The organism is Streptococcus sp. 20925_1_77, assembly GCF_041432125.1.
Taxonomy (GTDB): Bacteria; Bacillota; Bacilli; order Lactobacillales; family Streptococcaceae; genus Streptococcus.
This window is the reverse complement of the sequence record NZ_JAPVZB010000003.1, coordinates 57,672-115,342: the sequence shown is the minus strand read 5'-3', so window position 1 is coordinate 115,342 and position 57,671 is coordinate 57,672. Positions and strand designations below refer to the sequence as shown.

The window sequence follows — 57,671 nt, the reverse complement described above, 5'->3', positions numbered from 1 at the left end:
TGTTGAGAAATAAAACGATCACAGTCTGATAAATATTTTTTAGTAAGAAAAAGCAACAACTATTTCAGTTGTTGCTTTTTCTATTTTGTTTAACCTGAGCTAGTAGTGATCGGTCAAATCGCCACAAATAGTATCCTCATCAACAATCCTTTCTATCCATGAACTTTTGGATATAGGATATCCTCCCAAGATTTGCTTCCATGAGTTAGATAAGTTGACTATCCTCAATCCTTGTCTGCTTCATTTTCTTTTACGAGATCGTTTTGTGAATCTTTTTCAGAGAGTTTTTGATCGATATACTTGTCAATGTTTTCGTAAAATTCCTTGGTCGTCTCACTATCTAATTTTGTCGAATTATGGACTTGATTGACTTTCAATTGAACAGATTGAATACCGTAAGAGTCTTGTTTTTGGCGAATGGTTTCTAATTCTTCTTCTGAAATCGGATCTCCAACTACTGTCAAGACCAATTCATTGCTACTTGACTTGTAGACTTGATTAATGATCGTATGATTAGAGAACTCTTTGCCTACAAACTGTTTAATCCCTTCTTTTCGTGCTTGATCCATCGTCAGAGTGACTGCTGAATAGCTGGCTGGAAGAACCAATAATACAATCAAAGATATCAGCCCAATTCTCATTTTAATGTTTAGCTCTTTAAATGAACTTAAAGGAGATTTTCTCATTAAAATTCTTGTTCCAACAATATTGGTTAGCATGATAAAGACACAGTTAATCAAGAAAAGATAGAGAGCCCCGAATAAAAATCGCACATTTCCATTAGCTAAACCATAGCCTGCAGTACAGATAGGTGGCATCAGAGCTGTTGCAATGGCTACGCCAGGCACGATATTGTTTGCTTCTTTTTTCCTTGAACCAATGACACCTGCTATCCCACCAGCAATAGCAATGAGAACATCCCAAATGGTTGGAGAGGTTCGTGCAATCAACTCGCTACTTGCATAAGATAAGGGAGAAATCCAGAAATACAGAGTCGAGACAAGCAAACTGACCAATACTTGAGTAAATAAAACCTCTAGAGATTGCTTGATTAAACGCGTATCAAAAATAGCTAAACCGAATCCTAGTCCCACAATCGGTGTCATAAGAGGGGAAATCAGCATGGCTCCAATAATAACAGCTGTTGAATTCATGTTTAGACCTATAGAGGCAATAAAAATCGCACACATCAAAATCACGGTATCTCTTAATCGAACATGAAGATCATCATATAGTTTCTCGCGAAATTCACGTGTTGAATAGTTTCCGGACATTGGTTACTCCTTTTATTTCATATAATCTTGTTTCTGCATGGATGATGGTAGAGAGACTTCTGTCCAAACTGACATATTTTTAATTCTCACCTGTTATTTTTTTGAACATTATCTTTTAAATATCCATCAGTCCATCCTTGACATTATACCAAAAATTTTACGGTCTTTCTCTGAAGAAATCAATTGATTTAAAAGATAGTGAAGGCAGAAATTTTTGTATCCTTATCCGAAGAAGAAAAACGATATCTCCTCTGAAAGTAGATACCGTTTTAATGTTTAAACATGATGAGTATGTAGCAGCAATCCTAGCTGATATCTCCAACAAATCCCGCGTTTCAAAATAATACAAAAAGAAAAGATTGAGGATAAAATCATCTAAAAACTTTCCTTAGGTGAGTACGGACGTCAGCGAACTTCGAAGAAGTTCCATGACTTAGTTTTGAGCCTGAGGTCTCAAAACTCCCGAGTGCTATAAACAAATGTGTTTCTAGCACTTTTCTCACAGCGGAAAGTTTTCTATAGATGATTAATTAACTCTAGCAAGTAGGAATATATAACACTTTTTAAAATCGATCTAATTGATTTTATCTTATAAAAATTATTTCTTTATTTTCTAAGATTGAGATTTCATGATCTCAGTTTTTTTGCTTTGTCTTATTGGAAAGTCCAGCAATTGAGACTCCACATTTCTTCATAAGTTTGATATAATAAGAAGATAGAGATTGATAAGGAAAAGTAGCATTAGAAACAGGTATGTAAGATGAAAAAAATATTAGTAGTTGATGATGAAAAACCAATTTCAGATATTATCAAATTTAACATGGCAAAAGAAGGCTATGAGGTATTGACAGCCTTTGATGGTCGGGAAGCTTTAGAGGTCTTTGTGGCTGAAAATCCGGATATTATTATTCTAGATTTGATGTTGCCAGAGATTGATGGCTTGGAAGTAGCGCGTACGATTCGTAAGACTAGCAATGTGCCGATCATTGTCCTATCTGCTAAGGATACGGAATTTGATAAGGTCATCGGGCTTGAAATCGGGGCGGATGACTATGTAACCAAACCCTTCTCGAATCGGGAATTGCAAGCGCGTGTGAAAGCCTTGTTACGTCGTTCTGAGTTTGCGGCTGATCCTCAGCTTGAAAATGAGGCCGATACGGAAATTGTCATTGGTGATCTTCACATTCTTCCAGATGCCTTCTTGGTTCAAAAAGGCAACAAAGAATTGGACTTGACCCATCGCGAATTTGAATTGCTCTATCACCTTGCGACCCATGTCGGTCAAGTGATGACTCGTGAGCACCTTCTTGAGACGGTGTGGGGCTATGATTACTTTGGTGATGTTCGGACAGTAGACGTGACGGTTCGTCGTTTGCGTGAAAAAATCGAGGACACACCGGGACGTCCAGAATATATCTTGACCCGTCGTGGTGTTGGATATTATATGAGAAACAATGATTGATCAACTAAAACAATTTGTAATGTCGTCGAACTTTGTCTTTGTTCTGATTACAGTTGGGTTTATCATTGTGGTAGCCTTGCTTTTGCTAGAAAACCGTAGGGACAATATCAAGCTCAGACAATTAAACGCCAAAATTAAGGATCTGATTGCAGGGGACTATTCCGAAGTGGTCGACATGCAAGGAAGTCCAGAACTGACAGATATGACCAATAGCATTAATGATCTGTCGGAGGTTATTCGCCTGACGCATGAAAACTTGGAACAAGAAACCAAGCGTTTGACCAGTATCCTTTCTTACATGACAGACGGGGTGCTTGCGACCAACAGACGTGGTCAGATCATCATGGTCAATGAAATGGCAGCCAAGCAATTGAATGTTAATCCAGATGAGGTGCTTAATACCAGTATTCTGGATTTGCTTTCGCTTGGAGATGACTATGATCTGCGAAGCTTGATTACAGAAGTACCAGAGTTGACCATCGATTCCCAGGATGAAAATGGGGAATACATAAGTCTTCGTGTGCGCTTTGCCTTGATTCGTCGCGAGTCAGGTTTTATCTCTGGTCTGGTAGCTGTCTTGCACGATACGACAGAGCAGGACAAGGAAGAGCGGGAACGTCGCCTCTTTGTCTCCAATGTGAGCCATGAATTGCGGACTCCCTTGACCAGTGTGAAATCCTATCTGGAAGCCCTAGACGATGGCGCTTTGTCAGAGCCAGTAGCACCAGATTTTGTCAAGGTTTCACTCAATGAAACCAACCGCATGATGCGCATGGTCACAGATCTTTTGAGTCTTTCTCGAATCGACAATGAAACTAGTCAGTTGGAGATCGAGTTGACCAACTTTACGGCCTTTATCACCTTTATTTTGAACCGCTTTGATAAGATCAAGAGTCAATCGCAAGAAGATACCAAGAAGTATGAACTGATCCGGGAATACCCGATCACTCCGATCTGGGTGGAAATTGATACGGATAAAATGACCCAGGTGATCGACAATATATTGAACAATGCCATCAAGTACTCACCTGATGGTGGAAAGATCAAGGTAGGGATGAAAACGACAGACGCCCAGTTGATTATCTCCATCTCAGATGAGGGCTTGGGGATTCCCAAGAAAGACTTGCCGCGCATTTTTGATCGCTTTTACCGAGTGGATAAGGCGCGTAGCCGGGCCCAAGGTGGGACTGGTCTGGGCTTAGCCATTGCTAAGGAGATCGTTAAGCAACACAAAGGCTTTATTTGGGCCAAGAGTGAATATGGCAAGGGATCTACTTTTACCATTGTCTTGCCGTACGACAAAGATGCTATTAAAGACGACTGGGATACAGAAGAGGAAGAATAAGGAGTCAATGACAGAAGAGGGATTTAAGTACAGTATTTTAGCTTCAGGTTCTAGTGGGAATTCTTTCTACCTTGAGACGCCAAAGAAAAAACTGCTTATTGATGCAGGGTTATCAGGGAAAAAGATTACGGGACTATTGGCTGAAATTGATCGCAAACCAGAAGACTTAGATGCCATTTTGATTACGCACGAACACTCAGACCATATCCATGGTGTGGGTGTTTTAGCGCGAAAATATGGCATGGATCTATATGCTAATGAAGCAACTTGGAAGGCTATGGAAGGCACCAAATATCTAGGGAAAGTCGATGATGCTCAAAAGCACATCTTTGAAATGGGGAAGACCAAGACATTTGGCGATATCGATATCGAAAGTTTTGGGGTCAGTCACGATGCTGCAGCCCCTCAATTCTATCGCTTTATGAAGGATGGCAAGAGCTTCGTCATGCTGACGGATACGGGCTATGTGAGTGATCGCTTGGCAGGCATCGTCGCGGATGCGGATGGCTATCTGATTGAGTCCAATCATGATGTAGAGATCCTTCGAGCAGGTTCTTATGCTTGGCGCTTGAAGCAGCGGATCTTGTCAGACCTAGGCCACCTTTCTAACGAAGATGGTGCAGATGCCATGATCCGAACCTTGGGAAATCGCACCAAGAAGATTTATCTGGGTCATTTGTCAAAAGAGAACAATATCAAAGAATTGGCCCATATGACCATGGAGAATCAACTGGCTCGAGCAGATCTAGCTGTTGGCCATGATTTTGAGGTGCTAGATACCTCGCCAGATACCGCGACCCCTTTGACGAAGATATAAGATGGAAAACCACCTAAGGGGAATTTCAGACTGAAGACAAAGTCAACTTGAAAACTTTCCTTAGGTGAGTACGGACGTCAGCGAACTTCTATGAAGTTCCATGACTAATTATTGAGCCCAAGGTCTCAATAATTCCGAGTGCCTGAAACTATAACGTTTCAGGCACTTTTCTCACAGCAGAAAGTTTTGGTATTTTCTTGATTTAATCTAAAACTCGGAACTCATTTTTCATTTCTTTGCAGAATTGATTAACTTATTTCACTTTTAAATAGTTTGTCTACATTATAGAACCAGCTGCGACTGGTTTTTTGCATGCTTATTCGAGGATTTCTATATCTAGTGATGAATTTGCTCTTTACCCTAAAATTGTGTATGATAGGAGTACTTTAGCTTTCTTAATAATTGGGCGGGGAATTTGGAATTATGAAACTATATATCGGTTATTTGGATTTAAAATGGATTTATTTTGACGAAGAAAACGAAGTATTTCAATATGAAGAACCAAAAATTGCTTCCAATTGAAAAATGATAATTCTAATGGCCCCAAATTCTATAATTACTTAGATGAAAAGTATGATAACTACTAAAATAAGAAGGTGCGAGGAATGAAAAAAATTTTTAAGAGTAAATTAATTTATTTTGGACTATTTACAATTATCTTTCTAGCTATATTATTTGTTAAACATTCATTTGATAAAAATAAATTATTTCAATATAAGTATTGGATTGCTGATACAGAAATCACAGATTATGAATTTCTTGAAAATGGAGATGCAATCAGTGTTTCATGGGCTGCGAAAAAGAAAGTGGTAGATGAATTAAGAATTCTAGGAGATAAAGTTAAGACAGGCGGTCCGGGGCATGCTGTAGGACAAAAGTTTATTATTTCTCAAGGTGCGAAATTGAATTCCGAACCGTCAAGAGATATAACGCATAATAACTTTCCTTATTTGAATCGAAATATACCTAAGGATGGGGAATATTGGCATATTAACGTTTATGATACCTCAAATTCTAAATTAATAAAGAAAGAATTGGATGTATTTAAAATAACTCGAGAATTTAACAAAAATTATTTTCCGCTGTTTATATCTAACTCTCAGAAAATAATCGTTGATGGAGAAAATGAGTATATAACTTTAATAGTTGGTAAAATTGGAGATAAATCTTTTCAGGAACAAAAATTAATTAATTTGAAAACAGGTAAAATAATAGATAATCGAAATGATAAAATTAAAACTCACTCTCTAAGTGTTGGTGTTGAATGGCTTGAATCTTTTTCTAAGTTATTTAAAACTAATGGGTTTGATGTTGAAGATAATAAATTCCATTTTTGGAACGTAGGAAATAACTGGCTCCTAGATACAAAGTATCCAAAAACAAGAAAACTATTATTGAATAATATAGATAACAATTTTATTTATGTTCTCAATCCTAAAAATAGATTAGAAACAACTCTTAATGTTGTTAAATTGGCATTTCCATCTGGCACAAATATTTTTAAAGATATCAGGATACCGGCAGAAAACTCTACAGATAGCAAAGAACATGTTGTTCAAAGTGAAGAGGAGTTTTTACAGTACTACCAACCAAATTCGGAGGAGAAATAAATGTCAACTAAAATGCTACTGTTTTGGCTCTCAACAATAGTTATATTTTTAGCATTAGTTTTTTTGAGTGGTACTTATTTTTATCTTTATTTCCGTGATAAAAAGATGGTTCGGCTTGCTACATCATCCATCAAAGGAACCGTTGTGGGCTATAATCGATTTCGAGGGGGAAATCCTCCGATTGTTGAATATGAGGTAAATGGCGTGGCTTATAAAAAATCTTTTCGTTATTTTCTGGTAAAAACGATCTCTACTCCATGGGAACCTAGAAATGTGCCAAACATCTATACTAGAGAAGATATGTTAGCCAATTCGATTACCTTTTATCGAAATTCATTTGTTTCTTTCAATACAGCCCTTCAGACCCAATTTCCACTTTGCTCTTCAATGACGGTTTGGTATGATCCTGAAAAACCAAGTAGAGCTTATGTGGAGCGTTATTGTGGTGTGAATCGCTATTATAAATGGGCAGGAATCCTTTATGGAATCTTGCTTCTTCTAGTCTATGCTGTGGTGTTAGTTGCTTTTTTTAAAAATTGAGAAAAGGAATAGCAAAAGATAGTGAGTCAACTATGAACTGACTTTTAACAAAAAAGAAACATACAAAGGAGAAGAAAATGCGCCTTGTTTATCTTACGATTGGTTTTATATCATTGGGACTAGGAATTATTGGGATTCCTTTGCCTATTTTACCGACAACCCCCTTTTTACTCTTATCTATGGCTTGCTTTGCCAAAAGTTCCAAACGCTTTGAAACTTGGCTTTACCAAACCAAGCTTTATCAAACCTATGTAGCGGATTATCGAGAGACCAAATCGATTGCCAAAGAACGGAAAAAATGGATCCTTCTTCAGATCTACATTCTGATGGGGATTTCGATCTATCTGGCACCGATTATTTGGGTGAAGCTTGCTCTAGGTGCTTTGACGATTTTTATCACCTATTATCTCTTAAAAGTGATCCCTAATAAGCCTGAAAATCCAACGGAAGAAAATCCTGATTAAAATTGGAGAAATCAGGCCCTAGAACTAGGAAAAGAAGTGCGTTCGTGCTTCTTTTTTGGTATACTTAAGAGTATGAATTTATTAGAAAGTAGGCTTCCCATGGAGAAATTACAAGCCCTGTTATCGGAACGGTTTCAGATCGTTTTTTCAGATAGCAGTTTATTAGATACAGCTTTTACGCACACCTCTTATGCCAATGAGCACCGCCTCTTAAAAATTTCACATAACGAACGTTTGGAATTTTTAGGAGACGCTGTTCTTCAATTAGTTATTTCCGAATATTTGTATAAGGAACACCCAAACAGACCGGAGGGAGATTTGTCCAAATTCCGTTCCATGATTGTCCGTGAAGAAAGTCTGGCTGGTTTTTCTCGGGATTGCCAATTTGACCATTACATCAAACTAGGCAAGGGCGAAGAAAAATCTGGTGGTCGGGACCGCGATACGATTCTTGGCGATTTATTTGAAGCCTTTTTAGGTGCCTTGCTCTTAGATCAAGGTGTGGAAGCGGTCAAACGCTTCATCTATCAGGTCATGATTCCTAAGGTTGAAACGGGTCAATTCTCCCAAGTTATTGACTACAAGACTCGTTTGCAAGAACTGTTGCAGGTTCACGGAGATGTGGAGATCCAGTATCAAGTGGTCAGCGAGTCCGGTCCTGCCCATGCCAAAGAGTTTGAAGTAGAAGTATTCGTGAACGGTCAAACGATGGGACATGGTCATGGTCGTTCCAAGAAATTAGCGGAGCAGGAAGCAGCCCGCAATGCAGTTGAAACGAGGAATGATGGGCCATGTATCTAAAAGAGATTGAAATCCAAGGCTTTAAATCCTTTGCGGATAAGACAAAAGTCGTATTTGACAAAGGGGTCACTGCCGTTGTAGGGCCTAATGGATCTGGAAAATCAAATATCACGGAGAGCTTGCGCTGGGCCCTAGGGGAATCCAGTGTCAAGAGTCTACGTGGGGGCAAGATGCCCGATGTCATCTTTGCAGGGACAGAATCGCGTAAACCGCTGAATTATGCCTGTGTCACAGTTGTCTTAGATAACCAAGATGGTTTTATCCAACAGGCAGGGAAAGAAATTCGGGTCGAACGGCATATTTATCGTTCAGGAGACAGCGAGTACAAGATCGATGGCAAGAAAGTACGTCTCAGAGATGTTCATGATTTGTTCATGGATACGGGATTGGGACGTGACTCCTTCTCTATTATTTCCCAAGGACGGGTAGAGGAGATCTTTAACTCCAAACCGGAAGAACGCCGGGCTATCTTTGAAGAAGCTGCTGGTGTCTTGAAATTTAAGACGCGGCGCAAGGAAACCGAGACCAAACTCAACCAAACCCAGGAGAATTTGGACCGTCTGGAGGATATCCTCTATGAATTAGAAGGACAAATCCAACCTCTTGAAAAGCAAGCGACGGTCGCTCGCCGTTTCTTGGAATTAGACCAAGAACGGCAGGTTCTCTTGCTGGATGTTTTAGTTGCTCAAGTCGATTTGACAAAGGACCTTTATGAAAAGGCTGATCAAGAAGAAAAGGCCATTCAAGAACAGTTGGCTTCTTATTACCAACGTCGTCAGGTCTTAGAAGAAGATAATGTACGTATCAAGAAAGCCCGCCATCAGTTGGATGAGAGTTTAGCTGAGGACCAGGCCAGCTTGCTTGAGGTTACTCGTTTGATCAGCGATTTGGAAAAGCAAATCGAAGTAGCTAAGTTGCAATCGAGTCAAGCAGCCCATAGTCGCAGGGAAAATCTTGAGCGGCTGGATGCTGTTTTAGCCCGTCTGGAAGAAGCGAAACAAGAGCTGGCTCAAAAACAAGAGACGCTAGCTGTGCTTCAACAAAGACTGACAGAGAACCGTCAGCAACAAGAAGAGTTGGAAAAAGAATTAGCCAACTACGAAGAAGATCCGGAACAAGTCATTGAGCATCTACGTGAGCAGTATGTCGCGCTCTTACAGACAGAGGCTGAAAAATCGAATGAGCGGACAGCCATTGAGAGCCGGATCCAAGCACTCCTGCAAGAATCTAGCCATCGTCAAGAGGATTTGACCAAGGCACAAACAAACTTTGAAACTGCCAAGGAAAAAGAAGTCCGACAATTGGAAGAGTTGGATCAGGCACAAGCGACAGTCAAAGGTTTACTAGTAGAATATCAAGAGCAATTGGTAAAAGTGGAGCAGGCCAAAGCTACTTACCAAGAGGCTCAAACGGCTATGTTTGACCTGATGGATGAGAGCAAGAACAAGCGGGCGCGGATCAATAGCTTGGAAGCTATTCAGAAGAACCATAGTAACTTCTATGCAGGCGTCAAGAGCGTTTTGCAAGAAGCAGAACGGTTAGGAGGCATCTGTGGGGCTGTTAGTGAGAATTTGAGTTTCTCAAAAGACTACCAGACGGCGCTTGAAATTGCTCTGGGAGCTAGCAGCCAACAGATCATTGTCGAGGATGAAAAGGCTGCAACGCGAGCGATCGATTTCTTGAAACGCAATCGCTTGGGACGGGCAACTTTCCTTCCGCTCACGACGATCAAAGCCCGTCAACTATCTCCTCGGAATTTGGAATTGATTCAAGCCAGTGCAGGATTTCTAGGAATTGCGAGTGACTTAGTGACCTATGAGCATCGTTTTGAACAGATTTTCCAAAACTTGCTTGGAGTAACAGCCATCTTTGACACGACGGAGCATGCGCGTGAGGCGGCTCGTACAGTCAATTATCAAGTTCGGATCGTGACCCTAGATGGGACCGAATTGCGAACGGGTGGATCTTACGCCGGTGGTGCCAATCGTTCCCAAAATACAGTCTTTGTCAAACCAGAATTAGATAGTTTAAAACAGGAAATGCAAGCTCTGGATGCTCGTTTAAGAGAAGCAGAGCAGGAGGTCGAGACCAAGGACAATCTGCTCAAGCAGGCGCAAGAATACTTGGCCTCTATTCAAAGCCAGGGTGAGCAAGCGCGTCTGGAGCAACAGCGGGCCCAATTGGCCTACCAACAAAGCCAAGAGCAACTGAAAGAAATACAGGAACTCTTAGAGGCTTTGAAGTCAGAATTGGCAACAGATGCGACCCAATCTCTACAAGAAGAGCAGGAGTCCCTTACTGAGCAATTGGCAGCGATTGAGCTTCAAAAAGAAAATTTGAATCGCGACATTGAAACCATGAAGTCGGACAAAGATGTTCTGCAACAAAAGGTACAAAACCTGCAAGAGCAATTGGCAGAACTGCGACTCCAACAGACGGAATATAAAAGTCAACAAAGTTACGAGCAAACAGATGCTCGTCGTTTGGAAGAAACGATCTCCCAGTTGGAAGTAGAAGAGCATCAATTGCAATTACTGATTGAACAAGGCGATGCCCAAGTTCAGACAGTCGATGTAGAGCAGCTAGCCAATCAATTGACGCAGGCTCAAGCCAAGAAAACGGATTTGGAACAAGGGGTCATTCGGAAACGTTTTGAGCTGGATGATTTGGAAGGCCAGGCCGAAGATGTGGCAGAACAGATGGAACAAGCGCGCAAGAAAAACGAAGAGTGGATTCGCCAACAAGGCAAGGCTGAAGCAACACGTGAAAAGCATGCGGATCGCTTGAACAAGCTCTTAACGCAAATTACCGATGAATTCATGCAAAGCTTTGACCAAGCCAAAGAACAGGCCAAACCGGTTGAAAATCTTGCGGCAGCTGAAAACCAGCTCAAGAGCATCGAAAAAGACATTAAGGCACTTGGTCCAGTCAATGTGGATGCGATTGAGCAATACGATGAAGTGAAGGGACGCTTTGATTTCCTTTCTAGCCAGCGGGAGGATGTCTTGGCTGCGAAAAACATGCTTCTGTCTACCATCAACGACATGAATGACGAAGTCAAGGAACGCTTTAAATCAACCTTTGAAGCCATTCGTGAATCCTTTAAAGTCACTTTCCGTCAAATGTTTGGCGGGGGTTCTGCTGATTTGATTCTGACAGAGCCAGATCTTCTGACAGCTGGGGTTGAGATTTCTGTGCAGCCACCTGGTAAAAAGATCCAATCCTTAAACCTCATGAGTGGTGGTGAAAAAGCCTTGTCAGCCTTGGCTCTCTTGTTCTCGATTATTCGTGTCAAGACCATTCCATTTGTCATTCTAGATGAAGTAGAGGCTGCCCTGGATGAAGCCAATGTCAAGCGTTTTGGAGACTACCTCAACCGCTTTGATAAGGAAAGCCAATTTATTGTCGTGACGCACCGGAAGGGAACCATGTCAGCTGCAGATTCCATCTATGGTGTGACCATGCAGGAATCTGGGGTTTCTAAAATCGTCTCAGTAAAATTGAAAGACTTAGAAAATGAAGAATAATGATATTAAATTGATCGCTACGGATATGGATGGAACCTTTCTAAATGACCAACATCAGTACGATCAAGACCTTTTACGCAAGGTATTAGCAAGCTGCAAAGAAAAAGGCATCTATTTTGCTGCTGCGAGTGGCCGTGCCCTCCTTTCGCTCAAATCCCTCTTTAAAGGGTTTGAAGACCAGATGATTTTCATTGCTGAAAATGGTAGTGTGGTAGAATTTCATGGAGAAGACCTCTACGAAGCGACCATGTCCAAAGACTTTTATTTGGGTATTTTTGAAGCTCTGAAATCCTCCCCTTATGCAGATCCGAATAAATTGCTTTTGACAGGGAAAAAGGGAAGTTATGTCTTGGAAACAGTAGATCCCGACTATCTGGCCTTGAGTCAGCACTACAATGAAAACATTCAAAAAGTGAAAAGCCTAGTGGATATTCAAGATGAAATCTTCAAATTGACCACCAACTTTGATGCAGCTCTTGTTCTTGAAGGAGAGCAATGGGTCACTGAGAATATCCCAGGCGTCAAAGCAATGACGACAGGTTTTGAATCGATTGATATTGTCCTCGATTATGTCGATAAAGGAGTGGCGATTACCGCCTTAGCGGATAAACTAGGGATCTCGATGGATCAGGTGATGGCTTTTGGTGATAACCTAAATGACCTCCATATGATGCAAGTCGTGGGCCGTCCTGTAGCGCCAGAAAATGCACGTCCTGAAATCTTAGCGATTGCTGAAACAGTCATCGGCCACCATGCGACGGGTTCTGTCCTACGCTACATGGAGGAAATTGTATGAGTCAGATTTCTTTGATTGCGCTGGATTTAGATGGGACCCTTCTCAATTCTGAAAAAAAGATCTCCCCTCGCAATAGAGCAGCTCTCGCTGCTGCACAGGCTCAAGGTGTCAAGGTGGTTCTAACCACTGGTCGGCCCTTGAAAGCTATGGATTTTCTTTTGGAAGAATTGGGAACAGCAGGCCTCAAAGAAGAGTATACGATTACCTTCAACGGTGGTCTAGTGCAGCGAAATAATGGAGAAATCCTCTCAAAAGTGGTCTTGGCACCAGAAGATGTCGCAACCATTCATGATGAAACAGCCCGTCTAGGCCTTCCGCTGGATGCTATCAGTGAGGGAACGGTTTATGAGATTCATGCAGATCGAAAGTCTCTCTATTCCCTTTACAATCCCTACCTGAACTTTATTGAAACAGATTTTAAAGACCTGCCATCCACGATTTCCTACAACAAGTGTGTGACAGCAGTCGATCAAGACTTTTTAGATGCAGCGATAAAGCAGATCAAGCCGGACTTATTTCAAGACTATGAAATTTTTAAATCTCGGGAAATGTTGCTGGAATGGTGTCCTAAAAATGTTCACAAGGCGACAGGTTTAGAGGCACTGGCAGCTATTTTAGGTCTTAAGGCAGATCAAGTCATGGCCTGTGGGGATGAAGCCAATGACCTGTCTATGATACAATGGGCTGGACTGGGGGTTGCTATGGGCAATGCGGTCCCAGCAGTGAAAGAGGTGGCGGCGCTTGTTGCACCCGTGACCAATGACCAAGACGCTGTCGCATGGGCAATTGAAAATTATGTGCTAAAGGAGAGTGAATAAATGGGATTATTTGATCGATTATTTGGAAAGAAAGAAGAAACTGAAAAAGTGCTTCCGTCTACTGAAGAAGTGACGGAAAGTAACGAGATTGAAGAAGTTGTCAAAGAGGAGCCGACGACGGCTGTCTCAAATGACAAGGAAGAGCAAAAAATCGCTGATATGGAGGCTTACTACCAAGAGCTTAAAGCGCGGATTGCAGCCACTCATCAACCTGTTTCAACCGTCACTCAAGAAGAGTCACCAGAGGAACCTCTTCTTGAAGAAAATGTGACTTCAGAGACTCATAAAGACCAAACAGCGGGAGAGGAGTCTCCGGTTGTCTTTGAATCCGCTCAAACAGAAACAACTCCTGAAGAAGTTTCACCTGTAGCTGATGAAACGGAGACGGAGCCTCTTGAAGAAGTGAAAATTGAAGCGGAAGAAACTGAACATGTTGAAGAAGCTGATGAGATTGATGTTATAAAACTGGAAGAAGAGTCACCATCACCTGACGCTGAGCCAGTAGAAGTGAGCACGACAGAAGAGAAGGTTCCAGAACCTGAAGTGTCAGAAGCGATCGCTGAAGTGGAGGAAACTTCAGAAGTAGCGGAAGCCGAGTCGAGCTTTCCTGAAGGAGAAGCTGCATCAGCTATTGAGGAAAGAACTGTTGAAGAGGCAGAGGAGCCAATTCAAGACGAGATCGCACCTCAGCAAGAAACCATCCAGGAAAAATATGATCGTAGCTTGAAAAAGACACGGACTGGATTTGGAGCACGCCTCAATGCCTTCTTTGCAAACTTCCGTTCAGTCGATGAAGAATTCTTTGAAGAATTGGAAGAACTCTTGATCATGAGTGACGTTGGGGTTCAAGTTGCCTCTAATTTAACCGAAGAGTTGCGCTATGAAGCACGTTTGGAAAATGCCAAAAAACCAGATGCTCTCAAGCGCGTGATTATCGAAAAATTGGTAGACTTGTATGAAAAGGATGGCCAATTTAATGAAGCCATTTGTTTTCAAGATGGCCTCACGGTTATGCTCTTTGTCGGGGTCAATGGAGTTGGTAAAACAACCTCTATCGGGAAGTTAGCCCACCGATACAAACAAGAGGGCAAGAAAGTCATGTTGGTTGCAGCAGATACCTTCCGTGCAGGAGCAGTGGCTCAACTGGCAGAATGGGGGCGCCGAGTAGATGTTCCAGTTGTGACAGGTCCTGAAAAATCAGATCCTGCTAGCGTCGTCTTTGATGGAATGGAACGTGCGATCGCTGAAAACATTGATGTTCTGATGATTGATACGGCGGGTCGTCTGCAAAACAAGGACAACCTCATGGCGGAGCTTGAAAAAATCGGCCGGATTATCAAGCGAGTGGTGCCTGATGCGCCGCATGAAACCTTGCTGGCCCTCGATGCATCGACTGGTCAAAATGCCTTGGTGCAAGCCAAAGAGTTTTCAAAAATTACGCCTGTGACAGGGATTGTATTGACCAAGATCGATGGAACGGCTCGAGGTGGAGTTGTTCTTGCGATCCGTGAAGAATTGGACATTCCGGTGAAGTTGATTGGATTTGGAGAAAAGATCGATGACATCGGACCATTCCATTCAGAAAACTTCATGAGAGGTCTCTTGGAAGGCTTGATTTAAAGTCGAATAAAAAAGACAAATTGTTGGAAGGACAATTTGTCTTTTTTGTTTCCATGCGCTATCAAAAAACCACCCGAAGGTGGCTTACTTTAATTCTTAGGTTCAGGTTTCCAAACCCACTCTGCTCCGTAGTCTGCAAGGAGATCATCGGATGCTGTTGGTCCCATGGATCCTGACTTGTACTCATAGAGCGGTGCTCCATTTTCAGCCCATAGTTTTTCGATCCGGTCAATCAATTGCCATGAAGCGCGGACTTCGTGCCAGTGGCTGTAATTAGTTGAGTCATTGTTCAACACGTCGAAAATTAATTTTTCATAAGGCTCTGGGGAAGCTCCAGTTGCGGTCGCATCTGTCTCGTAATCAAAGGAAATCGGTGCGATACTGAATTTTTCTCCGACCTCTTTTCCGTTGATACTCAATGAGAAACCTTCATTTGGTTGGATATAAATGGTCAAGACATTTGGTTGCAAGCTATGTCCAAAGATGGAGTTGGTTTGCTTGAAGACCACATTGACCATGGTTCCTTTTTGCGTCAAGCGTTTTCCAGTACGGAAGAAGAAAGGAACTCCACGGAAGCGATCGCTATCAACAAAGAATGCCCCAGAAGCATAAGTCTCCGTAGTAGATTCAGGGTCGACATTGGGCTCACTGCGATAAGAGATATCTTTTTTCCCTTCGATGGTCCCTGAATGGTATTGACCACGGATAAAGAATTTCTTTAACTCATCATCTGTTGGATTGTGCAATTGCTCAAAAACTTTGATCTTTTCAGCTCGAATCGCGTCCTTGGTAAAGGTAGCTGGTTTATCCATGGCAAGCAAAGACAAAAGCTGAAGGGTATGGTTTTGCACCATATCCCGAAGAGCACCTGAGTGATCATAGTAGCCACCGCGTTCTTCAACACCCAAGCGTTCAGCAAAGGTGATTTGGATATTGTCAATAAAGTCTCGGTTCCAGAGGTTGTCAAAAATGAGATTGCCGAAACGGATGGCAAAGATATTTTGGATCATTTCTTTGCCAAGGTAATGGTCGATCCGGAAGATTTGTTCCTCATCAAAGGTTTCTTCCAATTCTTTGTTGAGCTGACTAGCCGTTTCTAGGTCTGTACCAAAAGGTTTTTCAACAATCAGGCGCTCAAAACCTTGTCCATCCACAATTCCTTCGGATTTGAGGTGTTTGGCAATAGTTCCAAAAAATTGAGGGGCCATGGATAAGAAGAAGACCTTGTTGTGTTCCGTTTGGTATTTTTCATCCAGAGTGCTTTGCAATTCGCGCAGAGCGATGTAATGTTCTGTATCATTGACATCATGACTTTGATAGTAGAAATGACTGGCGAATTCTTGGGCTTGTTGAGGGCTATCTGCGAGGTCTGTGATGGATTCTACCACGACTGATTCAAAGTATTCCTTGCTCCATGGTCTGCGGGCTGTTCCGATCACTGCAAAGTGTTCAGATAGATTTCCGGATTTATAGAGTCTAAAAAGGGATGGGTAGAGTTTGCGATGGGCTAAATCTCCACTGGCCCCGAAAATGGTTACAATAACTTTTGAAGACATTTAAGTACCTATTTCCTATTTTATTAACCATATTTTACCATAAAATCTACAAGATTTCCTATACAGAAACTAAGTTCCTCACAATTTCCAATTGAGTGTGACTCGGTGAAAGAAAAAGCTAGAACACAGGTAAGTTCTAGCTTTCATGTTGAAAACAAAGTACTAAAAAACTTTCCTTACGTGAGTACGGACGTCAGCGAACTTCTTCGAAGTTCCATGACTTAGTTTTGAGCCTAAGGTCTCAAAACTCCCGAGTACTTGAAATGGTAATGGTTCAAGCACTTTTCTCACGGCGGAAAGTTTCGGTATTTTCTTGATCATTAAAAAATTAGAACTAATTTTTCTTTCTTAATAAAATCACTTAACTCATTTTACAAAAAAAGTTTTTCAACGTTCTAAAAGCTAGAACCAATGTGGATTCTAGCTTGAACTGTTATAAGGTAATTGGATCTACAACGGAAGCTCCATCAGAATACGCGGTAGACATAAGGATTAGACGGTTTTGTAATGGTTTGACAATCCGTAATGTGGAGGACAGGCAAGCTTTGCTTGAGCTGTTTGTGGTATTCAATGGACAAGGTTCCTTTTGCATGGATCCAGGTATTGTTGTCAAAATGTTGAGGAGCACCGGTTGTTAAAAGACCGTAGACACCTGAGTCTGCGATACAGTGGATGATCCCAAAGCGAAAGAGAAATTGACTGTCTTTGTTATTAGGATCATTGTAAACAAAACCGGTCAACTCGATGGTTTTTCCCGCAAATTGATCTGGATAATCATAAATGACCTCCATGACTTCCATATAATTTTCAGTGGTCACCTGGATCACCTTTTTATCAACATATTTCTTAGCTGCTTGCTTCATCTCTGACTCATAGGCAGACTTAGTGAAATAGCTACTGGTATCCGGTTTGAGATACTGAGTTGTTGTCCCTTCATCCTGTTGGATTTCTTTGGAAGAACCTGCTGCTACTGGAAAGTGGTAGCCTTTGGCAGAGACTGTTTGGGAATCCAGAGTCACTGTTGGGAAAAATAAGCCGACAAAAAGAGGAATACAGAGCAAGAAGACACTCGCCACTTTTGCCCAGAAGCCAGATAGATGACTGTGGATCTTCTGTTGTTTGACCCAGATGATCAGCTGCACAAGAGCTAAAACAAAGGATAAAAACATTGAAATATAAGCCAAGTAAGAATAGTGTAAGTTGATGTATTGATTGAGCTTACCAGATAATTGCAGGTACATGGTAAGCTCAAAATAACCTGCTAAGATCAAAAATCGTATCATAAAGCTACCCCCACAATCCAAGAGTATAGGAGCACAACTCCACAGACAATTCCGATAAATTGCCAGATAAAACGGGTCTTGAGATAATTTTTCATCATGAGGAGATTCTTGACATCAAGCATAGGTCCAATCACCAGAAAGGCCAGCACCGGCGCTACTCCAAAACTACTCAGAAGAGAGGAGCCGATAAAGGCGTCCGCCTCGCTACAAAGTGAGAGGAGGAAGGACAAGGCCATGAGGAGGAGAATAGCAATAACCGGTGTCGCACTGATCGAAGTGAGGATCCGTGTTGGGACATAGACTTGGACGAGGCTTGCAAAAAGACAACCGAATACCAAGTAGCGTCCTGTATCAAAGAATTCATCAATCGCCTGCACCAAGACTTGAAAGAGCTTTTGGATTTTGCTCAAATCGCTAAAATCATGTTCATGCACAGGCTTGCGATGTTCTTTTTGGATCGAATCTGTCTGAATAAAGCCAAGGAAGATCCCTAGTACCGTTGCGACAAGAAGGGAACCCAGGGCGCGGTAGAGGGCCATCTTAACAGAATTCCCAAAAGCTGAGTAGGTTGCAAAGAGTACGATGGGATTGATGACAGGCGCTGTCACCAGAAAGGGAACAGCAGTATAACTTGGGACTTTCTTTTCTAGAAAGCGATTGATAATGGGAACAATTCCGCATTCACAGGAAGGAAAGATAAAGCCGACAAAGCTCCCAAAGAAGATTCGCCCAAATTTATTTTTGGGAAGAAAACGGTAAACCTTCTCAGGTGTGACATAAACCTCAATCATTCCTGAAATGATACTTCCGATCAGGACAAAGGGCAGGGCCTCAATGATAATCGAGAGAAAAATAGCCCCAGCCTGCAAGACGCTAGAGGGAAGGTGTTGAAAGAATGTCATTATTTAGCCTTCTTTGCATCTTTAGCAGCCGTTTCAGCTTTCTTTTTTTCTTCGGGGAATTCAACTGTTTTTTCTAGATCTGGAAAACTTGCAAAGTTTTCAAACATTTTATCAAGATCATCTGTCTTAGAAAATTTAATAGCCATTTTTGGGCCTCCTTTTTCGTTTTCTATCATTATAACAAAAAGGAAAGGTCAAGGGGGAAATAGAGCATAAAAGACAAGGAGGAAACTTCTACAAAACCCTAGCAAATAGGTGGCTAGAAGCCTTGGCTACGGTAAAATATGCTATAATAGAAGCTATGGATAAATATGAAAAAATAGCCCAAGAATTGGGTGTTAGCTTAAAACAAATCGATACCGTATTGAGTCTGACCGCAGAAGGCTCAACCATTCCCTTCATTGCTCGCTATCGAAAAGATATGACGGGAAATTTAGATGAAGTAGCGATCAAGGCTATTATTGATAGGGACAAATCCTTAACGGCTCTAGCTGAACGACAGGAAACCGTCCTTGCTAAGATTGAGGAACAAGGCAAACTGACAGAGGCGCTCAAGCAGGCTATTGAAGCTGCTGAAAAATTAGCGGATGTCGAAGAGCTTTATCTACCTTATAAGGAAAAACGACGAACTAAGGCGACGATTGCCCGAGAAGCAGGACTTTTCCCCTTGGCACGTCTCATCCTGCAAAATAGTCCAAACTTGGAAGCAGAGGCTCAGAAATTTACCTGTGAGACCTTCCCAACTGAAACAGTGGCTTTAGCTGGTGCAGTGGATATTCTGGTAGAAGCTATTTCAGAGGATACCCAATTGCGGGCCCTCACCTATCAAGAAATTCATGGTCATTCCCTCATGACGTCAACCTTGAAGGATGAAAGCTTAGATCCTAAGAGAACCTTTGAAATCTACTATGATTTTTCTGAAAAGATCAAGAGTATGCAAGGCTACCGGACCCTGGCTCTCAATCGTGGGGAAAAATTGGGCGTTCTTAAAGTCGGATTTGAGCACCATCTGGATCGAATCATTCGCATCTTTGAAGCTCGTTTTAAAAGCAAAAATGCCTATGTCGATGAGGTTATTCAGCAAGCGGTTAAGAAAAAAATCGTACCTGCGATTGAACGTCGAATTCGGACAGAGTTGACAGAGGTGGCAGAAGATGGGGCCATTCAATTGTTCTCTGAAAATCTACGGAATCTATTGCTTATCCCTCCATTAAAAGGGCGCGTGGTCCTTGGATTTGACCCAGCTTTTCGGACCGGTGCCAAATTAGCGGTTGTCGATGAGACAGGCAAAATGCTTGCAACCCAGGTTATCTATCCAGTTGCCCCTGCAAAACCAGCTCAGATCGAGCAGGCCAAGAAAGATTTGTCCTCCTTGATCAAGGAGTTTGACGTAGAGATTATTGCGATCGGGAATGGAACCGCTAGCCGTGAAAGTGAGGCCTTTGTCGCTGAAGTACTCCATAACCATCCAGGGGTTCGCTATGTCATTGTCAATGAAAGTGGAGCCTCTGTCTACTCAGCTAGTGAGTTGGCCCGTCATGAGTTCCCAGAATTAACCGTTGAAAAACGCTCGGCCATCTCCATTGCCCGTCGTCTGCAAGACCCATTGGCAGAATTGGTGAAAATCGATGCCAAATCCATCGGTGTCGGTCAATACCAGCACGATGTCAATCAAAAAAAATTGACAGAAAGTTTGGATTTTGTCGTGGATACGGTCGTCAACCAAGTTGGGGTTAATATCAATACCGCTAGTCCCTCTCTCTTAGCGCATGTAGCAGGGCTTAATAAGACCATCTCTGAAAATATCGTGAAATATCGGGAAGAAGAAGGAATGATCCTCTCACGGGCGCAGATTAAAAAAGTCCCTCGTCTCGGAGCCAAGGCTTTCGAGCAGGCGGCGGGATTCTTACGCATTCCTGAAAGTAAAAACCTTTTGGACAATACTGGCGTCCACCCTGAAAGTTACAAGGAGGTTGAAAAACTTTTTGAACTCCTTGGGATTACCGAACTCGATGAATCTGCTCAAGAAAAATTAAAAGCTGTCAAGATAGAGGAAATGTCGACCCAGCTAGAACTGGGGCCGGAAACCCTGAAAGATGTCATTGCTGATCTCCTAAAACCAGGTCGCGATTTGCGGGATTCCTTTGATGCACCAGTGCTCCGTCAGGATGTTTTGGATATTAAAGACCTCCACATTGGTCAAAAATTAGAAGGGGTTGTGCGCAATGTGGTTGATTTCGGAGCCTTTGTCGATATTGGTATTCACGAGGATGGCTTGATTCATATCTCCCATATGAGCAAGCAATTTATCAAGCATCCAAGCCAAATCGTCTCTGTAGGAGATGTAGTGACGGTCTGGGTGAAGAAGATTGACGTGGAACGCGAAAAAGTCAACCTCAGTTTGGTAGCACCGAATGAATCTGACTGACTATGTACGCCAGGTATCTCTGGAAGATTTTGGGAGGGAATTCCACCATCGAGCAGAGTGGAATGCGCGTTTGCAAACCACTGGAGGCCGTTTCTTTCCTAAGGATCGGCATCTTGATTTCAACCCCAAGATTTATCAGACGTTCGGATTAGAGACCTTTCGGAAAATCGTCCGCCATGAGCTCTGCCATTACCATCTTTACGATCAAGGAAAAGGCTATCGCCACAAAGATACAGCCTTTAAACAGCTCCTTCAGCAAGTGGATGGACTTCGATTCACACCACCTCTACCAGAAAAGACTGGACGAGTCAAGCGGATCTATTTCTATCAATGTCCTCACTGTGGTCAAGAGTATAGGCGAAAGCGAAAAATCGATCTGAAGAAATATGCTTGCGGCCGCTGTCGCAGCCGCCTGCAATTCCTTGAAATGAGACAAGTGTAAGAATCAGTCTTTAGGCGGATCTCTTTCCAGTTCGACTCTGCTAAAATAGGTCTAACTAGAAAGAGGAAAATCAAATGACATCATCATTTTACAAATTAAAACGACATCGCCTGGTTTCAGGTGTGCTAGCTGGCTTAGCTGATAAATTTGGTCTGAGTGTAACTCTCCTACGCTTCTTGTTTATTCTTTTTACGGTTTCTCATGCCTTTATCGGTGTGATTATCTATTTACTGTTAGATACGACCTTGCCTTATAAGGACGAGGAGGAGCAGGAAATGTTTGACGATGGCCCTCGACCTCGTCGAAGAAAAGAGGCCGAACCCATCCATGATCAGAATGATAGTCCATTTTTCTAAAAGGAGATTTGAGTGAAGCAGAAGTTCTATTCCCTTGCTTTTATTCTATATCTCTTCTTCAGTTTTATAGGACAGTTTTTCATTTTAAATCGTTTTTTTGGTGAAGGAGTTGGAACAGTTTTGATCGGAATGCTCCTTTTTCCACTGGGCATTTGGAATAGCCTCTTCTACCTCTTGTTTCTGCCAACAGAAATGGCTAGAAAACCACAAATTTATCGGTTTTCGATTTTATTTCTTCCGATTTTGTATCTGGTTTTGTCCTTGCTGGGGGGAGGACCTACCACCTTTATGCTAGGCTTGATCGCATTTCCTTCAAATGCGGTGGTCTATGCAGTCTCTACCGGAATCAAATCTATGATCAAAGATTTCTTGCAAGGCCAAGGCTAGAGCATTCTTCATATGTTCCCATCATTTCCTAGAGGTTGGAGACCTTTGTCTTGGCCTCTTTTTGCTTGCCTTAAAAAGGAGTTGAAAATGGATCTTTCAAATGATACTTCAGTCTCTCGTCTGAAGAGAAAATCTGCTATAATAGAGAGAGAATTTGAAAAGGGAGAATGATATGGCAGTTACTGTTCGCGATCTACAGGAAAAGCTTCGTCTATCGGTTGTTTATGGGGATGATAAACTCTTAAGCAAGGAAATTACGACTGCGGACATTTCACGTCCAGGTCTTGAAATGACGGGCTATTTCGACTATTACACACCTGAGCGGATTCAGCTTGTAGGAATGAAAGAATGGTCCTACCTGGTGAAGATGAGCTCTCACAACCGTCATCAGGTCCTGCGCAAGATGTTCCAGCCAGAGACACCTGTCATCATTGTCGCGCGGAACTTAGAAATTCCAGAAGAAATGTTGCGTGCTGCGGAAGAGAAGCAACTAGCTATTTTGAAGAGCAATGTTGCAACGAGTCGTTTATCTGGAGAGCTTTCTAGCTATTTGGATAGTCGGCTAGCAGAACGTACGAGTGTACACGGTGTCTTGATGGATATTTATGGGATGGGTGTCTTGATCCAAGGAGATAGTGGAATCGGAAAAAGCGAGACAGGTCTGGAACTTGTCAAACGGGGTCACCGCCTCGTAGCAGATGACCGAGTCGATATCTATGCGAGAGATGAGATGACCCTTTGGGGAGAGCCAGCTGAAATCCTACGCCACTTACTAGAGATCCGTGGTGTCGGGATTATAGATGTCATGAGTCTCTACGGAGCCAGTGCTGTCAAGGATTCTTCACAAGTCCAAATCGCCGTTTACTTGGAAAATTATGCCAAAGATCAGGTTTATGATCGTCTGGGTAATAATGCAGAAGAGTTAGAAATCGGTGGCGTGACCATTCCTCGGATTCGCATCCCTGTGAAGACTGGTCGGAACATTTCGGTCGTGATCGAAGCCGCAGCGATGAATGTTCGTGCCAAAGAAATGGGCTATGATGCTACCAAAACTTTTGAAGAACGTTTGTCCCAGTTGATTAGTCAAAATGAGGTGAAGGAATGAATCCAGTAGCCCTTCAATTAGGTCCGATCAGTATTCGTTGGTACGCGATTTGTATTGTCTCTGGCTTGATTCTAGCCGTTTATCTTTCTATGAAAGAAGCGCCCCGTAAAAAAATTGATCCAGATGCTATCATTGATTTCATTTTGATCGCCTTTCCTCTTGCGATTGTGGGGGCCAGACTCTATTACGTTATTTTCGAATGGGGTTACTATAGCCAGCATCTTAGTGAGATTTTTGCGATCTGGAACGGAGGAATCGCGATTTATGGTGGCCTCTTGACAGGTGCCCTTGTCCTCTATCTATTCTCTCGTAGACGCTTGATTGAGCCAATTGATTTCTTAGATATTGCGGCCCCAAGCGTCATGATTGCACAGAGTATTGGTCGCTGGGGAAACTTCTTTAACCAGGAAGCTTATGGAGCTGCTGTTAAAAGTCTCAACTACCTGCCCTCTTTTATTCGAGATCAAATGTATATAGATGGTAGTTACCGTCAGCCAACCTTCTTATATGAATCCAGTTGGAATCTGCTAGGTTTTCTCTTGATCTTGATTCTTCGGAGGAAGCCACAATTTTTGCGGCAAGGTGAGATCACAGCCTTTTACCTTATCTGGTATGGTTTTGGTCGGATGATCATCGAAGGAATGCGGACAGATAGCCTGATGTTTGCGGGCTTACGTGTTTCCCAGTGGTTGTCGATGATCCTGATTCTAGTTGGACTCGCCATCATCATCTACCAACGTTGCAAAAAAGCCCCTTATTATGTAGAAGCAAAGGAGTAATATATGTTTATTGAAATTGCCTACGGCCTCTTAGGCCTTGCCTTAGTAGCGCTTGTCATTTATATGATTTTTTTCCTCTCAAAGATTGGAAAAGTAGTAGATGAGACGCAAAAAGCCATCCAAGTTTTGACATCAGATGTCAATGTCACCTTGCATCAGACCAATGATCTATTGGCAAAGGTCAATGTTTTAACGGATGATTTGAATCAAAAAGTTGCAACGATTGACCCGCTCTTTACAGCCGTGGCGGATCTTTCAGAGTCTGTTTCAGATTTGAATGATCAAGCCCGTCAATTGAGTGTCAAAGCGGTGTCAGCTGGTGGAAAAACAGTGAAAGCCTCTATCGGATTAAAAGCGATTAAGATGGCTTCAAAATTATTTAAATAGAATCGAGGAAGAATATGGGACGTTTATCTAGTTTATTAATTGGTGTGATTTCAGGTGCTTCAGCAGCCTACTATTTATCAACAGAGCAAGGAAAGAAAGTCACTAAAAAAGTGGTGCGCTTCGTAAAAGATTATCAAGAAGATCCTCAAGAAGTACATGAATCGGTGAAACAAACTGCTAAGGATGTTTCAAAACAAGCAGCAGAAGTGATCCAACAAACCAAAGAAAAAGTTGGTTCTGGAGAAATTACGACAGGAACTGTTTTGGAATCTGTCAAAGAAAAGACGCAAGATGTGGTTGAAAAATCTCAAGAAGTCTATCACTCATTTAAGGATAAACTTCAAAAAGAAAATCTAAGTGGCAATGACTTGGTTCAATCCATTCGCAAACAAACAGAATCAGAAGACATCGTTTTAGAATTGGATGAAAAAAATTCTGAAGAAGCAGCTGAAGAAGAAACAAAAGAAGCATAAAAAATGAGGCTCAGTGAGCCTCTTTTCAGATTGAAGATAAATTCATCTTAGAAACTTTCCTTAAGTGAGTACGGACGTCAGCGAACTTCAAAGAAGTTCCATGACTTAGTTTTGAACCTAAAGTTTCAAAACTCCCGAGTGCCTGAAACATAATTGTTTCAGGCACTTTTCTCACGGCGGAAAGTTTCAAAAGATCATTGAATAACTTTAACTCATAAAAAGTATTTATTCTTATAGAATTCCTAGGAAGCCTTTGAATTATCAAACACCATACCAAGTTTTTCTGAGTTACATGAAAAGTCTAACTTAATTTGACAACTTAGGAATTAAAAAAATTCGAGTAAATAAAAAAATCAGGCGAACCTGATTTTATTTTTTTCGTTTATTGTAGTAAATTCGGAACCCTTGAATAGTAGCAAAGCTAGAACCAATCGCTAAAGCAAACGCAAAGAAGGTATTCATTTTTGTTGCTAAAAAGACAAAACTAAATACAACCGTCAACACACAGAAAATAGCGATATTCAAAAAATATAGCAATTCACTTAATTGAGGTGCGGGTTCAACTTCAGGAGCATAGTCCTGAATAGGGGTTTCTTGGGTTTGTTTGGTTAATTCGATATAATCGAATTCTTCATCATAGTGTCTTAAATTTCTTACGGGCATTTTCTCTCTCCTAACAGTACTCTATTATTCTATCATGAATTCAGCTATATAAATGTTACAAAAATGTTACAAATTTTACAAAATGAATAAATTTTTCTAGAATATCGGAATTTTTGTTATAATGGTTCTATGAAAAATATTATTATTACAGCAACAGCAGAGAGTGTTGAGCAAACGCAAGCCCTGATTGATGCAGGGGTTGACCGAATCTATGTCGGTGAAAAAAACTACGGATTACGATTGCCTCAAACTTTAAGCTATGACGAAATAAATCGAATTGCCCAACTGGTCCATGCTGCTGGCAAAGAATTGACAGTAGCTGTAAATGCACTCATGCACCAATCGATGATGGATTCAATCAAGCCTTTCCTAGATTTTTTAAAGGAAATTCAGGCTGATTATATTACTGTCGGAGATGCGGGCGTTTTTTATGTCTTGAAACGAGATGGCTATCCATTCAAAACGATTTACGATGCTTCTACCATGGTCACTTCTAGCCGCCAGATCAACTTCTGGGGAAAACAAGCAGGAGCTTCCGAGGCTGTTTTGGCTCGTGAGATTCCATCTGCCGAATTATTCGTAATGGCTGAGAATCTTCAGATTCCAGCAGAAGTCTTGGTCTATGGTGCTAGCATTATTCACCATTCGAAACGACCGCTACTTCAGAATTATTACAACTTTATCAAGACAGAAGAGTCTGTGACCAAAGATCGCGATCTGTTCTTAGCAGAACCAGGAGATCCCAATTCTCACTATTCAGTCTATGAGGACAAACATGGAACCCATATCTTCTCAAATAATGACTTGAATATGATGACCAAATTGTCTGAGTTGGTAGAACACGGATTTGATCATTGGAAACTCGATGGTGTCTACTGTCCGGGTGAAAACTTTGTCAAGATTACAGAGTACTTTGTCAAGGCTCGTGATTTGATTCAAAATGGAACATTTACACAGGATCAAGCCTATCTGTTTGATGAAGAAATCCGCAAATTGCATCCAGCTAATCGTGGTTTGGATACTGGTTTCTATGATTATGAACCAGATCGTGTAAAATAATAAAAAAACTAGGACTTCTTCGTTTGTGAGTTTTCCTTTTTCAGGGAACGAAGAGGCTATTCATCATATCGACAATCTTGTAAATTGGAGAAAACATGACAAATACAAAAAAACGTCCAGAGGTTTTGGTACCTGCTGGAACATTAGAAAAACTAAAAGTTGCCGTTAATTATGGGGCAGACGCTGTGTTCGTTGGTGGACAAGCCTATGGTTTGCGAAGCCGTGCCGGAAACTTCACCATGGATGAGCTTCGTGAAGGAATTGAATATGCTCATGCGCGTGGAGTTGATGTGCACGTCGCTTCCAACATGGTAACACATGAAGGAAATGAACAAGGCGCTGGTGAGTGGTTCCGTGAATTGCGGGATATGGGCCTTGACGCTGTGATCGTCTCAGACCCTGCCTTGATTGAAATCTGTGCAACTTATGCACCTGGACTCAATATTCACTTGTCTACGCAAGCTTCTGCAACCAATGTGGAGACTTTCCATTTTTGGAAAGAATATGGCTTGACCCGTGTCGTCTTGGCCCGCGAGGTATCCATGGAAGAGTTGGCAGAGATTCGTAAGCGTACCGATCTTGAGATCGAAGCCTTCGTTCATGGAGCGATGTGTATTTCCTATTCCGGACGTTGTACCCTTTCTAACCACATGTCTGACCGGGATGCCAACCGTGGTGGCTGTTCTCAATCTTGCCGTTGGAAATACGACCTTTACGATATGCCATTCGGCCAAGAACGTAAGAGTATCAAAGGACAAGTTCCAGAAGAATACTCTATGTCAGCCGTTGACATGTGTATGATCGAGAATATTCCAGACATGATTGATAATGGGGTTGATAGCTTGAAGATTGAAGGCCGAATGAAATCTGTCCATTACGTATCAACAGTTGCCAACTGTTACAAGGCTGCTTGCGATGCTTATATGGAAAGTCCAGAAGCCTTTTATGCCATCAAGGATGATTTGATCAATGAATTGTGGAAAGTCGCTCAACGTGAATTGGCAACTGGATTCTACTACCAAACACCGACTGAAAATGAACAATTGTTTGGGGCACGTCGGAAGATTCCTCAATACAAATTTGTAGGAGAAGTAGTAGACTTTGATCCATCTACCATGACTGCAACGATTCGCCAACGGAATGTGATCAATGAAGGCGACCAAGTAGAATTCTACGGACCAGGCTTCCGTCATTTTGAATGCCAGATCCAAGACTTGCATGATAAGGATGGATTGAAGATTGATCGTGCACCAAATCCGATGGAACTTCTCACGATCACTGTCCCACAAGAAGTGAAACCGGGAGATATGATCCGTTCTTGTCAAGAAGGTTTGATCAATCTCTACTCAAAAGATGGCGCAAGTAAAACTGTTCGAGTATAACAAAAAAAGAGAGGGTTAAACCTCTCTCAGAATGTAGACAAATCCTATCAGGAAAAGAAAAACTTCTCCTATAGAGTTTGGTTACCATATAGTGAAAACTCTTTGAATGCCTACATAATAGCATTTGTAAGAGTTTTTTTCTGTATAATCAACTTTTAAATTGAATGCATTCTGTTTAGTTTTATTCTTTTCCATAAAGGTAACGACTAGCAATTAACCAAGTGGCAATATACATTATCACGTTAACCAAAAATGCGACAACGATAACCATATTCCAATTATGGGATAAATTAGTAGTTAGAATCCCCATAATTGTTGTACCAAAAAGTCCACCAATTTGTTTGTTAGCGTTTAGAGTTGCACCTGCAATTCCAGATAATTCTTGACCAGCAGCTTCCATAAGAATGGTTGTAGTCGCTGGAGTTAAAACACCGATACCTAGACTCATTAAAGAAAATAAAGGAATTAGGATGTATAGTTGAATTTCATGAAAAAAGACTCCCATTCCAAAAATTCCTGCTGCTCCTACAATGGCAAAAATAATTGAGACAGTAGCTAGGCTCCCCACGGAAAATCGTTTTACAGCACGTGCATAAAATAAATTACCAATAATTAAGACAATCATTCCTGGTAGAATGAGGAGTCCAGAAATCATTGAGGAGAGGTTTAAATAAGTTTGAAAATAAAGACCTAGCACCAAAACGATACCATATAATGAAATATTAACCACTAAGCCCAACAGATTAGAGACAATAAACTTAGCATTTTTTAATAGTTGGTGGGGAACAATAGGTGCTTTACTTTTTTTATCGTGGACTACTAAACCAATAGCAAATAATAAAAACAGGAGAAGAAACAATAAAAGATTTAGGTTAGTATAGCCATATTGATTCCCTTCAACAAGGTAAATAACTAGACTTCCGATAGTTGCAACAAGAAAGATATTACTGAAAATGTCAATTCTGGTCTTTGGATTGGCAATATTGTTTTTCACGAGAAGTAATATAGAAATTACTGTCAAAATTCCCAATGGAATATTGATTAAGAAAATACCCCTCCATCCGAAGTAGTTAATAATTAGTCCACCAATAAAAGAACCAGTACCGGTTGCAACAGAAATAATTGCTGTCCAAATTCCTAACATACGTGCTCTTTTAGTAGAATCAGGGTATGAAATGAATAAAAGTGCTAATGAACTAGGCATAAACAAAGAAGCACCGAAACCTTGAATGAATCTAAGTATAATTAATGTTTCAATATTTGGTGAAAAAGAGCACCCAAATGAGGCAAGTGTAAAAATTGTCATTCCAAATAATAAAATTCTTTTAGCACCATATTTTGTTGTTAGATTTCCTGAAAGTAGGAGTAAAGATCCTAAAGCTAGTGTATAGGCGTTAATAATCCAAATGGATTGCTCTAATGAGACGCTCATAGCTGTTTCAATATGGGGAACAGCAAGAACCACTCCGGTTGTATCTAGGACCGCCATAATGTATCCTAGTGAAAGAATAAAAAGTAGATAAGCTGGCGCTTTTGTATTTGTTTTTTTCATCAAGCTTCCTCCGTTATTTCATCAAACCAATTTTCATTTATCAATCAAAAGCAATATATTTAACTTTCTGAAAACATTTTACTTGAGTATATCCAGTGCCAAAGTATCTTCCATCAGCGCAACCGAGAATAGCTTTGATACGGTCAAACTTAGTTATAATATCCATAGTAATTTCCCCTTTCAAATGATATAATTAGCTTATCATGTAATTATTTCTGAAACAAGAAGGGAAAAAAAGTATAGTAACTATCAAAAAAGGAGGAAACGAATGGAGACTTGCAAGAAGCAATCTTTGAAAAAATCAATTTGTCCAGCAAGAAGGGTCTTGAATTTACTAAAAGGTAAATTTACTCTTGAGATCTTATCTGAAATTATTGATGGTAATATACATTATAGTAGTCTTTTGCGTAGTGTAGAAGGTATTAATCCTAGAATATTAGCTCAACGGTTACATGATTTCGAGCAAGAAGGTATTTTATCAAGAAAAGTTTTACCGACATCGCCTCCACAGGTTGAATATAAAATGACAAAAAAAGGTATTGCTCTAAGAAGTATCGTTGAAGAAATGAAAAAATGGGATCAAACTTATGGTGATTAGAGATTAGATTGAATTTACGTAATTTATTACTAATATTTTTCTATAAATAGATAATGTAATTACGAAAGATTTGGTAACCTTTTTAATCAAGGCAACGTCAATACTAGTAGTATGTACTGGAATTTTTTTGATGCTCTAATAAATATAGAAATGAGATTGAAAGTAATAAAAACAAACGCCAAAAATGACGTTTGTCTTCAATATAAAAGAGAGGGTTAAACCTCTCCTTTTTGTTGGGCGATGCGAATATTATTGGGGACCAAACTGATTTTCTGGATCTCAGAAATCCGAATAATCGTGGACATACTCTTTTTAAAATTTTTTACGATCAGTTGTCGGCGTTCTTGGTCATACTTGACAATATCGCCTGTAAAACTCTTGTTTGAAAAAATAACATGAACCCCTTGTTTTTTTCGCAATGCTTGTTGAATGATTTCAATAATTCTCTCATCTTCTAATGGGGCAGGGGTACTGACTTTTCCATTGAAAAATTCATTTGCTCGGTCTTTAACGATCTCGAGAAATTTTTTCATAGCTAAATTCTCCATAACTTGATACAATATATTATAGATAATTTCAACGATTTTGTAAATGATTTACGAATAATAGAGATGAGAAGGCAAGAAAGGAGTCGTAAAATGGCAGAATTTTCATTCCAAATCGAAGAACATCTACTGGTCTTGTCAGAAAATGACAAGGGTTGGACCAAGGAATTGAACCGTGTAAGTTTTAACGGTGCTCCAGCTAAGTATGATATCCGGACCTGGAGTCCCGACCATACAAAGATGGGGAAAGGCATTACACTCACGAACGAAGAGTTTCAAGTTATGCTCGATGCATTTAAAAATTAAAATACAAAAGAGGTCCTTCAAGGACTTCTTTTTTTGTTATAGTCTAAGACTATATAGATGTCAAAGATATTAGATTATCCCAAACCCTTGTTTATCAGGTGTTGGACTGCTATAATGGTTGCATTGGTGAATTAATGTAAAATTTATAGGAAAGAGGAATTCATATTGACACATACACATGCACCTTATCGCATAGACCATGTTGGTTCATTCCTTCGTCCAGCAGCTTTGGTTCAAGCTCGTGAAGATTTCGCAGCTGGAAAAATCAGTAAGGCTGAATTAACAAAAGTAGAAGATCAGGCGATTCGTGACCTCGTTGAAAAAGAAATTGCTGCGGGTCTGAAGTCAGTAACAGATGGAGAATTCCGCCGTGCTTATTGGCATTTGGATTTCTTCTGGGGCTTTGGTGGCATTGATCACGTCCAAGCTGCTCAAGGCTATCAATTCCATGATGAAACAACCAAGGCGGACTCAGCACTTGTCGTTGGAAAAATCACAGGAGCCAATCATCCATTTGTAGAGCATTACAAGTTCTTGCGTGATCTTGTAGCAGATGTAGATGGTGTAGAACCTAAATATACTATTCCAGCGCCTGCGCAATTCTATTTTGAATTGATCCGTGATGCAGAACATGTAGAGCAATTGAATAACATCTATCCTGATTTTGCGGCTGTTCGTGAAGACATCAAGCAAGCCTATCTTCAAGTGATTCAAGATTTGTATGATGCAGGACTTCGGACTCTTCAAGTGGATGACTGTACGTGGGGTGTCTTGGTAGACGATCATTTCTTGACGGCTTGGGGAGCAGCTCAAGGCAAGTCAAAAGATGAGGTTCGCCGAGAACTCGCTGATCTCTTCTTGACCTTTAACAACGATGTCTACCAACATGTTCCAGCTGGTTTGACCGTCAATACGCACGTTTGTCGTGGGAACTTCCATTCCACTTGGGCTTCATCAGGTGGCTATGCTCCGATTGCCAAAGAACTCCTTGGAGAAGAAGCGGTCAATGCTTACTTCCTTGAGTTTGATACCGATCGTGCCGGTGGTTTTGAACCACTTGCAGAAGTAACCCCTGGTAAAGGAGTGGTGTTAGGCCTCTTGACATCTAAGAGTGGTCAATTGGAAAACAAGGACGAAGTGATTGCTCGTATTAAAGAAGCGAGTCAGTATGTACCGTTGGAAAATCTTTACCTGTCTACTCAGTGTGGATTTGCTTCAACAGAAGAAGGAAACATTTTGACAGAAGAAGACCAATGGAAAAAAATCGGTTTGATTAAAGAAATTGTCGCTGAAGTTTGGGGCGAATAAGGAGGAAGAAACATGTCAGATTTACTAAGTATTTATAAAGAATTGCAAGCTAAAAAATGGGTGGACTTGAGTCACCAGATCAATGCGGAAAGTCCACACTTCCCAGCCCTTCCTGCTTTGCAACAAGAAGATCTTTTCACATTAAAAGATGGCTTCCATGTTCAAAAATTTACAGTGGTTGGTCAATACGGAACGCATATTGATGCACCGATTCACTTTGTAGAAGGGGGTCGTTGGTTGGATGAGATTGACCTCAAAGATCTTCTCTTGCCACTTTATGTTATCGACAAGTCTAAAGAAGTTGCAGCCAATCCAAACTTTATCTTGAGCAAACAAGATATCTTAGACTTTGAGGCAGAGCATGGACAAATTGTTGAGGGTGCTTTTGTTGCCTTCCGTAGTGATTGGTCAAAACGTTGGCCAGATCAAGATGCTATGCGTAACCTAGACGAAAATGGGGTTCAACAAAGTCCAGGATGGAGCCGTGAAGCCTTGGAATTCTTGATTCATGAACGCCATGTCAAGGCTGTGGGCCATGAAACCTTTGACACCGATGCAGGTATTCCAGCAGCAGAGCATGGCTTGGTCAATGAATACTACCTTTTGGAACAAAATATCTACCAAGTAGAAGTCTTGAACCAATTGGACCAAGTTCCAGCTGTAGGTGCTTTGATTTCGATTGCTTTCCCTCACTGGGACAAGGCAACTGGTTCACCTGTCCGTGCCATTGCCATCTTACCATAAACAAAGAAAAAGAGGCTGGGACAAAAGTCCTAGCCTCTCAATTGTTTTTGGATTGTAGAGCAAGACGCAGTGGTTGAGTGGGCTCTACTACGCTGATTTCATCAGCTTTTACAGCCCTACTCAACTGTGCGGAGGTGGGACGACGAAATCGAATTCTAACGAATTACCGATTTCTGTCCCACTCTCTTATTTTTTATCTCATGGTCACAAATTCTTCGGATCCGGTTGGGTGAATGGCGACAGTTGCATCGAAATCGGCTTTTGTCGCTCCCATCTTGATAGCAACTGCAAATCCTTGGATCATTTCATCGACTCCGTAGCCAAGACCATGAAGGCCAACGACCCTTTCTTCGGGACCAGCAGTGATGAGTTTGAATTTTGCTTGCTGACGATGTTGGGTGACAGCAGTGTACATGGAAGCAAATTGAGAAGTATAGACTTTGATATTCTCTTTTCCATAAGTTTGCTGGGCTTCTTCCTCCGTTAGGCCAACGGTTCCGATAGCGGGGTGAGAAAAGACAACAGTCGGGATGTTTGTATAATCCATTTTGGCATTGACTTTTCCATTGAATAGTCGTTCAGAAAGAGTGCGTCCAGCTTTAATAGCAACAGGGGTTAATTCTTTTTCTCCTGTGACATCCCCAAGAGCATAGATTCCTGGAATAACTGTATTCTGGTATTCATCCACTGCAATGAATCCTTTTTCATTTAAGGTGACGCCTGCAGCTTCTAGATTGAGATCCTGAACGTTTGGTTTTCGTCCCGTTGCCCAGATAACATGATCTGCCACGTGGCTGGTCATATCCTCAAAATAAATCTTCACCCGACCATCTTCTAATTTTTCAAGCTTCATGGGAACCTTATGTTTGTGAAGCGGAAGGTTTTGTTTTTTCATTTCTTCCATTAAGCCGTCGACAATGTAGGAATCAAAACTACGTAAAACCCGATCTTTTCGGATGAAGAGGTCTGTTTGGACTCCTAAATGGTGGAGCACACCAGCTAGTTCCACCGCGATGTAGCCAGCCCCAATAATGGCAACGGAACTTGGCAATTCTTCCCAAGCAAAGACATCATCGGATGTTTCGCCAAATTCTGCTCCAGGAACAGAAGGAATATGAGGATAGGCTCCTGTCGCAATTACAATATGCTTGGCTTTGATGGTCTCTCCATTTACCTCAACCGTATGAGCATCCACAAAACGAGCACGACCTTCAATCAGTTCGACTCCATTGCGTTTGAAACTACCATCATAAGAATTCCGAGAACGATCAATATAGGCTTCACGATTTTTTCTTAAGGTTGCAAAATCAAATTTGGTCTGTTCAGAAGTAAAACCATAGTCTGGCCCGTAATCGCGAATGGCTTCTGCAATTTGTGCACCATACCACATAATCTTTTTAGGCACACATCCTCTGTTGACACAGGTGCCCCCCAATTGTTTTTCTTCGATGACAGCAGCGCGTGCTCCGTGCTCCCCAGCCCGGTTCATCGTAGCGATTCCTCCACTACCTCCACCGATTGAAATAATATCAAATTCTTTCATGTTTTCCTCCTAAATGGGATTTCAGTTTGATTGTAATATCAACTGTTACAAAAGTCAAGGGTTTAGCATTTCCCAAGCATTTAAATTTCATTTTGCTGTGTCAATTTTAGATAGAAAAGTAAGGAAATATGGTATACTATGGTATAGAAAAAAACGCTTTCTTTGATGGAGAAAAACGATGAAGAAATTGAAAAAATGGCAACTATTTACAGCCGCAGGTGCGGCAATTGCGGTGATTGGAACAGGAAGTGTGATGGTGTTTTCACATCCAAGTACTCCTGATCAAGCAGTCACTAAAGAAACTCTAATGGTGCAAACGGTCAAGGATGGCTCGATCGCTTCTTCGGTCTTGTTAACTGGGAAGGTCACTGCCAATCAGGAGCAGTATGTCTATTTTGATGGAACCAAAGGTGATTTGCAGTCGATTTTGGTCAATGTAGGAGATCAAGTGACGGCCGGTCAGCCAATCGTTCAATATAGCAGTACGGAGGCCCAAACAGCTTACGATGCAGCCGTTCGTGCTGTCAATAAGGCAGATCGTCAGTTAAATGATTTACTGACAAATGGTGTGAGCATTGATACGACAGGAGATGAAGAAGCAGATGCCAAGTCAGCTTCACAGACCCAACGCACTGTTGATTCTCAAGCTAGCGATTTACGAGATGCCAAGTCTGATGCGGTTGATAATATGAACAAGGCTAAGGCACTTCTGGATGCGACAACAGTCAAGAGTAATACAGATGGCACTGTGGTCGAAGTCAATAAAGATGTTTCAAAATCGACTACAGGGACCAACCAAACTCTGGTTCACATTGTGAGCAACGGAAATTTACAAGTCAAAGGGGAATTATCTGAATACAATTTGGCCAATATCTCTGAAGGTCAGGAAGTGGTTCTCACTTCCAAAGTTTATCCGGATAAAACCTGGACAGGAAAGATTTCTTATGTAGCGAATTATCCGACTGACGCGGGTCAAGCAGGGGCCAATGCAGCAGGTGGAACACAAGGAAGTGGGGGAGCCAAGTACCCATTCACAGTAGATATTACTAGTGACATTGGGGAACTCAAACAAGGCTTTTCTGTCAATATTGAAGTCAAAAGTTCTACTCAACATCCCCTTGTTCCCGTGACCAGTGTCATGGCTGATGGAGATACGAGTTATGTATGGACGGTCGAAAATGGTAAGGCTAAGAAAGTAAAAGTGACGCTTGGTAACGCCGATGCAGAAAACCAGGAAATCTTGTCAGGCTTGAAGAAAGATGCCCAAGTTATTGTGAATCCTAATGAGAAACTGGAAGATGGAAAAGAGATCGGAAAATATGACAAAATTGATTGAACTAAAAGGAATCAATAAAACCTATAAAAATGGAGACCAAGAACTTCGTGTCTTAAAAGACATCGATTTAGAAGTCGAAGAGGGCGAGTTTGTGGCTATTATGGGCCCATCTGGCTCAGGAAAATCAACCTTGATGAACGTCATTGGCTTGTTGGACAGGCCGACCAGTGGAGAATATTTCCTAGAAGGCCAGGAAGTCGGAAATCTCAGTGAGAAAAAATTAGCGCGTGTTCGAAATGAACAGATTGGTTTTGTCTTTCAACAATTCTTTCTTCTCTCCAAGCTCAATGCTTTTCAAAATGTAGAACTCCCTCTCATTTATGCAGGGGTTCATCCTACTAAAAGAAAGGAATTAGCTGAGCAATATCTTGAAAAGGTAGAGCTTCATTCTCGCATGCACCATTTGCCTTCGGAACTCTCTGGAGGTCAAAAACAGCGGGTTGCTATAGCTCGAGCTCTCGTCAATCAGCCAGCCATCGTCTTAGCAGATGAGCCGACTGGTGCCCTAGATACCAAGACGGGAGAGCAAATAATGGACTTGTTAACCAAGCTGAATCAAGAAGGAAAGACCATTATCATGGTTACACACGAACCAGAAATTGCAGCTTTTGCTCATCGTCGCATTGTCATTCGTGATGGAGTGATCTCCTCAGATAGCAAGCTGGAAAGGGGGACCTAATGCAAAATTGGAAATTTGCAATCAGCTCGATTATGAGCCATAAATTACGGTCTTTCTTGACCATGGTGGGGATCATTATAGGAGTTGCCTCTGTTGTTGTCATCATGGCTCTTGGAGATGGCATGAAAGCTGGTGTTACCAAGACCTTCACTAAGGACCAAGAATATGTACAAATCTCCTATTCTCCCAATAAGAGTGGTTATGTGACGGGGATCAATATAGGTCCCTCTGAGGATACAGGAGAAGGCGGAGGCGAAAGTGGCCCTGCAGCTGAGGATCGAGGGATGGCTGCTCCATCGGATATCGAGGGAGAAAATGCTGAAGATATTGATGGTCAAGTCAAAGAAGCACCACCAGTTGTGCAAGAATCTTGGGTCAAGGAATTAACCAAGATTCAAGGAATCGATGGCTATTATGTAGGCAATACCTCCAATGCAACCATTGCTTTTCAAAAGAAGAAAGCAGACGGGGTGAATATCCAAGGGGTAAATGAGACCTATTTTTCTGTCAAGAAGGTGGAACTCCTATCTGGCCGAAAATTAACGCCTGCAGACTATAGTAATTTCTCACGGGTAGTGCTTCTTGATGAAGGCTTGGCTCAACAATTATTTGGAACGGAAAATCCACTGAATCAGGTGGTCTCTGTTGGGGACAACAATTATCGCGTCGTTGGAATTTTCAAGGATCCAAATGCAGGGACTGCCCTCTATGGAGCTTCTTCAGGTGGAAGTGCCTTGATGGCCAATACTCAGCTGGCTTCTGAATTCGGAACGGATGAAATTCAAAATATTGTCGTCCATGTACCGGATGTGAAACAAATCAAATCCGTTGGGATCGAAGCTGCTCAAAAGCTAACAGAACTTTCAGGTGTTCGCCAAGGGGAATTCCAAATCTTTAATTTGGATAGCATCCTAGAGGAAACCAACAAAGTGGTCGGAATTATGACGACAGTGATCGGTGCTATTGCAGGGATTTCCCTCTTAGTTGGTGGGATAGGAGTCATGAATATCATGCTTGTCTCTGTTACCGAACGGACGAGAGAAATCGGTCTTCGCAAGGCTTTGGGAGCAACCCGAGGTAAGATTCTGGTTCAATTTTTGATAGAATCTATGGTCTTGACCATCATTGGAGGGTTGATTGGTCTTGGACTTGCTTATGGTGTGAATAGCTTAATTACTTCCCTTGCTGCAGCCTCCTTAGAAGGACCACCGATTATTTCCTTAAATGTCGCAATCGGTAGCATTATTTTCTCTGCTTTTGTAGGCATTCTCTTTGGGATTTTACCAGCAAATAAGGCTTCTAAGTTAAATCCGATCGAGGCCTTGCGTTATGAATAAAAAAATGGGAGCGAGTCAGGATGAGTTGTTCAAGATTCTCCACGCTCCTTTTTTATGTTTTTGTTAAATGGTATATCGAAACCTTTTTAATTATCTTGCCTTAGATAGTTCATGCTGTTTGGGGAGTCAACGACGGTGTTCTGATATTTTTGAGTATTCATTCAAGAAGCTGCATTTTTTCTTCCATCTTATTTTTGTTTAATTGGTAAATATTAGTGAATTTCTAGTCTAAATATGATAGAATAGGGGAGAATAACTTAGGAGGTTCCAAATGACTACTGAACATATGGAAGAATTGAATGACCAGCAGATTGTCCGTCGTGAGAAAATGGCGGCCCTTCGTGAACAAGGAATCGATCCATTTGGAAAACGATTCGAACGTACTGCAAATTCAGGTCAATTAAAAGAAAAATATTCAGAATTAGATAAAGAACAACTCCACGACTTGAACGAAACAGCTATTATTGCGGGTCGTCTCGTAACCAAACGTGGAAAAGGAAAGGTTGGCTTTGCCCATCTTCAAGACCGTGAAGGTCAAATCCAAATTTACGTTCGTAAGGATGCTGTTGGAGAAGAAAACTACGAGATCTTCAAAAAAGCAGACCTTGGAGATTTCCTTGGGGTAGAAGGAGAAGTGATGCGGACCGACATGGGTGAGCTTTCAATCAAAGCTACTCACATTACGCATTTATCAAAAGCCCTTCGTCCCTTGCCTGAAAAATTCCACGGACTTTCAGATGTGGAAACCATCTATCGCAAACGTTATTTGGATTTGATTTCAAACCGTGAAAGCTTCGAACGTTTCGTAACTCGTTCAAAAATTATTTCTGAAATCCGTCGTTATTTAGATGGTCAAGGATTCCTTGAAGTGGAAACACCTGTGCTTCACAATGAAGCTGGGGGTGCTGCTGCCAAACCATTTATCACTCACCACAATGCGCAAAATATTGACATGGTGCTTCGTATCGCGACTGAGCTCCACTTGAAACGTTTGATTGTTGGTGGGATGGAACGCGTTTACGAAATCGGACGGATCTTCCGTAACGAAGGAATGGATGCCACTCACAACCCTGAATTTACTTCGATCGAAGTCTACCAAGCTTACGCTGACTTCCACGATATCATGGATTTAACAGAAGGTATCATTCAACATGCTGCTAAAGCGGTCCATGGAGATGGTCCAATTGACTATCAAGGAACAGAAATCAAAATCAACGAACCATTCAAACGAGTTCACATGGTTGATGCGATCAAAGAAATCACAGGTATTGACTTCTGGCAAGACATGACCTTTGAAGAAGCTGTAGCACTTGCAAACGAAAAACATGTACCAGTAGAAAAACACTACACAGAAGTGGGACAAATTATCAATGCTTTCTTCGAAGAATTTGTTGAAGAAACCTTGACGCAACCAACTTTTGTTTATGGTCACCCAGTAGCAGTGTCACCTTTGGCTAAGAAAAATCCAGAAGACCCACGCTTCACTGACCGTTTCGAACTCTTCATCATGACCAAAGAGTATGCCAATGCCTTCACGGAATTGAATGATCCGATCGATCAATTGCAACGGTTTGAAGCGCAAGCGCGTGCGAAAGAATTGGGAGATGACGAAGCTACAGGCATCGACTATGACTACGTTGAAGCTCTCGAATATGGTATGCCACCAACAGGTGGACTTGGAATTGGTATTGACCGCCTCGTTATGTTGTTGACAAATGTAACAACGATTCGCGACGTTCTTCTCTTCCCAACCATGAAATAAGCTAAAAGAAAACACTGATCTTGCGATCAGTGTATCAGATTGAAGAAAAGTCTTCTAAAAAACTTTCCTTAGGTGAGTACGGACGTCAGCGAACTTCTACGAAGTTCCATGACTAATTATTGAGCCTAAGGTCTCAATAATTCCGAGTGCCTGAAACAATTGTGTTTCAGGCACTTTTCTCACAGCGGAAAGTTTTGTATAAACTTAACTAACTAAAGAAAATAGAATCATATTTTTGAAGATTCAACTAGCTATTTTAGGTGATAAACAGTTTGCCTGCATTCTAAAAAACACTGATCTTGCGATCAGTGTTTTTTTTAGTCCTCTATATAAGAGGTATCATTCCATTTTTCTAAGTGATAGTGCTCAAAATCATCTGTTGTCAAAACCGTCACGCTGGCATTATCTAGTCCACCATTTTTGCGGAGTTCTCCGATTTCATAACCGAGCAAGGTTCGAATAGAAGCTGTCAAATTAGCTCCGTGTCCAACAATGAGAACGGTATCAAGCTCTTTTTCTTTCAGACTTTTTACAAAATCACAGGTACGTTTGGTTGTTTCATAAACAGATTCTGCATCAAAGATTTCATTTTGAAAACGGGCGAGGTTATGTCGAAACGCATCCATTTGTTGGGGATAGATAGCCGAAATGGTAGAAATTTTAGCTCCTTCTAATTTTCCCAAATTCCACTCACGAAGAGCAGGCGTTGGTTGCAATTTTAGAGGTGTCTCCAATTGATCGAGAATGATCTGTGCAGTATGGACTGTCCGTGGCAGATCACTTGCAAAAGCTGCATCAAAAGGGACAGTAGCTAGATGCTTTCCTAATTTTTCAAGCTGATGAATGGAGGCTGGTAATAGCGGAGAATCGCCATTTGATCCTTGAAAACGTCCTTCTTCATTCCATTCTGTCCGTCCGTGTCGAATAAAATATAGTTTCACAATCTTATCTCCTTCTCTGTCTTTATTCCAAAATATCTGCAAAAGTCGCCTTTACGAAGTCTGCTAGAAGTTGTGGTTTGATTTGAATACTATGGCCAATTTCTCCAGCAGATACGATCATGGTTTCTAACTGAAGGGCTGATTCATCGATAAAAATAGGAAAAGAATGCTTTTGGCGAATGCCCACCGGATTATTGGCCCCATGAATATAACCCGTTGTTTTTTCAAGATCTTTTTGAGGAATCATAGCGATTTTCTTATTCCCTGATAATTTGGCTAACTTTTTCTCTGAAAGATGCTCTGTAATAGGAATGATCCCAATCACGGGCCCCGTTTTATCTCCTTTGAGAGCTAGGGTTTTGAAAATAGTAGAGCGATCAATTCCTTCTGGTAAGATCCCTTCTAAAGCGTTGATTTGTAAGCCTATGTGCTCAATTTTTGCTTTAGTCAAGATCTGCTCGACCAAGGTTTTCTTCACCTTATTTTTTTTTGCCATGGCTTTCTCCTTTTCTCTTTTTCTCTTTTTCTCTACAAAATCAGATTTCATTAGACCATTATAACATATAATAGCTGCGATATTGTCTAAGCCTCTAAACATAGAAAACAGCAGAAAAAGTGAAGATCACTTGATCTGCTGTTTTGAGGCTATGAGGAAGAGCCATCTTTTTGTACCTTGAATAGTTTCCGATAAATCGCTTCTTGGTCTTGCGTCGGAGCAATCTGGTTGAGATCCAAGTAGTGTGAGAATCCATTTAATTGCCCTTGAGAGGTATATTGATGCAAGTCGTATTCCGTATTGGTATCTGGCGCAGCATTATAATAGCCATCATCAAATCCATAAGTAGGAATCCAAAGAGCCGTAAATTTATCAGTGGAGATACTATGTTCTTCCATGAAGTAGGTTCCGATATAGAGTCCAATATTTTTGGCACCCAAAGCTTGTAGTTTTGCTCGGAAAGCTTCAACACCTGCGTTCATATCCTTCATGGTTTTTTCCTCAACATCTAACCAATAGTAGGTCGGCTTGTAAGGAGAAGCAGCCTTGTAAAATTCTTCTGCTTCTTTTTCCATTTCTTTTTTATCCTTAGCAGCGACATAAGCATAGACCGCGACTGGGATATTTCGTTTTTGGAATTCTTGGATATGGGTTTTATAGGATTTATCCAGACCATTTAAGTGGGTCGCCGCATTTTCCTTTTTAGCTTGAGCCCCACTATGGACACGAACGATCACACCTCCCACATTTTGGGAGAGAACATCGTAATCAATTTCACTAGGCAATTGCCAGCCTGAGATATCAATGATTGGACGGCCAACCAGTTCTGGATTGATGTCTTCTTCTTTTTTAGAAGAAGAGCTTGCAGTGGTTGTTTTTTTAGGTGTATTGGAGTTCGGAATCGTTTGGGTTGTTTTTTGTCGCTCTCTGGCTTGCAGATCGGCAATCGTTCGTGAAAGAACGAGAAAAGAAATGAAACCGATAAAAAAGACCAAGAGAACAACGGGTTTTATCCTTTTTCTCATACAAAATCATTTTACCGTAAAACAAACGAAAAGGCAAAACTTAATGCTTAAAAGATCACGATTTCAGCCATTATTTTCAATAAAAAGGAATCTTTTCATCGAAAAAGGATAAAAATATATGAAAATAAGAAGAATGACTAGAGTATTTCTCGAAAATTGGGAAGAAGCCGAATCTTTTCGGGCCTTTCCTTGGTTTTGCTTCTTAAAAATGATATAATGAAGGTTGAACATTAGGAATATGGTGAATTATGAAAATTGAAAAAAGACATCTTTTAAATTATTCCATCCTCATTCCCTATTTGATTTTATCCATCATTGGCTTGATTGTTGTTTATTCGACAACAAGTGCCTTGGCAATTCAAAGTGGAGTGAGTTCGATTCGAATGGTACGGACACAGGGGCTCTTTTTCATCCTAAGTCTCCTAACCATCGCTTTGATTTATAAATTTAGCTTAAACTTCCTTCGAAATAAAAAAGTGCTGGCTTTTGTCATCTTTATTGAAGTGATTTTGTTGATTCTGTCCAGGTTTATCACAGATACGGTCAACGGTGCTCACGGTTGGTTGACGATCCCAGGAGGGTTTAGTATCCAGCCAGCAGAGTACCTCAAGGTTATCTTAGTCTGGTATCTGGCTTTGATTTTTTCTAAGCGACAAGACGAAATCCGTGATTATGATTACCAAGCCTTGACGCACAATGAATGGATTCCAAGAAATTTAAACGATTGGCGTTGGCTGACCTTGATTTTGATTGGAATCGTTGTGATCATGCCGGACTTAGGAAATGCGACGATCTTAGCCTTAACGGTCTTGATCATGATTACGGCTAGTGGAGTGGGCTACCGTTGGTTTACCTCTTTACTTGGTTTAGTTGTTGGAGTATCCACCATTGTCCTTGGTTCCATTTGGATCATCGGTGTGGACCGTGTCGCTAAAATTCCTGTTTTTGGTTATGTAGCTAAACGGTTTAGTGCTTTCTTTAATCCTTTTAATGATTTGTCTGGTGCAGGTCACCAATTAGCCAATTCCTACTATGCCATGAGTAACGGTGGTTGGTTTGGCTTGGGACTTGGAAATTCCATTGAAAAACAAGGTTACTTACCAGAAGCTCACACAGATTTTGTGTTTGCGATTGTGATTGAAGAATTAGGTTTTGTTGGAGCTAGCTTGATTCTTGCCCTCTTATTCTTCTTAATTCTTCGGATCATTTTAGTCGGTATTCGAGCGAAGAACCCTTTTAATTCGATGATGGCCATTGGGATCGGTGGGATGATCTTGGTACAAACCTTCATTAACATCGGAGGAATTTCTGGTTTGATTCCGTCTACTGGAGTGACCTTCCCCTTCTTGTCTCAAGGGGGAAATAGCTTATGGGTCTTATCCGTAGCGATTGCTTTTGTTTTGAATATCGACGCGAGTGAAAAACGGGCCAAGATGGAACAAGAAGGCATGGTTTTTGAAGAAAAAGGTAAAATCAAACCTTATTATTAAAAGGGAATTGTTTAATAGCTATTCAAAAAGGAGAAAAAATGGTCTTACAAAAATTAGAGAACTTCACAAATAAAGATATTATCAAAGAAGAAGCCGAAATTTTAACCAATTTATTAGATGATATTACGAAAAATTTGGTTCGTCCGGAAACCTTTGATAAAATTACTCAGTTGAAGGATCTATCAAAAACAAAGAACTATCGTGAGTTGAATCAACTAGTGGAACAATTGACAAATGAAGAAATGACAGTGATTTCACGTTATTTTGCCATTTTACCACTCTTGATTAACATCTCAGAAGATGTCGATTTGGCCTATGAAATTAATCATTTGAATAATGTGGATGGCGAATATCTCGGAAAACTTTCTTCAACCATTAAAGAAGTTGCGAAGAATGAAGATGCACAAGAAATTCTTGAAAATCTCAATATTGTACCGGTTTTAACAGCCCACCCAACTCAAGTTCAAAGAAAAACCATGCTGGATTTGACTAATCATATTCATGCTCTTCTTCGTCAGCACCGGGATGTTAAAGCGGGATTGATTAATGAAAACAAGTGGTACAACAACCTTCGTTGTAATATTGAAATCATGATGCAAACGGATATGATTCGTGACAAAAAATTGAAGGTTACTAATGAGATCACTAACGTCATGGAATATTACAATAGTTCCTTCTTGCAAGCTGTTCCAAACCTGATGTTGGAATACAAACGCTTGGCAAAAGAGCATGGATTGGAGCTTGAACAACCTCGTCCGATTACAATGGGCATGTGGATTGGGGGAGACCGGGACGGGAATCCGTTTGTAACAGCTGAGACCTTGAAACGTTCAGCAACTATTCAAAGTGAAGTCATTTTGAACTATTACATCGAAAAGATTTCTAAATTATACCGTCATTTCTCCCTTTCAACTAGTCTATCTAAAACAAGTGAAGCGGTAGCTGAAATGGCGGCCCAATCAAGTGATACCTCCGTCTTTCGTGAAAAAGAGCCGTATCGTCGTGCTTTCCATTATATCCAGTCCAAATTGATCCAAACTTTGGTTAACTTAAAAGAATGGACGATGGTGGGAGAAACTAGAGAAGATCGTTATGCTGTCGAGAGATTATTAGGAGCAAACGCTCATCAACAAGGGCCAGTTTCTGATTATATTGGCAATCGTATTTCTGGAGCCTTAAAGGAGATTTCTGCTAAAGAAGCTCCAGCTTATGCCTCTGCTCAAGAATTTAAAGAAGACCTTAAAAAGATCAAAGATTCCTTGTTAGAAAACAAGTCAGAGTATTTAATTTCTGGTGAGTTTGCAGAACTTCTAGAAGCCATCGATGTTTTTGGATTCTATCTCGCCTCTATTGATATGCGCCAGGATTCTAGTGTGCATGAAGCCTGTGTAGCAGAATTATTGAAATCGGCAGGGATTAATGACTATTATTCTGATTTATCAGAGGATGAAAAGTGTCAGGTTCTCTTGAAAGAACTCTTAGAAGACCCACGAATTTTATCAGCTACCCATGCTGAAAAATCTGAACTGCTTGAAAAAGAACTAGCAATTTTCCAAACGGCTCGTGAATTGAAAGATCGTTTAGGAGAAGAAGTCATTCGTCAAAACATCATTTCTCATGCAACAAGTGTATCAGATATGTTGGAATTGGCTGTGATGTTGAAAGAAGTGGGCTTAGTTGATACTGAAAAAGCTCGCGTGCAAATCGTACCTTTGTTTGAAACAATCGAAGATTTGGATCATTCAGAAGAAACTATGAGAAGCTACTTGTCTCTTCCAATTGCCAAACGTTGGATTGCTTCTAAGAACAACTATCAAGAAATTATGTTAGGTTACTCGGATTCTAACAAGGATGGTGGCTACTTGTCTTCTTGTTGGACCCTCTTTAAAGCCCAACAACAATTGACCGCTATCGGAGATGAGTTTGGAGTGAAGATTACCTTCTTCCATGGACGTGGTGGTACCGTTGGACGTGGTGGAGGTCCAACCTATGAAGCCATCACTTCTCAACCGTTGAAATCTATTAATGACCGTATCCGCTTAACGGAGCAAGGGGAAGTGATCGGCAATAAATACGGGAACAAAGATGCCGCCTACTACAACCTTGAGATGCTTGTTTCTGCAACTATTAACCGCATGATTTCAGAACAAAAGAGTCCATTTTCTATGTTTGATCGTTTCGGGGAAGTCATGGATAAAGTCGTGAATCGCAGTTACGATATCTATCGTGATTTGGTCTTTGGAAATGAGCACTTCTATGATTACTTCTTTGAATCAAGTCCGATCAAAGCTATTTCTAGCTTTAATATTGGTTCGCGTCCAGCTGCCCGTAAGACTATTACAGAAATTGGTGGTTTGCGTGCCATTCCTTGGGTATTCTCTTGGTCACAAAGTCGGGTGATGTTCCCTGGTTGGTATGGAGTAGGTTCTAGCTTTAAGGAATTTATCGATGAGGATCCTGAGAATATTGAAACCCTTCGATATATGTATAAGAACTGGCCTTTCTTCCAATCTCTCTTGTCAAATGTGGACATGGTCTTATCCAAAGCCAACATGGATATTGCCTTTGAGTATGCGCAATTGTGTGAGGAAGAAGAAGTCCGCAATATCTATCAGATTATCTTACATGAATGGCAATTGACCAAGGATATCATCCTGATGATTGAGGAGCATGACGAATTGCTCACGGAAAACCCTTATCTGAAAGAAAGTTTGGATTATCGGATGCCGTACTTTAACGTCTTGAACTATATTCAGTTAGAATTGATTCGACGTCAACGGACTGGACAACTATCAGCCGATCAAGACAAGCTAATCCATATCACCATCAATGGAGTGGCTACAGGATTACGAAATTCAGGTTAAAAAAATCGGAACATTGTTCCGATTTTTTCTGCTCTGAAACGAAGTGATAGAAGATGTTTAACGAGTTTAAATTGAAGATTTCAAATGAGGATTTTCAAAGCTTGATCAGGATCTTTCAGCAAGAGGACAAAACAAAAGGAAAGAAGAGGAATAATTAAGAAAATATAGGTAAAAGTCTTGCAATTTTATCTAAAATTCGATAGAATAGTAAGGAAAGTTAGACTGTATTGCCTACTGTCTATCTATAAAATATATTTTATTGGAGGCTTTTACTCAAATGGCAAAAGAAAAATACGATCGTAGTAAACCGCACGTTAACATCGGTACAATCGGACACGTTGACCACGGTAAAACTACCCTAACTGCAGCAATCACAACTGTTTTGGCACGTCGCTTGCCTTCATCAGTTAACCAACCAAAAGACTATGCGTCTATCGATGCTGCTCCAGAAGAACGCGAACGCGGTATCACTATCAACACTGCACACGTTGAGTACGAAACTGCTAAACGTCACTACGCTCACATCGACGCTCCAGGACACGCGGACTATGTTAAAAATATGATCACTGGTGCCGCTCAAATGGACGGAGCTATCCTTGTAGTAGCTTCAACTGATGGACCAATGCCACAAACACGTGAACACATCCTTCTTTCACGTCAGGTTGGTGTTAAACACTTGATCGTCTTCATGAACAAAGTTGACTTGGTTGACGATGAAGAATTGCTTGAATTGGTTGAAATGGAAATCCGTGACCTTCTTTCAGAATACGATTTCCCAGGTGATGACCTTCCAGTTATCCAAGGTTCAGCTCTTAAAGCTCTTGAAGGTGACTCTAAATATGAAGACATCATCATGGAATTGATGGATACTGTTGATGAGTACATCCCAGAACCAGAACGCGATACTGACAAACCATTGCTTCTTCCAGTCGAAGACGTATTCTCAATCACTGGACGTGGTACAGTTGCTTCAGGTCGTATCGACCGTGGTGTTGTTCGTGTCAACGACGAAATCGAAATCGTTGGTATCAAAGAAGAAATCCAAAAAGCAGTTGTTACTGGTGTTGAAATGTTCCGTAAACAACTTGACGAAGGTCTTGCAGGGGATAACGTTGGTGTGCTTCTTCGTGGTATCCAACGTGATGAAATCGAACGTGGACAAGTTATCGCTAAACCAGGTTCAATCAACCCACACACTAAATTCAAAGGTGAAGTTTACATCCTTACTAAAGAAGAAGGTGGACGTCATACTCCATTCTTCAACAACTACCGTCCACAGTTCTACTTCCGTACAACTGACGTAACTGGATCTATCGAACTTCCAGCAGGAACTGAAATGGTAATGCCTGGTGATAACGTGACTATCGACGTTGAGTTGATCCACCCAATCGCCGTTGAACAAGGTACTACATTCTCAATCCGTGAAGGTGGACGTACTGTTGGTTCAGGTATGGTTACTGAAATCGAAGCTTAATTCGATCTAGTTCCCAGATTAACAATTATATAGACAGACAGAAAACCCCGTGAAGACGGGGTTTTTATTTTGGTAAAAAGTAAAATGAGCTTGTGCAACCTTTCATTATGACGAAATTTATGGTAAAATAGATAGTATAAAATTAGAAAAAAGAGGTATGTGAAATGTCACGTAAACCATTTATCGCTGGTAACTGGAAAATGAACAAAAATCCAGAAGAAGCAAAAGCATTCGTTGAAGCTGTAGCATCAAAACTTCCTTCAGCTGATCTTGTTGAAGCTGGCATCGCAGCTCCTGCAGTTGACTTGACAGCTGTACTTGCTGCTGCTAAAGGTTCAAACCTTAAAGTTGCTGCACAAAACACTTACTTTGAAAATGCTGGTGCCTTCACTGGTGAAACTAGCCCACAAGTTTTGAAAGAAATCGGTACTGACTACGTAGTTATCGGTCACTCAGAACGTCGTGACTACTTCCACGAAACTGATGAAGACATCAACAAAAAAGCAAAAGCAATCTTTGCGAACGGTATGCTTCCAATCATCTGTTGTGGTGAAAGCCTTGAAACTTACGAAGCTGGTAAAGCAGCAGAATTCGTAGGTGCTCAAGTTTCAGCTGCTTTGGCTGGATTGACTGCAGAACAAGTCGCTTCAACAGTAATCGCCTACGAACCAATCTGGGCTATCGGTACTGGTAAATCTGCTTCACAAGACGACGCACAAAAAATGTGTAAAGTTGTTCGTGACGTTGTAGCTGCTGACTTTGGTCAAGAAGTGGCTGACAAAGTACGTGTTCAATACGGTGGTTCAGTTAAACCTGAAAATGTTGCTGAATACATGGCTTGTCCAGACGTTGACGGAGCTCTTGTAGGTGGTGCATCACTTGAAGCTGAAAGCTTCTTGGCATTGCTTGACTTCGTTAAATAATAATCTATAAAAGTCGAGGTTTCCCTCGACTTTTTTATAGTAGAAAAGACCAGCTACAAAGCTGGTCTTTTGAGTTAGGAACGTCCTAAAAGTTTCTTAATGAGAGAAATCATTTTGTATTTAAGAGGACGGGGATAATAACGGAAGGTTCCCATCTTACGAACGATGTAGCCATTGAAGTTCTGTTTGAAACGAAGCACACCATCTGACCCGTCAAAGATTCCTTGAATGCCTAGGAAGTTGTATCTTGTTATCCCACGTTTGATGGTTTCAAGCATCATATATTCCTGGAGAACAGCAGGAGCATAGAATTTATTAAATTCTGTATAAGAGCCACTGAATAAATAGGTGGATTCTTGCGGCATATAAACGAAGAGGCTACCTGCAAGAATGACGTCTTGATCTCCATATTTTTCAATATATTCTTTTGCTTCCTTCTTTCTCACTTCAAAAGTATCAAACTGGCTTGAGAATTCACGAAGTTGATTTTGTTTTTTCTCTGAATTGGGGTTGACTTCTAGATCCTTCTGTAATTTCTCAATCTTCTGTGCTAGTTTCGCTTGGTCTTTTTCAAGATTCGTGTAGTAGTGGTGGAAGTTCAGCGTTGCGACCATGAAATCTGCTTTGTCCCCAAAACTATCATAGAAGGTTTGGTAATAATCTAAGGTCTTATCTTGATAGTCTCGACGGTCACTGGTAGAAGAAGTAATATCCTTAAAGAGTTGTAGTTCATTCCGGTTTAATCGTTTCAGTTCAATACCGAAAGATTTCGCTTTCTTAACAAGCGGCTTCCCTTTTTTACTGAAGCTCTGGAGAAGATTTTTTTCGGTAATGCCTTCCATATCTTTCACATAGTGCCAATCACCTTCTCCACCTGGATAACCTGTTGTTAAACCATCATGCTGATAGCCCAAGTTTTTAAGGGTATCCATAAAATGAGTTTGCTCCTCACTGGTTGGATTTCCGTCGCTGTCAAAGGTTTGATAGGTATCATAGGGCTTGATGACGAGTTCAATAGCGCTATTCTCTTTCGCATAGTCTTTTAAAGCTACATAGAAGGGTTCCAGCATAGCTTCCTCTTGGTAGAGGGGCCCTGAATTGATTTCCATATGGAGACCACCTGTCATGGGAAGACTATACAAGATCGCAGCCACTTGGACTTGATCATCTTCCTTCCAAGCGATAAATTGAACGGTGTTCCCTCGCTCTACAAGCAGATCTGCCATCTCTGCAGACTGGATGAAAGAGCGATGGGAGACGGTATTTGCAAATGAGGTAAATTCTTCTTTTGAAATTGTCGTAAGAGTCATGTAACTTATTTACTCCTTAATTTTTTCCGGATCTTGTAAGCTGTGTTTACAAGTGGATAAAGTCGACTTGTTGGAAGGTTGAATTCGCCAACAAATTCTTCAATGATAGGATTAAACTTAGATTTAAAATGATAGAGTCCACCATCTAGTGAATTTTCAATGCCTCCCATATTTTGCCAAGAAGCACCACGGTCGAAAGCGTGTTGGGCAGTTTCATACCAGGTGAGGATGGCGGGTTGGTAACGGCGGAATTCTTCATCCATCCCTGCATAAACATTTTCAGACGTCCCACCGAATTCAAGGCTTAAGGTACCAGATAAAGGAACGACCTTTTTACCTGTTTGGAGATGGTGCTCAAGAAATTGCAGTTCTTCCTCTATACGCTCTTTTTCTTTTTGGTTGTTCTCAACTTTGCCAGGCTTTGTTTTTTCGGTGAATTTTTCAGCCTCGGCCTTGTTTTTTTCAAGATCTTTTGTAAGGGAGGCTTTCCGTTCTGTGAGATCAAGAGTAGACAAAGTAATGTAGGATTGTCCTTGGTAGGTCGTGAGCAGTTTTTCGTAGTAATCTTTTCCACGTAAATGAATGCTTTTACGAGCTTCTGTCTTTTTCATGAGAGAAGCAAAGTCCTCTAACAATTCAGTCCCGCCAAATTGGACTTGGATCCCTTTGTTTCGAGCAGTTCGGATGGCTTGTCGAGTAGATTTTGAAAGGTCTTGTTCGGTGAAAAACTCTTTGTGGATATTCGCTTGAAAGCGTGGTTGGATATTTTCTGCCAGATCACTTGTTCGGCCAGTCCATTCAACCCCTTCTTTAGTTAAGGTATCGATCACCGCTTGTACATCAGTGGTTTCCGTATTTTCTTGTCCAATCAAGTGTTTGTTCAAGAAAAGACTTGGATCAAATTTCACAAACAAGGCCTTGTGTTGTTTGGCTATTTTTTTAAGGGATTGGATCACATATGAAACTAGCTCCTTGTTTTGGTAATCCATAATAGGGCCACGAGGAATGTAGAGCATGGAAAAGCCAAGTGGCAGGGGTTGAATCAAGATGCTTGCAACCGCGACTAATTGGTCTTCTTGATAAAAACCAACACGTTCATTTCCCCAATTATCTTTAATTTTTGCCCATGAGCTGCTTTGTAAGAGATTGGTTTGGTCACTCTGAATAACAAAGGCATCATGCTCTGTAGCAGAAATTCCTAGCTGGTAATGGTACATTCCTTATAATACCCACTTTCTAATGGCGTATGCAACGCCAGATTCATCATTTGATTTGGTGATAGTTGTAGCAATTTTTTTGAGAGCTGGATTGCCATTCTCCATAACGACGGCATGTCCAACGACTTCTAACATGGAGCGGTCATTTTCCTCATCTCCGATAGCCATGGTTTCTTCTTGCTGGATTCCAAGTCGTTGGGCTAGATGAAGAAGGGCAGCTCCCTTATTGGTCGTTTTCCCTAGAATTTCTAAATAAAACGAGGCTGATTTGACCATGGTGAAGCGGTCCTGAAATTCTTGAGGGATCTTTGCAATCGCAGCATCCAGAATGTCTGGCTCATCGATATACATGGCCTTAACAAATTCTTTCTCGCGAACTTCTTCAGGCGTCCGGTAATAAAGGGGCATATTAACTAGTTGAGATTCATGAATGGTGTAGCGTCCGATATCTCGATTACTGGTATAAATGCCGTCTTTTGTAATCGCATGAGAGTGAATCTGAAGTTTGTTGGCGAGAGACTCGATATCAAGATAATCCTCATAGGTTAAGAGGTCCTTGATGAGTTCTATTCCAGTAGCGGTTTCTTGAACCAGTCCACCATTAAAGGTAATGACATAGTCTCCAGGATCCATGAGATGAAGTTCCTTTAAGAGTTTTGAGACACCTGCAATGGGACGACCTGTTGTAATGACAATTTTGACTCCTGCGGCTTTTGCATCTTGAATAGCTTGAAAAACATCTGGTGTGATCTCTTTTTTTGAATTGAGGAGTGTACCATCGATATCGATCGCAACTAATTTAATGGACATCCGTCTCTCCTGTAAAATAATCGTTGGTGATGTAGGAAGTGAATTCCTCTACTTGTTTACTGAAAAGTCCATTGGCTTCCAACATTTCTTTTGGGAAATAGAAGCGGTTGTCTCCATAGCGGGTTCCTGCAAGGGCAGCGACAAGTGGAGATAACTGAGACAACTCGGCCAAACTTCCATCTTTTCTTATCATCTCAATCTGAGTCCGCGGTTTTTCAAGCTCCGGCCGATAAATATCGTAGGGCAGATCGAAATTTTGGTGGATGGCTGTGTAATAAGTAGGATTAAACCCAACCTCTTTAATCAGTTTTTCAAGGATTACTAAGTCTTTTCGCTTATCTTCTGTAAATAGAATCGATTTAAAGACTTTCCGATTGATATAGCGCTGAGCAAGATCAGACAGGATCGTATCCGGGCTGTCCATCCAGACTTGGAAATAGGTATTCATGACACCGTCATCTAGATTTAAGTAGTCTTGGATGGTGACCTCTTCTTCAAAAAATGGAATCAAGCGAGGCGAAGTCAGTTGAAAATACGCTTTCTGATCTGGATAAATGGTTCTAGCACGTTTGAGTAGATTTTGAAGGAGGACTTCCATGGCACGAGTAGCTGGGTGGAAGTAGACCTGCATATACATTTGGTAACGGCTGACCACGTAATCCTCGACAGCGTGCATGCCATTTTGTTGGAAGGCAATGCCATTTTCAATCGGTCGAATGACGCGAAGAATGCGGGTCAAGTCGAATTTTCCATAGGAAGCACCTGTAAAGTAAGCATCCCGTAGTAAATAATCCATCCGGTCCACATCAATTTGACTAGAAATCAATTGCACCACTTGCTTATTGGGGTAGGTGTGGTCAATGACGCTGGCTACACGATTAGGGAAATCAGGTGCCACCTGTAAGAGGATCTGATTCACCTCTGTCTCTGGACTGGTGATGATCAGCTGGGTCATTTTTTCGTGATCGGTCCCAAAGAGTCCTTCGAAGGTATGGGAATAGGCACCATGCCCGATATCATGAAGAAGGGCCGCTGTCATGGTCAGTAGATTTTCATCAGAATTCCATCGATCTGCATACTTTTCCTCAAAAATAGACAGAATTCGTCTTGAAATTTCATAGGCACCCAGACAGTGAGAAAAACGACTATGCTCCCCACCGTGGAAGGTAAAACCAGATGTCCCCAGTTGTTTGATGCGGCGTAGTCGTTGAAATTCTTTACTATTAATTAATTGATAAATGATCGGATGATCCACATGAACGTAATCATGTACGGGATCGCGAAAGACTTTTTCATTCATGGGTCTATTATAGCAAAAAAAAGCCTATTTTGCGATCTAGAGGCTAATAGGAGCAGTCAAAATGCGTTAAATTTGATAGAATAGTAGGGTAATGAAAGAAGAGAAGGAGAGAAAGATGCAGATTCGCATTCAAAATACCATTCGATTTGGAGAAGAAATGGAAATTGTTGATCAGTACTATCAAGGAGAATGGAAGGAAAAAGCAGGTTTTCAATATCTCTTGTATACCAATGAAGAAGATGAAAAGGTTGCTTTGAAATTTTCTAACGCTGAATTGGTCATGACACGATTTTCAACTCCCAAATCCATCATGCGCTTCTACAAAAATGAAGATGGTGGGGCGATCATCCCAACTCCTATGGGGATTCAGCAGTTTTTGATTACAACAGACCTCTTTCAATTAGAACTAGGTCGTTTGCACCTTTCTTATCGCTTGTTAACTCTTGATGGAGAACAGGAATTTGCCAATTATCAATTACTGGTGGAATGGGAAGATTAGACCTCATTAAATTATTAGAAATCCCGCTTGCTTTATTCTATAAAAATGGTATAATAAAACCACTCAAGGGAGTAGCTGGCGGTTTTCCGCGATAGTGTCGTCATTACGAAATTATTTCCGGCACTATATTAAACGGCGAGACTTGTTTTTTCAAACAGGTCTCTTTTTTGTGCAAAAGAGACCTAGTAGAAAGCTATAAGGAGGAAACTATTTTGTCAAAAGAACAAAATAAAGCTTTGTTTTATACACAGAGTAAAGAAGAAGTTCTAAAGGAGTTGGACTCTTCAATTGAAGGCTTGTCAACTGCTCAAGCTCAAGAACGTTTGGCGACTTATGGTCATAATGAACTGGACGAAGGTGAAAAACGTAGCCTCTTGTCTAAGTTTATCGATCAGTTTAAAGATTTGATGATCATCATCTTGCTGATCGCCGCAGCTCTCTCTGTGATTACAGAAGGAATGGACGGCTTTACAGATGCCATGATCATCTTAGCCGTTGTTGTTTTGAACGCAGCCTTTGGTGTCTACCAAGAAGGACAAGCAGAAGCAGCTATCGAAGCACTGAAAAACATGTCTAGTCCATTAGCGCGTGTACGCCGTGATGGTCACGTGATTGAAATTGATTCCAAAGAATTGGTCCCGGGTGATATCGTTCTTCTGGAAGCTGGAGATGTGGTTCCTGCTGATATGCGCTTGTTGGAAGCAGCTTCTCTTAAGATCGAAGAAGCAGCTCTGACAGGGGAGTCTGTGCCAGTAGAAAAAGATGTGACAGGACTTGTTGAAGCAGATGCTGGTATCGGGGATCGTGTTAACATGGGTTATCAAAACTCAAACGTAACCTATGGTCGTGGTATAGGGGTCGTGACCAACACGGGTATGTACACAGAAGTTGGTAAGATTGCAGATATGTTGGCTAATGCTGACGAGACAGAGACACCATTGAAGCAAAGCTTGGAACAATTATCTAAGGCCTTGACTTACTTGATTGTTGTGATTGCCGTTATTACTTTCTTGGTTGGTGTATTCGTTCGTGGTGAACATCCATTGGAAGGCTTGATGGTAGCTGTTGCCCTTGCGGTTGCGGCGATTCCTGAAGGACTTCCTGCCATTGTAACCATCGTTCTCTCTTTGGGAACTACAACCCTTGCCAAACGCAATTCGATTGTTCGTAAATTGCCAGCCGTTGAAACACTTGGTTCAACAGAAATCATTGCATCTGATAAAACAGGTACTTTGACCATGAACCAGATGACGGTTGAAAAAGTGTATACCAACGGTCAATTACAAAGTGCAGCAACCGAAATTGGAGCAAGCAACAATACACTTCGCATCATGAACTTTGCCAATGATACCAAAGTGGATCCATCTGGTAAGTTGATTGGGGACCCAACAGAGACTGCTTTGGTACAGTTTGGTTTAGACCACAATTTTGATGTTCGTGAAGCCTTGAAGGATGAGCCACGTGTAGCTGAATTGCCATTTGACTCTGACCGTAAGCTTATGTCTACGATCCATAAGGAAGCTGACGGTTCATACTTTATCGCTGTCAAGGGGGCTCCTGATCAATTGCTCAAACGTGTGACGCGTATTGAAGTTAATGGGGAAGTTCGCCCTATCACGGATGAAGATAAGAAAGCTATCCTTGCTACCAACAAAGACTTGGCCAAACAAGCCCTCCGTGTCTTGATGATGGCTTATAAGACAAGCAACGAAATTCCAACCTTGGAATCTGAAATTGTTGAGTCTGACCTGATCTTCTCTGGTTTGGTCGGCATGATTGACCCTGAGCGTCCAGAAGCTGCAGAAGCAGTTCGTGTCGCTAAGGAAGCAGGAATCCGTCCGATTATGATCACGGGTGACCACCAAGATACTGCAGAAGCTATTGCCAAACGTCTTGGAATCATCGATCCAAATGATACAGAAGACCATGTCTTCACAGGGGCTGAGTTGAACGAACTCTCTGATGAAGAATTCCAAAAGGTCTTCAAACAATACTCTGTCTATGCGCGTGTATCACCTGAACACAAGGTTCGGATCGTGAAAGCATGGCAAAATGAAGGTAAGGTTGTTGCCATGACAGGGGATGGGGTTAACGATGCACCATCACTGAAGACAGCTGATATCGGTATCGGTATGGGGATCACAGGTACAGAGGTTTCTAAGGGAGCTTCTGATATGGTCCTTGCTGATGATAACTTCGCAACCATTATCGTAGCGGTAGAAGAAGGACGTAAGGTCTTCTCTAATATCCAAAAATCTATCCAGTATCTCTTGTCTGCCAATATGGCGGAGGTCTTCACCATCTTCTTTGCAACCCTCTTTGGATGGGATGTGTTGCAACCAGTACATCTTCTCTGGATCAACTTGGTGACAGATACGCTACCAGCCATCGCCCTTGGGGTAGAGCCTGCTGAGCCAGGTGTTATGACCCACAAACCTCGTGGACGTAAGTCTAACTTCTTTGATGGTGGGGTCTTTGGTGCCATTCTTTATCAAGGTGTCTTCCAAACCATGCTAGTTCTTGGTGTTTATGGCTGGGCCTTGCTCTCTCCAGAACATGCGACTCGTGCAGAAATCCATGCAGACGCTTTGACCATGGCATTTGCAACTCTTGGTTTGATCCAATTGCTCCATGCCTTTAACGTCAAATCGGTTTACCAATCGATCTTTAAAGTGGGACTCTTTAAGAACAAGACCTTTAACTGGTCTATCCCAGTTGCCTTTGTTCTCTTGATGGCAACCATCATTGTCCCTGGATTTAACAAACTCTTCCATGTGTCTCATTTGAGTTTGACACAATGGTTGGCCGTTTTGATTGGTTCGCTCTTGATTGTTGTTCTCGTTGAGATTGTCAAAGCCGTTCAACGTGCACTTGGAAAAGATAAAAACGCTATATAAACATAAAAAAAGTCATCTTCGGATGGCTTTTTTTGCGGGCAAAATGGACCGGGCATATTTCTTGAGGTAGGTGTGGATTTTTGATAAACTAGTCAACAGTTTAAAGAAAGGAAACTTAATTATGAAAAAGTTTTTTGCTGAAGTAATCGGCACATTTATGCTTGTCTTTATCGGGACTGGCGCAGTTGTTTTTGGAAATGGGACAGAAGGTCTTGGACATTTAGGAATTGCCTTGGCATTCGGTTTGTCCATTGTTGCAGCAGCTTACTCAATTGGAACTGTTTCTGGCGCCCACTTAAACCCAGCTGTTTCGATTGCCATGTTTGTGAACAAACGCTTGTCATCTAAAGACTTGGTCAACTACATTGTAGCGCAAGTAGTGGGAGCTTTCATTGCGACTGCTTCTGTCTTCTTCCTTTTGTCCAATTCAGGTATGTCA

Annotated in this window: 53 protein-coding genes (2 of these 53 cut by a window edge); 37 read left to right on the top strand and 16 right to left on the bottom strand. The window is 41.3% G+C overall.

Going from position 1 to position 57,671, the window contains the following annotated elements:
- Positions 1-13: the final stretch of a threonine--tRNA ligase gene (thrS, locus tag O3626_RS03120; RefSeq protein WP_270299391.1), read on the top strand. It extends 1,931 nt beyond the left edge of the window; only the last 13 of its 1,944 coding nucleotides appear in the window; the start codon falls outside the window, past its left edge; its stop codon occupies positions 11-13.
- A 211-nt stretch (positions 14-224) separates the two neighbouring features.
- On the opposite strand, the gene O3626_RS03115 is transcribed toward thrS, so the two are convergent.
- Positions 225-1,274, bottom strand: coding sequence for a DUF389 domain-containing protein (locus O3626_RS03115; protein ID WP_371495231.1), 1,050 nt, complete (start codon positions 1,272-1,274; stop codon positions 225-227).
- A 760-nt stretch (positions 1,275-2,034) separates the two neighbouring features.
- Here O3626_RS03115 and yycF point away from each other — a divergent pair.
- The 11 genes from yycF to ftsY all read left to right on the top strand — a co-directional run bounded on the left by yycF (position 2,035) and on the right by ftsY (position 15,074).
- Positions 2,035-2,736, top strand: a complete 702-nt coding sequence (gene yycF, locus O3626_RS03110; protein WP_118396652.1) for a response regulator YycF — start codon at positions 2,035-2,037, stop codon at positions 2,734-2,736.
- Complete coding sequence (vicK, locus tag O3626_RS03105) at positions 2,729-4,081, top strand: cell wall metabolism sensor histidine kinase VicK (RefSeq protein ID WP_118227948.1); 1,353 nt, start codon at positions 2,729-2,731, stop codon at positions 4,079-4,081. The genes yycF and vicK overlap by 8 nt, the downstream gene beginning before the upstream one ends.
- Positions 4,082-4,088: 7 nt before the next feature.
- On the top strand, positions 4,089-4,898 hold the full coding sequence (locus O3626_RS03100; protein ID WP_023918725.1) for an MBL fold metallo-hydrolase: 810 nt from the start codon (positions 4,089-4,091) through the stop codon (positions 4,896-4,898).
- A 605-nt stretch (positions 4,899-5,503) separates the two neighbouring features.
- Positions 5,504-6,508 (top strand): hypothetical protein, encoded by a 1,005-nt coding sequence (locus O3626_RS03095; protein ID WP_371495229.1) that lies wholly within the window; start codon positions 5,504-5,506, stop codon positions 6,506-6,508.
- The gene (locus tag O3626_RS03090; RefSeq protein WP_371495227.1) at positions 6,509-7,048 is read left to right on the top strand and encodes a hypothetical protein; all 540 of its coding nucleotides are present in this window, start codon (positions 6,509-6,511) and stop codon (positions 7,046-7,048) included.
- A 77-nt stretch (positions 7,049-7,125) separates the two neighbouring features.
- Positions 7,126-7,512, top strand: coding sequence for a YbaN family protein (locus O3626_RS03085; RefSeq protein ID WP_023918721.1), 387 nt, complete (start codon positions 7,126-7,128; stop codon positions 7,510-7,512).
- 99 nt (positions 7,513-7,611) lie between these two features.
- A complete protein-coding gene (rnc, locus tag O3626_RS03080; protein WP_031573937.1) occupies positions 7,612-8,313 on the top strand; it encodes a ribonuclease III in 702 nt (233 codons plus the stop codon).
- Positions 8,304-11,840 carry a chromosome segregation protein SMC gene (smc, locus tag O3626_RS03075; protein WP_371495224.1) on the top strand — a complete coding sequence of 1,179 codons (3,537 nt, stop codon included), beginning with the start codon at positions 8,304-8,306 and terminating at the stop codon, positions 11,838-11,840. Before rnc ends, smc begins: the two co-directional genes overlap by 10 nt.
- A complete protein-coding gene (locus O3626_RS03070; RefSeq protein WP_371495222.1) occupies positions 11,830-12,636 on the top strand; it encodes a Cof-type HAD-IIB family hydrolase in 807 nt (268 codons plus the stop codon). Before smc ends, O3626_RS03070 begins: the two co-directional genes overlap by 11 nt.
- Positions 12,633-13,454: a Cof-type HAD-IIB family hydrolase gene (locus O3626_RS03065; RefSeq protein ID WP_371495220.1), complete on the top strand. Its 822-nt coding sequence runs from the start codon at positions 12,633-12,635 to the stop codon at positions 13,452-13,454. Before O3626_RS03070 ends, O3626_RS03065 begins: the two co-directional genes overlap by 4 nt.
- Entirely contained in the window at positions 13,455-15,074 is a 1,620-nt protein-coding gene (gene ftsY / locus O3626_RS03060; protein ID WP_371495218.1) for a signal recognition particle-docking protein FtsY, read from the top strand.
- 89 nt (positions 15,075-15,163) lie between these two features.
- On the opposite strand, the gene zwf is transcribed toward ftsY, so the two are convergent.
- From zwf to O3626_RS03040, 4 genes are all read right to left on the bottom strand, one after another.
- Positions 15,164-16,630 carry a glucose-6-phosphate dehydrogenase gene (gene zwf, locus O3626_RS03055; protein ID WP_371495216.1) on the bottom strand — a complete coding sequence of 489 codons (1,467 nt, stop codon included), beginning with the start codon at positions 16,628-16,630 and terminating at the stop codon, positions 15,164-15,166.
- Positions 16,631-17,097: 467 nt separating this feature from the next.
- Positions 17,098-17,913: a TIGR03943 family protein gene (locus O3626_RS03050; protein ID WP_371495214.1), complete on the bottom strand. Its 816-nt coding sequence runs from the start codon at positions 17,911-17,913 to the stop codon at positions 17,098-17,100.
- Positions 17,910-18,815, bottom strand: a complete 906-nt coding sequence (locus O3626_RS03045) for a permease (RefSeq protein WP_371495212.1) — start codon at positions 18,813-18,815, stop codon at positions 17,910-17,912. Before O3626_RS03045 ends, O3626_RS03050 begins: the two co-directional genes overlap by 4 nt.
- Positions 18,815-18,961: an SPJ_0845 family protein gene (locus O3626_RS03040; protein WP_009731407.1), complete on the bottom strand. Its 147-nt coding sequence runs from the start codon at positions 18,959-18,961 to the stop codon at positions 18,815-18,817. Before O3626_RS03040 ends, O3626_RS03045 begins: the two co-directional genes overlap by 1 nt.
- A gap of 155 nt (positions 18,962-19,116) precedes the next feature.
- On the opposite strand from O3626_RS03040, the gene O3626_RS03035 reads away from it, so the two are divergent.
- From O3626_RS03035 to O3626_RS03000, 8 genes are all read left to right on the top strand, one after another.
- Positions 19,117-21,243, top strand: a complete 2,127-nt coding sequence (locus tag O3626_RS03035) for a Tex family protein (RefSeq protein WP_371495210.1) — start codon at positions 19,117-19,119, stop codon at positions 21,241-21,243.
- Positions 21,230-21,685 (top strand): SprT family protein, encoded by a 456-nt coding sequence (locus O3626_RS03030; protein ID WP_371495208.1) that lies wholly within the window; start codon positions 21,230-21,232, stop codon positions 21,683-21,685. Before O3626_RS03035 ends, O3626_RS03030 begins: the two co-directional genes overlap by 14 nt.
- A gap of 74 nt (positions 21,686-21,759) precedes the next feature.
- On the top strand, positions 21,760-22,041 hold the full coding sequence (locus O3626_RS03025) for a PspC domain-containing protein (RefSeq protein ID WP_195412408.1): 282 nt from the start codon (positions 21,760-21,762) through the stop codon (positions 22,039-22,041).
- Between the two features lie 120 nt (positions 22,042-22,161).
- On the top strand, positions 22,162-22,428 hold the full coding sequence (locus O3626_RS03020) for a hypothetical protein (protein ID WP_229042337.1): 267 nt from the start codon (positions 22,162-22,164) through the stop codon (positions 22,426-22,428).
- Between the two features lie 172 nt (positions 22,429-22,600).
- Positions 22,601-23,533 (top strand): HPr(Ser) kinase/phosphatase, encoded by a 933-nt coding sequence (hprK, locus tag O3626_RS03015; protein ID WP_021153591.1) that lies wholly within the window; start codon positions 22,601-22,603, stop codon positions 23,531-23,533.
- Entirely contained in the window at positions 23,530-24,312 is a 783-nt protein-coding gene (lgt, locus tag O3626_RS03010; protein WP_254742242.1) for a prolipoprotein diacylglyceryl transferase, read from the top strand. The genes hprK and lgt overlap by 4 nt, the downstream gene beginning before the upstream one ends.
- Before the next feature lie 3 nt (positions 24,313-24,315).
- Positions 24,316-24,699, top strand: coding sequence for a DUF948 domain-containing protein (locus tag O3626_RS03005; RefSeq protein WP_254742239.1), 384 nt, complete (start codon positions 24,316-24,318; stop codon positions 24,697-24,699).
- Positions 24,700-24,713: 14 nt separating this feature from the next.
- Positions 24,714-25,172, top strand: coding sequence for a YtxH domain-containing protein (locus O3626_RS03000; RefSeq protein ID WP_070674971.1), 459 nt, complete (start codon positions 24,714-24,716; stop codon positions 25,170-25,172).
- 369 nt (positions 25,173-25,541) lie between these two features.
- On the opposite strand, the gene O3626_RS02995 is transcribed toward O3626_RS03000, so the two are convergent.
- Entirely contained in the window at positions 25,542-25,835 is a 294-nt protein-coding gene (locus tag O3626_RS02995; protein WP_254742236.1) for a DUF3270 family protein, read from the bottom strand.
- Between the two features lie 129 nt (positions 25,836-25,964).
- Here O3626_RS02995 and O3626_RS02990 point away from each other — a divergent pair, with 129 nt between their 5' ends.
- Together O3626_RS02990 and O3626_RS02985 are read left to right on the top strand one after the other, a co-directional pair.
- Positions 25,965-26,894 carry a peptidase U32 family protein gene (locus O3626_RS02990; protein WP_254742234.1) on the top strand — a complete coding sequence of 310 codons (930 nt, stop codon included), beginning with the start codon at positions 25,965-25,967 and terminating at the stop codon, positions 26,892-26,894.
- Positions 26,895-26,989: 95 nt separating this feature from the next.
- Positions 26,990-28,276 carry a U32 family peptidase gene (locus tag O3626_RS02985; RefSeq protein ID WP_371495204.1) on the top strand — a complete coding sequence of 429 codons (1,287 nt, stop codon included), beginning with the start codon at positions 26,990-26,992 and terminating at the stop codon, positions 28,274-28,276.
- A gap of 181 nt (positions 28,277-28,457) precedes the next feature.
- Here O3626_RS02985 and O3626_RS02980 read toward each other — a convergent pair whose 3' ends face one another.
- Positions 28,458-29,828 carry an MFS transporter gene (locus O3626_RS02980; protein ID WP_371495202.1) on the bottom strand — a complete coding sequence of 457 codons (1,371 nt, stop codon included), beginning with the start codon at positions 29,826-29,828 and terminating at the stop codon, positions 28,458-28,460.
- A 268-nt stretch (positions 29,829-30,096) separates the two neighbouring features.
- Between O3626_RS02980 and O3626_RS02975 the strand changes: the two genes are divergently transcribed.
- Entirely contained in the window at positions 30,097-30,426 is a 330-nt protein-coding gene (locus O3626_RS02975) for a winged helix-turn-helix transcriptional regulator (RefSeq protein ID WP_371495200.1), read from the top strand.
- A gap of 215 nt (positions 30,427-30,641) precedes the next feature.
- On the opposite strand, the gene O3626_RS02970 is transcribed toward O3626_RS02975, so the two are convergent.
- A complete protein-coding gene (locus O3626_RS02970) occupies positions 30,642-30,974 on the bottom strand; it encodes a hypothetical protein (RefSeq protein WP_013903885.1) in 333 nt (110 codons plus the stop codon).
- Positions 30,975-31,064: 90 nt separating this feature from the next.
- Between O3626_RS02970 and O3626_RS02965 the strand changes: the two genes are divergently transcribed.
- From O3626_RS02965 to O3626_RS02955, 3 genes are all read left to right on the top strand, one after another.
- Positions 31,065-31,277, top strand: coding sequence for a YdbC family protein (locus O3626_RS02965; protein WP_003002541.1), 213 nt, complete (start codon positions 31,065-31,067; stop codon positions 31,275-31,277).
- Positions 31,278-31,442: 165 nt separating this feature from the next.
- Positions 31,443-32,585 (top strand): 5-methyltetrahydropteroyltriglutamate--homocysteine S-methyltransferase, encoded by a 1,143-nt coding sequence (locus O3626_RS02960; protein ID WP_371495198.1) that lies wholly within the window; start codon positions 31,443-31,445, stop codon positions 32,583-32,585.
- Positions 32,586-32,597: 12 nt separating this feature from the next.
- Positions 32,598-33,329: a cyclase family protein gene (locus O3626_RS02955; RefSeq protein ID WP_013903883.1), complete on the top strand. Its 732-nt coding sequence runs from the start codon at positions 32,598-32,600 to the stop codon at positions 33,327-33,329.
- 193 nt (positions 33,330-33,522) lie between these two features.
- Here O3626_RS02955 and gorA read toward each other — a convergent pair whose 3' ends face one another.
- Positions 33,523-34,872: a glutathione-disulfide reductase gene (gene gorA, locus O3626_RS02950; protein WP_371495196.1), complete on the bottom strand. Its 1,350-nt coding sequence runs from the start codon at positions 34,870-34,872 to the stop codon at positions 33,523-33,525.
- Between the two features lie 178 nt (positions 34,873-35,050).
- Between gorA and O3626_RS02945 the strand changes: the two genes are divergently transcribed.
- From O3626_RS02945 to lysS, 4 genes are all read left to right on the top strand, one after another.
- Positions 35,051-36,208 carry an efflux RND transporter periplasmic adaptor subunit gene (locus tag O3626_RS02945; RefSeq protein WP_070665417.1) on the top strand — a complete coding sequence of 386 codons (1,158 nt, stop codon included), beginning with the start codon at positions 35,051-35,053 and terminating at the stop codon, positions 36,206-36,208.
- Positions 36,192-36,887, top strand: a complete 696-nt coding sequence (locus O3626_RS02940; protein ID WP_150906373.1) for an ABC transporter ATP-binding protein — start codon at positions 36,192-36,194, stop codon at positions 36,885-36,887. Before O3626_RS02945 ends, O3626_RS02940 begins: the two co-directional genes overlap by 17 nt.
- Positions 36,887-38,224, top strand: coding sequence for an ABC transporter permease (locus tag O3626_RS02935; RefSeq protein ID WP_371495194.1), 1,338 nt, complete (start codon positions 36,887-36,889; stop codon positions 38,222-38,224). Before O3626_RS02940 ends, O3626_RS02935 begins: the two co-directional genes overlap by 1 nt.
- A gap of 271 nt (positions 38,225-38,495) precedes the next feature.
- On the top strand, positions 38,496-39,986 hold the full coding sequence (gene lysS, locus O3626_RS02930) for a lysine--tRNA ligase (RefSeq protein ID WP_045759677.1): 1,491 nt from the start codon (positions 38,496-38,498) through the stop codon (positions 39,984-39,986).
- 317 nt (positions 39,987-40,303) lie between these two features.
- On the opposite strand, the gene O3626_RS02925 is transcribed toward lysS, so the two are convergent.
- From O3626_RS02925 to O3626_RS02915, 3 genes are all read right to left on the bottom strand, one after another.
- The gene (locus O3626_RS02925) at positions 40,304-40,927 is read right to left on the bottom strand and encodes a histidine phosphatase family protein (protein ID WP_223141712.1); all 624 of its coding nucleotides are present in this window, start codon (positions 40,925-40,927) and stop codon (positions 40,304-40,306) included.
- A 22-nt stretch (positions 40,928-40,949) separates the two neighbouring features.
- Positions 40,950-41,423, bottom strand: a complete 474-nt coding sequence (locus O3626_RS02920) for an aminoacyl-tRNA deacylase (protein WP_023918663.1) — start codon at positions 41,421-41,423, stop codon at positions 40,950-40,952.
- A gap of 149 nt (positions 41,424-41,572) precedes the next feature.
- On the bottom strand, positions 41,573-42,448 hold the full coding sequence (locus O3626_RS02915; protein WP_371495191.1) for a GH25 family lysozyme: 876 nt from the start codon (positions 42,446-42,448) through the stop codon (positions 41,573-41,575).
- Positions 42,449-42,696: 248 nt separating this feature from the next.
- Here O3626_RS02915 and ftsW point away from each other — a divergent pair, with 248 nt between their 5' ends.
- The 4 genes from ftsW to tpiA all read left to right on the top strand — a co-directional run bounded on the left by ftsW (position 42,697) and on the right by tpiA (position 49,199).
- Positions 42,697-43,938, top strand: a complete 1,242-nt coding sequence (gene ftsW, locus O3626_RS02910) for a cell division peptidoglycan polymerase FtsW (RefSeq protein ID WP_195487672.1) — start codon at positions 42,697-42,699, stop codon at positions 43,936-43,938.
- Positions 43,939-43,976: 38 nt separating this feature from the next.
- Positions 43,977-46,802: a phosphoenolpyruvate carboxylase gene (gene ppc, locus O3626_RS02905; protein ID WP_371495189.1), complete on the top strand. Its 2,826-nt coding sequence runs from the start codon at positions 43,977-43,979 to the stop codon at positions 46,800-46,802.
- A gap of 277 nt (positions 46,803-47,079) precedes the next feature.
- Complete coding sequence (gene tuf, locus O3626_RS02900; RefSeq protein WP_003002543.1) at positions 47,080-48,276, top strand: elongation factor Tu; 1,197 nt, start codon at positions 47,080-47,082, stop codon at positions 48,274-48,276.
- Positions 48,277-48,440: 164 nt separating this feature from the next.
- Positions 48,441-49,199: a triose-phosphate isomerase gene (gene tpiA, locus O3626_RS02895; RefSeq protein ID WP_049514632.1), complete on the top strand. Its 759-nt coding sequence runs from the start codon at positions 48,441-48,443 to the stop codon at positions 49,197-49,199.
- 74 nt (positions 49,200-49,273) lie between these two features.
- Here the strand turns inward: tpiA and O3626_RS02890 are convergent, their stop codons facing one another.
- The 4 genes from O3626_RS02890 to O3626_RS02875 are packed head-to-tail and all read right to left on the bottom strand — an operon-like array spanning position 49,274 to position 53,836.
- Positions 49,274-50,509 carry an aminoacyltransferase gene (locus O3626_RS02890; RefSeq protein WP_371495187.1) on the bottom strand — a complete coding sequence of 412 codons (1,236 nt, stop codon included), beginning with the start codon at positions 50,507-50,509 and terminating at the stop codon, positions 49,274-49,276.
- Positions 50,510-50,514: 5 nt separating this feature from the next.
- Positions 50,515-51,726: an aminoacyltransferase gene (locus tag O3626_RS02885; protein WP_371495185.1), complete on the bottom strand. Its 1,212-nt coding sequence runs from the start codon at positions 51,724-51,726 to the stop codon at positions 50,515-50,517.
- Between the two features lie 3 nt (positions 51,727-51,729).
- Positions 51,730-52,536 carry a sugar-phosphatase gene (gene yidA, locus O3626_RS02880; protein ID WP_371495183.1) on the bottom strand — a complete coding sequence of 269 codons (807 nt, stop codon included), beginning with the start codon at positions 52,534-52,536 and terminating at the stop codon, positions 51,730-51,732.
- On the bottom strand, positions 52,526-53,836 hold the full coding sequence (locus tag O3626_RS02875) for an HD domain-containing protein (RefSeq protein ID WP_315376737.1): 1,311 nt from the start codon (positions 53,834-53,836) through the stop codon (positions 52,526-52,528). The genes yidA and O3626_RS02875 overlap by 11 nt, the downstream gene beginning before the upstream one ends.
- Before the next feature lie 115 nt (positions 53,837-53,951).
- Between O3626_RS02875 and O3626_RS02870 the strand changes: the two genes are divergently transcribed.
- The 3 genes from O3626_RS02870 to O3626_RS02860 form a co-directional block, all read left to right on the top strand.
- Positions 53,952-54,335: a DUF1934 domain-containing protein gene (locus tag O3626_RS02870; RefSeq protein WP_315376739.1), complete on the top strand. Its 384-nt coding sequence runs from the start codon at positions 53,952-53,954 to the stop codon at positions 54,333-54,335.
- A 212-nt stretch (positions 54,336-54,547) separates the two neighbouring features.
- Positions 54,548-57,232 carry a cation-translocating P-type ATPase gene (locus O3626_RS02865; RefSeq protein WP_371495180.1) on the top strand — a complete coding sequence of 895 codons (2,685 nt, stop codon included), beginning with the start codon at positions 54,548-54,550 and terminating at the stop codon, positions 57,230-57,232.
- A gap of 121 nt (positions 57,233-57,353) precedes the next feature.
- A protein-coding gene (locus O3626_RS02860) for an MIP/aquaporin family protein (RefSeq protein ID WP_371495178.1) crosses the window boundary here: on the top strand, positions 57,354-57,671 show its 5' portion. The gene runs 351 nt beyond the window's last position; 318 of the gene's 669 nt are visible here — the first part of the coding sequence; the start codon lies at positions 57,354-57,356; its stop codon lies off the right edge, out of view.

Bases quoted from the DNA above. Each gene is read 5' to 3' on its own strand.
- O3626_RS03115 (WP_371495231.1), bottom strand. From the start codon at position 1,274: ATGTCCGGAAACTATTCAACACGTGAATTTCGCGAGAAACTATATGAT.
- yycF (WP_118396652.1), top strand. From the start codon at position 2,035: ATGAAAAAAATATTAGTAGTTGATGATGAAAAACCAATTTCAGATATT.
- vicK (WP_118227948.1), top strand. From the start codon at position 2,729: ATGATTGATCAACTAAAACAATTTGTAATGTCGTCGAACTTTGTCTTT.
- O3626_RS03100 (WP_023918725.1), top strand. From the start codon at position 4,089: ATGACAGAAGAGGGATTTAAGTACAGTATTTTAGCTTCAGGTTCTAGT.
- O3626_RS03095 (WP_371495229.1), top strand. From the start codon at position 5,504: ATGAAAAAAATTTTTAAGAGTAAATTAATTTATTTTGGACTATTTACA.
- O3626_RS03090 (WP_371495227.1), top strand. From the start codon at position 6,509: ATGTCAACTAAAATGCTACTGTTTTGGCTCTCAACAATAGTTATATTT.
- O3626_RS03085 (WP_023918721.1), top strand. From the start codon at position 7,126: ATGCGCCTTGTTTATCTTACGATTGGTTTTATATCATTGGGACTAGGA.
- rnc (WP_031573937.1), top strand. From the start codon at position 7,612: ATGGAGAAATTACAAGCCCTGTTATCGGAACGGTTTCAGATCGTTTTT.
- smc (WP_371495224.1), top strand. From the start codon at position 8,304: ATGTATCTAAAAGAGATTGAAATCCAAGGCTTTAAATCCTTTGCGGAT.
- O3626_RS03070 (WP_371495222.1), top strand. From the start codon at position 11,830: ATGAAGAATAATGATATTAAATTGATCGCTACGGATATGGATGGAACC.
- O3626_RS03065 (WP_371495220.1), top strand. From the start codon at position 12,633: ATGAGTCAGATTTCTTTGATTGCGCTGGATTTAGATGGGACCCTTCTC.
- ftsY (WP_371495218.1), top strand. From the start codon at position 13,455: ATGGGATTATTTGATCGATTATTTGGAAAGAAAGAAGAAACTGAAAAA.
- zwf (WP_371495216.1), bottom strand. From the start codon at position 16,630: ATGTCTTCAAAAGTTATTGTAACCATTTTCGGGGCCAGTGGAGATTTA.
- O3626_RS03050 (WP_371495214.1), bottom strand. From the start codon at position 17,913: ATGATACGATTTTTGATCTTAGCAGGTTATTTTGAGCTTACCATGTAC.
- O3626_RS03045 (WP_371495212.1), bottom strand. From the start codon at position 18,815: ATGACATTCTTTCAACACCTTCCCTCTAGCGTCTTGCAGGCTGGGGCT.
- O3626_RS03040 (WP_009731407.1), bottom strand. From the start codon at position 18,961: ATGGCTATTAAATTTTCTAAGACAGATGATCTTGATAAAATGTTTGAA.
- O3626_RS03035 (WP_371495210.1), top strand. From the start codon at position 19,117: ATGGATAAATATGAAAAAATAGCCCAAGAATTGGGTGTTAGCTTAAAA.
- O3626_RS03030 (WP_371495208.1), top strand. From the start codon at position 21,230: ATGAATCTGACTGACTATGTACGCCAGGTATCTCTGGAAGATTTTGGG.
- O3626_RS03025 (WP_195412408.1), top strand. From the start codon at position 21,760: ATGACATCATCATTTTACAAATTAAAACGACATCGCCTGGTTTCAGGT.
- hprK (WP_021153591.1), top strand. From the start codon at position 22,601: ATGGCAGTTACTGTTCGCGATCTACAGGAAAAGCTTCGTCTATCGGTT.
- lgt (WP_254742242.1), top strand. From the start codon at position 23,530: ATGAATCCAGTAGCCCTTCAATTAGGTCCGATCAGTATTCGTTGGTAC.
- O3626_RS03005 (WP_254742239.1), top strand. From the start codon at position 24,316: ATGTTTATTGAAATTGCCTACGGCCTCTTAGGCCTTGCCTTAGTAGCG.
- O3626_RS03000 (WP_070674971.1), top strand. From the start codon at position 24,714: ATGGGACGTTTATCTAGTTTATTAATTGGTGTGATTTCAGGTGCTTCA.
- O3626_RS02995 (WP_254742236.1), bottom strand. From the start codon at position 25,835: ATGCCCGTAAGAAATTTAAGACACTATGATGAAGAATTCGATTATATC.
- O3626_RS02990 (WP_254742234.1), top strand. From the start codon at position 25,965: ATGAAAAATATTATTATTACAGCAACAGCAGAGAGTGTTGAGCAAACG.
- O3626_RS02985 (WP_371495204.1), top strand. From the start codon at position 26,990: ATGACAAATACAAAAAAACGTCCAGAGGTTTTGGTACCTGCTGGAACA.
- O3626_RS02980 (WP_371495202.1), bottom strand. From the start codon at position 29,828: ATGAAAAAAACAAATACAAAAGCGCCAGCTTATCTACTTTTTATTCTT.
- O3626_RS02975 (WP_371495200.1), top strand. From the start codon at position 30,097: ATGGAGACTTGCAAGAAGCAATCTTTGAAAAAATCAATTTGTCCAGCA.
- O3626_RS02970 (WP_013903885.1), bottom strand. From the start codon at position 30,974: ATGGAGAATTTAGCTATGAAAAAATTTCTCGAGATCGTTAAAGACCGA.
- O3626_RS02965 (WP_003002541.1), top strand. From the start codon at position 31,065: ATGGCAGAATTTTCATTCCAAATCGAAGAACATCTACTGGTCTTGTCA.
- O3626_RS02955 (WP_013903883.1), top strand. From the start codon at position 32,598: ATGTCAGATTTACTAAGTATTTATAAAGAATTGCAAGCTAAAAAATGG.
- gorA (WP_371495196.1), bottom strand. From the start codon at position 34,872: ATGAAAGAATTTGATATTATTTCAATCGGTGGAGGTAGTGGAGGAATC.
- O3626_RS02945 (WP_070665417.1), top strand. From the start codon at position 35,051: ATGAAGAAATTGAAAAAATGGCAACTATTTACAGCCGCAGGTGCGGCA.
- O3626_RS02940 (WP_150906373.1), top strand. From the start codon at position 36,192: ATGACAAAATTGATTGAACTAAAAGGAATCAATAAAACCTATAAAAAT.
- O3626_RS02935 (WP_371495194.1), top strand. From the start codon at position 36,887: ATGCAAAATTGGAAATTTGCAATCAGCTCGATTATGAGCCATAAATTA.
- lysS (WP_045759677.1), top strand. From the start codon at position 38,496: ATGACTACTGAACATATGGAAGAATTGAATGACCAGCAGATTGTCCGT.
- O3626_RS02920 (WP_023918663.1), bottom strand. From the start codon at position 41,423: ATGGCAAAAAAAAATAAGGTGAAGAAAACCTTGGTCGAGCAGATCTTG.
- O3626_RS02915 (WP_371495191.1), bottom strand. From the start codon at position 42,448: ATGAGAAAAAGGATAAAACCCGTTGTTCTCTTGGTCTTTTTTATCGGT.
- ftsW (WP_195487672.1), top strand. From the start codon at position 42,697: ATGAAAATTGAAAAAAGACATCTTTTAAATTATTCCATCCTCATTCCC.
- ppc (WP_371495189.1), top strand. From the start codon at position 43,977: ATGGTCTTACAAAAATTAGAGAACTTCACAAATAAAGATATTATCAAA.
- tuf (WP_003002543.1), top strand. From the start codon at position 47,080: ATGGCAAAAGAAAAATACGATCGTAGTAAACCGCACGTTAACATCGGT.
- tpiA (WP_049514632.1), top strand. From the start codon at position 48,441: ATGTCACGTAAACCATTTATCGCTGGTAACTGGAAAATGAACAAAAAT.
- O3626_RS02890 (WP_371495187.1), bottom strand. From the start codon at position 50,509: ATGACTCTTACGACAATTTCAAAAGAAGAATTTACCTCATTTGCAAAT.
- O3626_RS02885 (WP_371495185.1), bottom strand. From the start codon at position 51,726: ATGTACCATTACCAGCTAGGAATTTCTGCTACAGAGCATGATGCCTTT.
- yidA (WP_371495183.1), bottom strand. From the start codon at position 52,536: ATGTCCATTAAATTAGTTGCGATCGATATCGATGGTACACTCCTCAAT.
- O3626_RS02875 (WP_315376737.1), bottom strand. From the start codon at position 53,836: ATGAATGAAAAAGTCTTTCGCGATCCCGTACATGATTACGTTCATGTG.
- O3626_RS02870 (WP_315376739.1), top strand. From the start codon at position 53,952: ATGCAGATTCGCATTCAAAATACCATTCGATTTGGAGAAGAAATGGAA.